Source organism: Achromobacter sp. 413638 (assembly GCF_043119405.1).
GTDB lineage: Bacteria > Pseudomonadota > Gammaproteobacteria > Burkholderiales > Burkholderiaceae_B > Achromobacter.
This window is the reverse complement of the sequence record NZ_JBICCO010000013.1, coordinates 1-57049: the sequence shown is the minus strand read 5'-3', so window position 1 is coordinate 57049 and position 57049 is coordinate 1. Positions and strand designations below refer to the sequence as shown.

The following is a 57049-nucleotide window of genomic DNA, read 5'->3' as shown; positions in this document are numbered from 1 at the left end:
GCCCACGATGATGCCGGCGTCTTCCAGGCGCGTGATGCGGTTGTTCACCGTGCCGCGCGAGACGCCCAGTTTCTTGGCCAGGGTGGCCACCGTGCTGCGGGCGTCGGCGCGCAACAGGCTGAGCAATTGTTGATCCAGTGTGTCCATTATTGTCATTTCGACAGGCGATTGGCGCCAATGTGAAATCTTATACGTGTTTTCCTGCCGAAATGGCAGCTTCCGGCTGACGCCGCCTTTGGTCAGAATTTTCATCAGTACAGAAGGAGACACCTCATGAGCACGCTGCTCACCACCAAAGACGTCGCCACGCTCATCGCGACGCGCACCCTGCCCCGCTGCCTGGAAGACCTGGCCGGACGCATCCGCGCCGACTTCCTGCGCTGGCCGGAATTCGACAAATCGGCGCGCCTGGCCAGCCATTCCAGACTAGGCGTGATCGAACTCATGCCCGTGGCCGATGCCCGCTACTACAGCTTCAAGTATGTCAATGGCCACCCGCAGAATCCGCATATCGGCCTGCCCACCGTCATGGCCCTGGGCGTGCTGGCCGACGTGGCCACCGGCATTCCCCTGCTCGTGTCGGAACTGACCCTGACCACCGCGCTGCGCACGGCCGCCATGTCCGCCGTGGCCGCGCAGGCGCTGGCCCGTCCCGGCGCGCGCAGCATGGCGCTGATCGGCAACGGCGCGCAAAGTGAATTCCAGGCCCTGGCCTTCCATCACCTGCTGGGCATCAACGACATCCGCGCCTACGACCTGGATCCCGCCGCCACCCGCAAGCTGGCCGCCAATCTGGCGCGGGTTCCCGGCCTGCGCCTGCGGCCCTGCGCCAGCGCGGCCGAAGCGACGCGCGGCGCCGACATCGTCACCACGGTCACGGCGGACAAGGCCTACGCCACCATCCTCACCGCCGACATGGTGGAAGACGGCATGCACCTGAACGCGGTCGGCGGCGACTGTCCCGGCAAGACCGAGCTGCACCGCGACGTGCTGCTGCGCGCCAGCACCTTCGTCGAATACGAGCCGCAGACCCGCATCGAAGGCGACATCCAGCAGATGCCCGCCGACTACCCCGTCACGGAACTGTGGCGCGTGCTGGCCGGACAGGCGCCGGGCCGCCGCGACGCGGGCGAGGTGACGCTGTTCGATTCCGTGGGCTTCGCGCTGGAAGACTATTCGGCGCTGCGCTACCTGGCCGACTCGGCGCGGGAGCTGGGCCTGGGCCAGCCGGCCGGACTGATACCCGATCTGGCCGACCCGCGCGATCTGTATGCGCTGGTCGAAGCCAGCCGGACGGTCGGGGTCCAGGGCGAAGTCGCGGTGTCGGCCCGCGACAGCCACGCGCTCTGCGCCTAGTCCGGCCGTCCGACCTCAGGATGCAGGGAGAACCTGCCAGCCACCTTGGCTGGCGGCCGCGCGGCCCTGGCATGCGCCATCCCGGGCCGTCGAGGCGCGTGCGAGGTGCCCACGCAATGACGTTCCAGTGCATTGCCGCACCGCAGGCGCCAGGAGGGCGCGCGATATACTCGGCCACCGCAAGCCAAGCCTCGACGGTGGGCCCGGCGCACAGCACGCACGTCCCGCGTGCCCGCCCCCGCCCGAGCGCACCGGCACACTCATGAATTTCGGATTGTCACGACAAGCCCATGCTGCAATGGCTCAGACGCAAACTGTCCCCATGGTCGCCGGAACATCAGCGCTCGGTCGCGAAGTTTCCCGGCCAGGCTGAACTCGACCCGCCATCTCCCGCCGACCTGGCCGCCATGGGCATGACGGTGGCCTTCTTTACCCGCGACAGCATTTACGAAACGGAAAAGAACCGGCTGGTCCGCTCCGCTGAAAGGCTCCAGCTTCCCGTCGACGCCCAGGCCATCGACACCACCGGATCCTGGGTGCGCAACGCCGCCATGAAGCCCGGCGTGCTGGTCGGCATGCGGCGCAAGCACCGCGGCCCCATGCTCTATGTGGACGTGGACGCGGTGTTCCATCGCAATCCCTGGCCCAGCCTGGGCGCGCTGGATTGCGACATCGCCGCGTACCACGAGCCCGACGGCCATCTGCTCAGCGGCACGCTGTACATCAACGACACGCCGGCGGCGGCCACCCTGCTGGATGAATGGGCGGCGGCTTGCGGCGCCAATCCCGATGAATGGGACCAGCTCGTGCTCGAACGCATCCTGGCCGAGGATGCCGCGCGCGCAGAACCGCGCTACCGCCAGGCGCGGCTGCCCGTCGCCTATTGCTGGATCTTCGACAAGATCGACAATGCGGCATCGGCGCAGGTCTACATCGAACACCTGCAGGCCAGCCGGGAGAGCCAGCAGCTCAAGGGCCTGTTCCGCAAGCCCGGCCGCAACGTGCGACGCCGCCGCGACCGGATCCGGACGATAGAGAAGATTCTGTTCACGGACCGACGGGGCCGCTAGCCGGCGGTATGCTGCCGCGCCTGCGCTTCGTCGACGTCCTGCTCGTCCTCGTGCAGGACGCGGCCGCCCTTCACGGGCAGCGCATCGAGCAGCTTGTCCAGCGACAGGGCGCGCTCGAAGTACCAGCCTTGCACCTTGGAAACGCCGTGCGCGGCCACCTCGTTGACGTGTTCCTCGGTTTCCGCGCCTTCCGCGATCACTTCGATATCGAGGGACTTGGCCAGCTCGATGATCTGCATCGCCACCGTGCGCTTGGCGCCTCTTTCGGTGAGCCCTTGCGTGAAGACCTTGTCGAGCTTCAGGTAATCCACCGGAAACGCCCCCAGGTAGGCCAGGCTGGAATAGCCCGTGCCGAAGTCGTCGATCGCGACTTTCACTCCCAGGGCGCGAATGCCATCTATGGTTTCCCTGGCGTTTTCCTCGAGCAGCCCCCGCTCGGTGAGCTCGATGTTGATCCACGACGGCGGCAGGCCGGTCTCCCGCAGCAGCCTTTCGGTTAGCGCCCGGCCCGATCCCGACTTGACCTCGTTGGCGGAGATGTTCAACGAGACGTAGAAGCCCCGCACATGCGATTCGATGACCGGCAGGTCCTCGGCCACCAGATCGAACACCAGCGCCGCGATCTCCTCGGACAGGCCGCAACGCTCGGCCGCCGGTATGAAGATGTCCGGCCCCATCGGCTCGGCGCCATAGGGGCGCTTCCATCGCAGCAGCGCCTCCGCGCCTATCCATTGCTTGGTCCGGATATCGACGATGGGCTGGTAGACCAGATAGAACTCCCGGTCCCGTATCGCCCGGCGCAGCAGCTGGGGCATGTCGCGGGCCCATCGCTTGCGCCACAGGATCACGCCGCACAGCATCACGCCGGCGATCCCGCCGGCCGCGGCAACCGCCCATCGCGTGCCCGCGAAGTCGTGCAGATACGCCTCGGGAGGAATGGCCACCACCGCCACATGCTGGAACCGCGAGGACGGCAGGATCGCCAGCACCGTGCCCGACAGCTCCCCGACCACGGCCTGTCTGGTCGCCGCGCTCTGCAGCCACTCCGGCTTCACGTAGCCGATGCCGAAAAAGCGGTTGGTTTCGCCGGGATAGAACAAGCCGATGGTCGCGGACGGCTCGAGCAGCGTCATGGCGTTCACGTAGTCGCCGCGATTCAGGAATATCGTGTAGCCGTTGAAGGAGAGCGCGATGTACCGCAATTCCGGCGCGGCCGGCAGCGCCACGTCCGGCCATACGCGCATGCCCTGCAGCGACACGAAGTCCGGCGGGCCGAGGTCCAGGCCGTCCAGCGTGCGTCCCAATGAAGAACAGACGATGCGCGTTCCGTCGGCATAGGCGATGGCGCGCAGCACCGGGGATTGCAGGACCCGCTTGCCCATTTCAGACTGCGCATAGGCGGCGCAGGGCAGCTTTCCACTCAGCGCGCGCAGCGATTGGCTCAGGTCCTGCAGCTGCGAAGACACGAGGTCCGCGCGCGCCAGCACCGCGGTCGAAAGCGTCCTGGCCTGCGTCTTGGCACGCTCGATGGCGAATTGCGTGGATAGTTCAAGCCCAAAGTAAATCGGCACCGTTGCAGCGAAGACAAGTCCGATAACAAAAACCAGCGTTGTTACAAACTTCCCCATAGACCGCACACCCCGATTAAGTGTTTGACTATGACCGCAAGCTTTCAGATCATTATCAAAGAAATTAAACCATGTAGCCAGAATTCGAATTACTGCTACGCACCATGCCCGTCACGATGACTGAACCCTGTCTGCAGGAAAAAGGCCATGGCGGCAATCGATGATGAGCATTCCTCGCCTCGAAAGCTGCCCTCCATCCGACGCGCCCTGCTCTGGCTGGGCATAGCCTGTACCGTGCCGACCATCCTGGTGGCCTCGGCGGCCGCCTACGAGGACTATCTGCTGCGCAAGGAGCGCGTCTACGAGACGGCCGTCAGCATGGCGCGCACGCTCGTCGCGGAACTGGAGCGCGAGTTGCGCGGCGTCGAATCCGGGCTGCGGATACTGGCGACGTCCGAGGAACTGCAGCAAGGCAAGCTGGGCGCCTTCCACCGCCGGCTGCAGGATGCGCTGCAATTGCAGAATGTCGATGGTTACGTGCTATTGGACAACCACGACATGCTGGTGGCCAACAGCAGCGCGCCCTATCCCAGCCCCCCGATCAGAAGCGTCCTGCCGGACGCGATCCGGCAGCAGGCCCGATCGCCGCAGGGCGTCGTCACGAACCTGTTCAACACCGCCCTGCGCGGCGAGCAGACCATCGCCGTCGGGATTCCGGTGACCCTGCAAGGCCAGGTCCAGTACGGCCTGTTCGCCGAGATCAGGCCGCAGCGCATCAGCCAGATCCTGCGCCGGCAGGCGTTGCCGGCGGGATGGGTCGCCGCCGCGCTGGACAAGGAGGCGCTGATCGTGGGCCGCACGCGCGAAGAAGCCCGGTATATCGGCCAGCATGCCGTGCCGACGCTGGCCGTTGCGGTGCGCCGCCAGCAGGACGGCACGCTGCACAGCACGACCAAGGAAGGCGTGCCGGTGCTGACGGCTTTCAGCCATAGCCGGGACCGGATGTGGGCCGTGGCCATCGGCGCGCCCATCGCGTCCCTGCAGGCCGACCTGTGGCGCTCCATGATCTGGGTCCTGGCGGTCAGCCTGGCGATCATCGCCATGGGCATCTGGGCGGCCTATCGGCTGGCCCTGCGGATCCGGACGTCCATCACCGCGCTGATCGAACCCGCCATCGCATTGGGCCGAGGCGATACCCTGCCCGTCCCGCCCACCCGCTATCGCGAAACCGCCCTGCTGGGCAGCGCATTGCAGCATGCCGGCCAGATGCTGTCCGATACGCAACGGCTGGCCTACCACGATCCGCTGACCTCGCTGTGCAACCGCGTGCTCTTCACGGAACTGGCGTCACACGCGCTGGCGGCGGCGGCGCGCACCTCGCGTTCCGTCGCCATCCTGGCGATCGACCTGGACCGCTTCAAGATCGTGAACGATACCTATGGCCACGGCACCGGCGACCAGATCCTGAAGATCGCCGCCGAGCGCATGAGCGGCGCGCTGCGCAGCTCGGACGTGCTGTCGCGCTTTGGCGGCGACGAATTCGTGGTGCTGCTGGACGCCGGCGGCCAGGAGGCCGCCGAACAGGTCGCCAGGAACCTGAACGCGGCGCTGGCCGCCCCCTACCCCGGCGTACTCGTGGACCTGAGCGGATCCATCGGCATCGCGGTCTTTCCGGACGACGGCGACACCTTGAACCGGCTGCTGCAGGCAGCGGACAAGGCGCTGTACCGGGCCAAGGCCGCCGGCCGCAACCGCTACGCGATCGCCACGCGCCCGCATCGGGCGGCGGCGTCGGGCGCCGGCGATACGGGCGAGTGACGCGCAGGCGGCGCGGCTTGAAAAGCCCGCCGCAAGCACCTATCATGGCGCATCTGATCCGGCGCGCCGCCGGCCCTGATGCTCTCCGGTCCTTGCGGCCACCCCTGCCAAGCGCACTCCGTCATTCCGCGCCACCGTCCCGGTGACGCGCCGCCTCCCTGGCGGCATTGATCCCTCCACGCTTCCCCCCTTCCCCACACGTGTTTACACGAGGAAAGGCATGCCCCATTCCAAAACGATTGCTCTTGCGGGCAACAACGGCCCGTTGTTGTCCATGCTTTCCATATCGGTGTTCTTCGTCGGCGCGAGCGAGTTCATGCTCTCGGCGATGCTGGACCCGCTCGGTCGCGCCTTCGGCGTCGATTCCGGCCAGATCGCCTGGCTGGTCTCCAGCTATGCCCTTGCGTATGCGCTCGCCGCGCCCGTCTTCGGACATCTGTCAGACCGCATCGGACGGCGTCGACTCCTGCTGATCGCCCTGTTCCTGTTCGCGTTGGACGGCTTGGGCATCGCGCTCGCGCCCACCTTTGAAATAGCGGTGGCGCTGCGGATTCTTGGCGGCCTGGCCTCGGCCGTCATCATTCCCAACGCCTTCGCGTTGGTCTCCGAACGCTTGCCGCGCCAGCGTCATGCGGCGGCGATGGGCGTCGTCATGCTCGGCATGACGGCGGGCATCGCGACCGGCCCGGCCATCGCCGGTGTTCTCACCGGCTGGATAGGCTGGCGCGCGCCTTTCTTGCTGGTCTCGGCGGGCTGCCTCGCCGCCTTTCTCGTCGGCCGCATGGCCATGCCCGGCGGTCGCGCCCCAACGGCGGCGACGGTTCCGGCCGCGCAGCGCCCGCTGCGATGGCTGCGCAAGCCGGACATCGCGCACCCCCTGCTCGCCAAGGGACTGTGGAACGGGACGGGTGTCGCCGCCTTTCTGCTGTCGGGAGAAGTCCTGCGCCTGCGCTATGCCCTGGACGTGGCCCAGGTCGGACTGAGCACGGCCGCATTCGGCATCGGACTCGCCGTGGGCAATCTTTCCGCCGGCGCGCTGCGACGCCTGGGTTCCGGCGAGGAACGCGCGCTGGTCATCACCAATGTGCTGCTCTTCGCATCGGTCGCCGCGTTCTACCTGCCGCCCTTGCCCTTGTGGGGCGCGCTCGCCTGTCTGGCCGCGTGGGGAGCATCCCTGGGGGCAGGCGCCCCGTTGGCCACCACGGTGCTGGCCAACCGCTCGGACCGCGACAAGGGCGCGGCGCTGGCGGCGGCGGAAACCTTGAACAACCTGTCCATTTTGTCGTTCCTCCCGCTGGCGGCGACACTGCTCGCGCAAGGGAAGCCCACTCTGGCCGCGACCGTCTTCCTGGCGGGCCTGGGCCTGGGCGTTGTCCTGACAGTCTATGACGCCGTGAGGGCGAATCGACGATCCGGAAGTCTGGTTACGCGAGATCAAGTCAGCCACGACACCAGCACCTGATCGCAGCGCTGCCAACGTCAACAAGGAAACGTCGGTCAAAGGACGCCAAAGGGACGAATGAACGTCTCGTTGGCAATATCAGGGATACGCGACAAATCACAAACGCAAATTGCACCGAATCCAATTCCATTGTTGAACTGGGCCATGAACACAGAAACGGATCCGTCTTCAGTGTCAGCGTTGTAACGGTAATTGAACTGCGCGGTCACATCCACCTGCTGCCAGCGAAGATGCGGAACTTTGGTGGTCATGTTGGCCAACAGCTCGAGCCCCGCCTCTTCAATCGAAACGGCATTGCTGAACCCTGCTAAGACCATGCCGCCGGCCGCCGGGAGTATCTTTTTGGTGTGGTGATAATGGAGGCTGAGAAATAGTTTGGCAGCGCAGCGTCGCAGCTTCGCTTTCACTTCGGGGTGCTTTAAGGAAAGAATCGGGATCTCGGTCGTGGCGACTCCTGGCGGCAAGGATGCCCCGTGATCTCGGAACCAACGTCGCTTCTCATTTGCCGAGGGTAGAAACGATCTGTAAATCTCGGGTTCCTTTTCCTTCATCGCCATCATGAGCCGGTAGGTCGCCTCATACGCTATTGGCTGGTCACCAGGCGCCGTGATACGGCACAAGAGTGCAAATAGGGCTTCATCATCTGGCGTAGCCTGCTGGCAGCGTTGGCATGCAGGAAATACATAGCCCGCAGGCCATTTTCGCTCATCGAACACCGACCGAGGCGGCCAATGATCTTCGGTGGTAGCTGGCTGCATTCCACCGCAATAACAACAGGTTGGATGTTCCCTCAAGAATGCCTGCAGGCGTCTTTTCTTATTGCCCATGATCCTAACGTTTGAAAACCAAGAATTGAGCGAGCATATACGGACATCGGATGGTCCACATATCGAAGGCGGCCCGTAGTGCCTGCCGCAACGGCCATGTCATGACCCATAGTGCCAGCGTCTGGCCGGCCCCGCCGGCGGCGGCCACGTGCTGCTGCCGGCGCGGGCCTGGACCTGCAGGGCCAGAACCTGGCCAGCACGCCGCCAGTCGCCGCCTCGTGGTTGAGGACTCACGGCGATAAGGTGAGCACACCAGTTAACGGCGAACCCTACAGGCCGGAGAGCCGTATAAGCAATGGGTTTTGCCAATATTCTGAGTAGTTTTGTAGCACTAGCGTCGGTCCGCCCTTCCCCGTTTTTTCCCTGTCCTCCGAAACGCGGTACTCCCGCGCCGTAACATCGTTGCGTTTGCTACATGCTGGCAAGCATGCCGGCCACCGCCGCGAGCTGCTGGCCACGTCCAGCGCCACCTGCAGCGCCAGCACCGGGCCGGCGCACTGCAGCCGACCGCCGCGGCCAGCCTCAGCGCCGTCCAGGATCCAGGGCGACGACGGCGAGCACATCAAAAACTGGCGTGACAAAGGGCTTTTTCAATGTTTCGGGAGGGGGTGGGAAAACCTAACCTTCCTAACCAGCCATGGGGAATCGGCCGGAGCGCCTTTATTCATGCGGGTTTTCGACGTTTCGGAAAACCGAACCTGTTCCTAACCAAAGCTTAACCCGATTAGGTTTCTATACCCTAACCTTATAGAAGTTTGATATCAGGCTTTGAATACAATCAAGATTATTCATGTAAATCAGCACCTTCCACGTAATTTTCAGATCCAGTTGAAAACGCTAGACTTTTCCCAGCCTCTCTCTAACTCTGCGCAAAAAATCGAGTGCAAGGGAGGCAGTTCGGACCCAACATTCAGACGCCCACTTGAGCCGGAGAAGCGCTAACATCTAGCAATGCTCCGAGTTCGCCGGAGACCGCCCAACTGACAGCCGATCATTAGCCCCGCCGCTAAGGACATCATGGATAGAGTAACGAAATCGCTTCTAAATGAATTTAGTACCGAGCACGGGCTAGAAAAGCTTGACGAAGATAGTCAGTTCGAGCATTTCGCTGCCTACCTCACTATTGGGCGGCACCTCGGCGATGGTGACGAAATTGCAGACTTGGTCATCGGTTCAGGGGGAGACACCGGTATCGACGCGCTCGCGATAGTGGTGAACGGGGTCTTCATTGAAGACGCAGCCCAAATTGACGAACTAGTCACCAACAGTGGGCATATTGAAGCGTCATTTCTTTTCGTCCAAGCAGAAAGATCGTCATCTTTCGACATGGCCAAAATCGGACAATTCTCTTTCGGCGTCAGCGACTTCTTCAAAGAAAAACCGGCACTGCAGCGTAATAGGCAGTTAAACCGCGCCGCGCAGCTGATGACCACAATCTACAACCATAGCAGTCGCTTTAAAAGAGGACGACCGACGTGCAAAATGTTTTACGTCACAACGGGGACTTGGGTTGAGGACGGAAACCTTGTTGCGCGGAAAAATTCCGCCGTCCAAGAGCTACTCGACACCAAGCTGTTTGCTACCGTCGACTTCATCCCATTGGGCGCGGATGACATCCAAGACATCTATCGCGAATCCAAAAACTCGATCTCCAGGGAATTTGAGTTTGCCTTGCGGACCGTTGTACCAACCGTGACGGCGGTTTCGGAGGCATATATTGGTTTATTGCCAGCGACGGAATTTCTCCCTCTAATTTCCGATACACGCGGCGATATTCTCAAAGGCATCTTTTACGACAATGTGCGTGACTGGCAGGACTTCAACGCTGTCAATTCAGAGATGCGAGGCACTCTTGCTGATCCCACCTCACGCTCGCGATTCGCCTTGATGAATAATGGCGTCACCATTATTGCGAAAACACTTCGAGCAACGGCCAACCGGTTTTATATTGAAGACTATCAAATCGTGAACGGCTGCCAGACGAGTCATGTACTGTTTGATCGGCGGGAGGTATTGGATTCCACGGTTATGGTGCCTCTTCGACTTATAGCCACCAAGGATGACGATGTCATCGCTTCGATAATTGTCGCCACCAATAGGCAAACCGAGGTGAGAGAAGAGCAACTTCTGGCGCTATCCAGCTTTCAGAAAAAACTTGAGGCATTTTTTTCTTCGTTTGATGAGCCCCAGCGGCTTTACTATGAACGTCGTTCGCGTCAATATCACAGTGTCACCGGTGTTGAGAAAACGCGGATCGTGACACCGGGCAGTTTGATACGCGCATTTGCTTCGATGTTTCTGGAAGAACCTCACAGAGCGACGAAGAGCTACCGCAGAATTCTTGATAGAGCCGGCAAGGACTTATTTGGCGCGAACGATAAACTTGATCCCTACTATGTCGCAGCGCTCGCGATGTACCGTCTGGAGTACCTCTTTAGAAACCAGTTTCTAGACAAGGATTTCCGTGCCGCGCGATACGAAATCTTGTTGGCACTCCGGTGGCAATTGATGCCTGCCCCCCTCCCACGAATGAACTCTAACGATATGGAACGGAAGTGTCGCATCATGATCGACGCCTTGTGGGATAACACGGAATCAGAGGGGCTTTTCCGTAAGGCAGCCGCTCTTGTAAACCGCGCCGCTGGAGGCTCGTTGGATGCGACCATCCTGAGGACTGAAGGGTTCACTGAGCACGTCTTGAAGCGATGCAAGATGCAAGCACAAAGAAACGCGTCGAACAAAGCTATACCCCATCGGCCCTCGACGGTGACTCGCGGAAAAAAATGACGACCTGGCTGCGTCTTTTTGTGTCGCTTGCGCGAGGGGGGATAATCACTCCACGCGGTAGTACTAGCGCTAGTCGCAGAATGACGCAGGCTTGAGTCGGAAACGGCCTAGGCGAGTGGATGAAGGCCAATCCGCGCATGGCCACCGCGTTGATCGCGGCGGCCGCCGCCATTGCTGGTCTGGTCGCAATTTTTGGAGCGTTGGCGCCGGCGATGGCCGCAGTGCTCCGGTCGTTCGTCGTCGTGCGCTACGGCTTGTCGATGCTCGGTATCCAGGGAGGTAGCGCGATGGGGGGCCTGGCCAACTTGGAGAAAGGCGGCTTTGGCCGGCTGGGCAAAACCATCGTATCTGTCGGAAAGCTGCTGCTCGGCAAGCCCATTGGCTTGGCGAGCATGACCATTGCGACTGCCACATATTTCATCTACCAATGCTAGACGCCGACCAAAGCGTTCTTCGCGGACATCTGGGCGCAGGTTACCGCGGCGTTTGGCGCGGCGATAACGTGGCTAGGCGAGCTGCTGGCATCGCTCAACCCCATCCCCATCCTTTCAGCCGTGTGGACTGGCCCGGCCACCCACGCCAACACAAGCAGCCGCGCCGCGATATCAAACGCGCGAGCGCTAGCGATGAGAATGAATGTTCATGAGCGATCAACTGGTCTATCGCCTGCGGATCTCGTCAACGTCATTAACCTATCGAAGTCGACGATTTATGAGCTGATCTAGCAAAAGGATTTCCCCGCGCCGGTGAGGCACACCGCTCGGTCTGCTGGATAGCGTGCGCGGGAGGTAGCGGCTTGGCTCGAAAACAGGCCGCCCACCACCCAGCAAACAGGCACCCGACGGTAGATCCGAATGGCGCTGGCCTCCAAAACACAAAGGCTTAGCTCAGAATGTGAGCTAAGCCTTTGATTTAATTGGTCGGGGCGGCGGGATTCGAACTCGCGACCCTCTGCTCCCAAAGCAGATGCGCTACCAGGCTGCGCTACGCCCCGAAGGGTGGGAACTATACCAGATACTGCGCCCGTTCCGGCGTCCGCCGGGCGGGCCCCGGCCTGCGCACGGCTGGCGGCACGGCGGCGCGCGCGGCGCATTGCCCCGTCTTATTGAAAGCTCTTTCCCTGAACAGGCATTTATCCGCTGCGGCAATCGGCGCAAAGTGAAGCCTCGATGTCAGGAGCCTTACGGAAGCCGTATTGCCTCCCGCTCCTGGCCCATGATTGAGGATCCTGCCATGAAGATGAATCTAGCCACTGCCATTACGTCGATCACCATTGCTCTCGTGGGCGTCCAGGCCCATGCGGCGCCCACGGGCGCGGGCGCGCCCAGCCAGGGCTACGACAACGCGATCGCCCGGCCGGAGTCGCGGGCGGAAGTCGAGGCCGACCTGGCGCTCTGGAAGCGGGCCGGACTGGACAAGCTGGAACAAGGCGAAAGCGGCCCGGACATCTACAGCGCGGAGTACCGCGAGGCCTACGCGAACTACCTGCGCATGCGTCGCGGCCCCGAGTACGCGGCCGAAGTCGCTCACCAGGCCCAGGGAGAATAGTGTCCGCGCGAGCGCCCCGGTTCGGCGACTTCGGGACGTTCGGATAGCGGCATTCGGATGGCGCCCCCGCGCCGCCATCCAGCGCCAGGTCAGGCGGCTACAGATTGCCGGTGGCCTTGCCGATCCGCCAGTACACGCCGCCCCCCGTCATGCCGCCATCGACCGGCAGGTCCGCGCCCGTGATGAACGAGGCGTCCGGTCCCAGCAGGAACATGACGGCCGCCGCGATCTCGTCGGGATCGGCGCCGCGCGACAACGGCGTGGCGTCGCGGTTGCCTTCATAGAAGAGCCGCGCCCGGCCCGCGTCGTGCACGGCATTGGGTTGCATGATCATCGGCGTTTCCACCAGGCCCGGGCACACGGTGTTCACGCGTATGCCCCGTCCCGCGAGTTCCAGCGCGGCGGCGCGCGTCAGGCCGCGCAAGCCCCACTTGCTGGCCGTATAGGCCGCGCTGAAGTAGCCGGTCAGGCCGGCGGTGGACGAGGTATTGACGATGGACGCGCCGGCCGGCATCAAGCCGGCAAGCGCGTGTATCGCCAGGAACGGTCCGTCCAGATTGATGTCCAGCAAACGCCGCCATTCGGCATGCGAGGTCTCCGTCACGGTCTTGCGCAGGGTCACGCCCGCGTTGTTGACCAGGCCGTACAGCGGCGCGCCCTCGCGCTCGATTTCAACGGCCAGCGCCCGCCAGTCGGCTTCGCTGGCCACGTCCGCCACCCGTGCCCGCAGACGCCCGGCGTCCGCGCCCGCCTCGGCGCGCAGCGCGTGCCACGTTGCGTCGTCTTCCGGCAGCACATCGAGCGCATGGACGATGGCCCCGGCCCGCAGCAGGCGCAGGGCCGCGGCCGCGCCCTGCCCCCGCGCCGCGCCGGTCACCACGGCGGCCTTGCCGCTCCAATAGGATTGCGTCGTCATGGCGCGCCCCTCAGGTCTTGGACACGCCGCCATCGACCAGCAGCACATGGCCGGTCACATAGGCGGAGGCCTGCGAAGCCAGGTAGAGCACGGCGTCCGCGATCTCGGCGGGCTGGCCCAGCCGCCGCGCGGGCAGGCGGCCGATGTATTCGGCATGGGTCGCCGCATCGGCATGCATCCAGCTGCTCATGGGCGTTTCGATGAAGCCCGGTGCGATGGCGTTGACGCGCAGGCCCAGGGGGCTCCATTCCAGCGCAAGGCATTGCGTCAGATGGGCCACGCCCGCCTTGGCGCTGGCGTAGTCCGCGCAGTTCGGACGCGGCTTCACGCCGGCATAGCTGGACAGGTTGATGATGGCGCCGCTGCGCTGCGCCACCATGTGCCGCGCGGCCGCCTGCGCGCCGAAGAACGTGCCCTTCAGATTGATGTCCTGCGTGCGTTGCCAGGCGGCCTCGTCCAGATCGAGGGCGGGCATGCGATCCATGTAGCCCGCGTTGTTGACCCAGATGTCCAGCGCGCCATACTCGGCCGCGACCGCGTCCGCCAGCGCCCGAATCGCGGCGGGCCGGGTCACGTCCAGTTCGCGGCAATCCGCATCCACGCCCGCCATCGCCGCGAGGTCGCGATCGGTGGCGACCACGCGCGCGCCCTGCTTGCTCAACGCCGCGACCACCGCGCGTCCGATGCCTCCGCCCGCGCCGGTGACCACCGCGACTTTGCCTGCCAGGTCCAGATAATTTACGTTGCTCATAGAAATGGATGTAGAAGTTGGAATTCAGTTGAAGGCCGCACGCTTGGCGACGGATTCGCGCGTAGGCTCGCCCGGCAGGCGGATGGCGTTCAGATCCACGCCGGCGGTCTCCTTGATCAGGAAGCCGCCCGCGAAGGCCATCAGCCCCAGCGCGCCCACATAAGCCGTGTAGACCCAGCCCAATCCCTGCGCGCCCAGCCAGGTGTTGATGTACGGCGCCGTGCCGCCGAAGATGGCGACCGACAGCGAGGAAATGAAGCCCACGCCCATGGCGCGCGCGCCGGTCGGCACCTGTTCGGCCACCACCGCCGGAAAGATGGCCGCCAGCAGCGCCCAGACCAGCAGGCCGATCAGCTGCGCCACGAACAGGGTCCACGGCTGGTCCGTGACCAGATGCGATACCGGGAACACGGCCAGCGCGACGCCCAGCCCGAACGCCATCACCATCGGCTTGCGGCCGTAGCGGTCCGCCAGCCAGCCGCACACGGGTAGCCACAGCAGGCAGATCAGCTGCGCGATCAGGCTGGCGGTATAGGCGCCCGACGGATCCATGCCCCGGGTCGCGATGGCGGTGGCCGGCGCGAAAGTCACCCAGGTGTAGTAGGTGGCGTTGGAGGCCGCGGCGATCATGATGATGTTGCGCACGATCAGCAAGGCCTGGCGCCGCGACACCTTCACGCCGCCCGCCGGCTCGGCGCGATGCTCGAACACATCGCTTTCGCTGGCGCTGCGGCGCAGGAACAGCGCATAGATGCCCAGCAACGCGCCCACCGCGAAACCGACGCGCCAGCCCCAGGCCTGCATCGCGTCCTTGCCCAGCCAGGATGTCAGCAGGGCGGCCAGGCCAGTCGCCGCCATCACGCCGACGGTCACGCTGACGAAGACGGAACTGGACCACAGGCCACGCCGCTTGGCCGGCGCGATTTCAGCGACGTAGGTATAGGCCACGCCGGACTCGCCGCCGTGCGCCAGGCCCTGCGTCAGCCGGCACAGGAACAGCAGGACAGATGCCCACACTCCCGCCTGTCCGTAGGTCGGCAGCACCGCGATGGCCAGGCTGGTCAGGGCCAGCAGGCACATCGTCAGGACCAGCGTGAACTTGCGTCCATAGCGGTCGCCGATGCGGCCGAACAGCCAGCCGCCGACGGGCCGCGCCAGGAAGCCGCCGGCGAACACCGCCAACGTGGCCAGCAGCGCCGAAGTGGGATCGGACGGATCGAACAGGTTCATGGCCAGATAGGCCGAGAACGTGCCGTACAGCGTCCAGTCGAACCACTCCAGGGCGTTGCCCACGGCCGCCGCGCGCAGCGAAGCCAGGCGGCGCCGGCGGTCTTGTGTCTCCATTGTTATTGTCGTCATTGTCTTGTCCTTGAGGGGTCAGCGCAGGTGCTGGGCGAACCAGTCGGCGGCCGCGCGGCGGGTGCGTTCGAAATGTTCCGTGTAGACGGAGTAATGGCCGCCCGGCAGCAGCAGAAGCTGCTTGGGCTGGTGGGCCGTGTTGAAGGCTTCCTGCTGCAGATCGGCGGGCGTCAGGCCGTCGCCGGTCGCGACGATCATCAACAGGGGCGTGGGCGCGATGCGGCGGATGTACGCGGCGGGCTCGTAGGCGCGGGCCAGCTCCAGGGACCGCAGCGTGACCTCGTTGACCCAGGCGGGGCAACGCTTCGCTTCGCCGGTCATGTAGGCATAGGAGTCGGGCCCCGGATACGCCACCGGCGCCTCGGGATCGGCATCGACCATGCGCAGCGTGGCGGGCGGCAGGCCCGCATCGCGCGCTTCGCGGTCGGCCTCGAACGCCGCCTGCAGGACCAGCGCCTTGTCGTAGCGCACGCGGCGCTGCGCCGCCAGGAAGCCGCTGGTGGTGGGCACCTGGCTCACCACGCACTTGACCCGCTTGTCGATGGCGGCGACGGTCAGGGCATGGCCGCCGCTGTAGCTGCTGCCCCAGATGCCGATGCGCTCGCGGTCCACCTCGGGACGGCGGCGCAGGTAGGAAATGGCGGCGCGGAAATCCTGGATCTGCCGCTGCGGATCGATTTCCTGGCGTGGCTGGCCGTCGCTGCGGCCCAGGTTGCGGAAATCAAAGGTCAGCGCCGCCAGGCCCTGCTCGACGATGGCGGCCGCGTAGTCCTCCAGGTCGCCGCCCGCCACCATCGACCAGCCGTGCGCCAGCGCCACGGCCCCGACGGGGCCGCGGGCTTGCGCCGGCAGGTAGAGCGTGCCGCGCACGCGGTCCCCTTCCACCACGAATTCAATCGGCTCTGCCGATTTTTCCAGATCCGGCCGCGGCGTGCGCGATTCGGTCATTCCCCTCTCCTTGGCGCTGTGTATTGGGATAAAAACAGATGCAAGGGCCGAATTCTGCCCATGCCGCCAGAGGGGAACAAGCGGTATTATTCATCAAATCAATCGTGATTTCCGATTGATAAAATCCTCACCTCTCCCGCGCCGGAAAGGACCGCCCCATGGATCTGCGCCAGTTCGATTGCTTCCTCGCCGTCGCCGAAACCCTGCACTTCGGCCGGGCGGCCGATGCGCTGCACATGAGTCAGTCCTCGGTATCGGAAGCCATCAAGGCGCTGGAGCGGACGCTGGGCGGCCCGCTGTTCGAACGCAGCAGCCGCCGGGTGGCCCTGACGCCGCTGGGCGAGACGCTGAAACGGGGCGCGGGCCCCGCCGTCATCCTGCTCAAGAGCGCCATCGACGATTGCAGGCGCCAGGCATCCGGCAAGCCGCGCCATCTGCGCATCGGCTTCCTGGGCGGTGGTTTCTATGAGCTGTATCGGCCGCTGGTGTCCGAATTCAAGGCGGCCCACCCCAGCGTCGAGCTGGAGTTCGTGGAACTGACCTATGTCACCCACTACGCCGCCGTGGCCGATGGCTCGGTCGACGTGGCGTTCTGCCGGCTGCCGCTGGGCGCGGACGGACTGTGCCACGGTCCGATCGTACTGCGCGACCAGCGCATGCTGTGCGTGCCGCACGACCATCCGTTCACTGCGTTCACGCTGCTGGATCCGGAAGTGCTGGGCGACGAGCGCCTGGTCCGCATGGTGCCCGGCTCGGTGAACCAGGAATGGCAGGACTATCATTTTCCCCGCCACACGCCCAAGGGACGCCCGATCGGCGACGGGCCGGTGATCCGCACGATCCGCGAGGGCATCGCCGCGGTCAACACGCGCGAGGGCCTGCTGATGCTGACCAAGCGCGCGGCCAGCTACTACGCCACGCCCGAGATCGCCTTCGTGGAGATCGACCTGCCGGCAATGCCGTCGGCCTTGGTGCGCCGGGTCGACGACCATCGGCCGATCATCCAGGAACTGGACGCCCTGCTGCTGCGCATCGCCGAACGCCACGGCGTGGCCGCCTGAAACAGGGCGCTGCGTTCAATCCACCTTGACGCCCGCGTCGCGCCATAGCGCGATCTCCTTGACGATCTGCTCCTGGAACGCCACCGCCCGCTGTCAGTCTCGTCGACCGGGACCCGGAACCCGGAACCCGGAACCCGGTCCCGGTCGACGGTCACTCACCAGAGCCCCCTTCTGGAGAGCTGCGCATGACCATCGGAAAACTGCCCGCCACGGGTCCCTCCCCATCTCCCACACGGAAAAACCAGGAAGCCTCCGACAACAACCGAGCTGGCTTCCAGCAAGCCAAACCGGCCACGGACCGCGTGCCGCCAAAGCCCTTCCAGCCCAAATCCGGTGCATCCCCAAAACCATCGCCAGCGCCTTCGGGTCGAACCGGCGCTCCCGACGCGCCGCCAGCCGGGACCGGTGGCTCCGCCAAGACCTTCTGGGCGCAGCAGGACGCCGCATCCGCCAAGAAACCGGCTTCGCGACCGCCGCAAAACAGTCCGAAGACAGGCGCAGCCCCGGCTGATGCGTCGCCGCCCCCGTCCAAGCCGCCTACGTTCGGCAAGCCGGCCCCGGCGCCATCGCAACCCGCCGACGCGCCCGCCGGCGGCACCCAGGCGGCCAGGAACTTCTGGAACCAGCAAAAGACACAAGCCGGCGGCAAGCCGACGCCGTCGACGCAACAGCCAGCCCCATCCATTGGCAAGCCCGCTCCGGCGCCGTCGAAGCCAACGGGCCGCTCCGCGCCTCGACCGCAGAACGAAAGCGTGCCTGTCCTCTACGCGCGTCCCAGGCAACAACCCGCGCAGAATCCCGGACTGACTCAGTTTCAGAAAGACCTGGCGGGCTGGAGCTCGAGCAAGGTGGCGCTCCTGTCCAAAGAGTATGTTTCGACCATTACCGCACAGCACATCAGATTGCTGTCCCGGGAAACAACCGAGCTTTATCTCAATGGCGTGAACCTGACTCGCGACGCCCTGCAGGAATTGCAGAAGCTCCCGATCGAACTGCTGAGTCTGAACTCCGCATCCGGCCTGCAGCCGCACGACGAGCCCATCGCCCTGCCTCGTTCCCTGCGCGCGCTGGCGATCATCGGCGATGCGCTGCCGACGAAAGCACTGCTGGCCGAGGCGGGACGGCATCCGGGATTGCTGTCGGTACAGGCATGGCGCGCCCAGGCGAACGATGCGGACGCCATCGCACTGGCACAATCCTCCTCCCTCAAGACCATCGATCTTGCATCGAACGGCGTGACAGGGAAAGGCGCGAACGCGCTGATCGGCATGCCGAAACTGACCGCATTGGACCTCTCGAGCAACCTGATCGGCTCGAACGGTTCGACCCAGCTGACGGCGTCCCGGATGCCCGCGTCGTCGCGGCTGAGCCGGGTGGACCTCAGCGACAATCCCGACCTGTCGGAGGCCAGCATCCCGGCGCTGTACCGTTTGCCGTTGCAGGCCCTGAACCTGAGCGGCACGAATGTCACCCGCTACCCGGAGGACGACCGCAAGCCGCCGCAGACGGCGCGAACGACGCCGGGCCCCGACGGCACGGAGTTCATCGAGCCACCGGAGGACGACGACATTCAATGGAAGGACCTGCAGACGCTCTGGCTTGACGACACCCGGCTATTCCTCAAGGACCAGACCGCCTACCAGGCCTGGCAGCGCGTCCTCTTCGGCAATCAGGTCTCGGACATCTCGCTGGCGCGCGCGGGCATGGGCGAGTATCTGGATGACCTGGGCCAGCATCCGTCGCTGGAAACAGTCGACATCTCGGAAACGGACATCCCCCCCGGACAGCTGCGCGCGCTCGCCCAGGAACGCCTGCCTGCGGTTCTGATCATGTCGGGTTGCGGCTTGACGAGCGCCCATGTCGAGGAACTGACGGCGGGCCCCGATGCCGACCCGCGGCTGCGCCAGCTGTGGATCGCGGAAAACCCCGATCTGGACGAACGCGATCACGCGAGGCTGCTGCACAAGTATCCCAACCTGACGCTGGGCCTGGGCGATGACGACCACGCCAAGGCCTGCTTCAATCGCCTCGCGCCCCCGCTGCGACAACGCGTGCGGCTGGAGAGCTTGGAACGGGATTTCCCGCTGAGCCCCGAACAACCGTCCTGAGCGGACGGCCCCCGCTGAAATGGCAAAGCGCCTCGGACATGCCGAGGCGCTTTGTTCATGCGGGGGAGCGAGGCTCGGCTTGTGGGCGCCGCGCGGGTTCCGTCCCGGCGCCCGCGCAGGCCGGCATCAGCCGAAGCGGCCGGTGATGTAGTCTTCCGTTTCCTTGCGCGCCGGCTTCACGAAGATCTGGTCGGTCTGGCCGAATTCCATCAGCTCGCCCAGGTACATGTAGGCGGTGTAGTCCGAGCAGCGCGCGGCCTGCTGCATGTTGTGCGTCACGATCACGACCGTGTAGTCGTTCTTCAGTTCGGCGATCAGCTCTTCGATCTTGGCGGTGGAGATCGGGTCCAGCGCCGAGCACGGCTCGTCCAGCAGCAGGACTTCGGGCTTGATGGCCACGCCGCGCGCGATGCACAGGCGCTGTTGCTGGCCGCCGGACAGGCTGTTGCCGCTCTGGTGCAGCTTGTCCTTCACTTCATTCCACAGCGCGGCCTTGCTCAGCGCCCATTCCACGCGCTCGTCCATCTCGCCCTTGGACAGGCGCTCGAACAGGCGCACGCCGAAGGCGATGTTGTCGTAGATGCTCATGGGGAACGGCGTGGGCTTCTGGAACACCATGCCGACCTTGGCGCGGATCAGCGAGATATCGGTCTTGGCGGTGAGCAGGTTCTCGCCGTCCAGGATGATCTCGCCCTCGGCGCGCTGGCCGGGATACAGCTCGAACATGCGGTTGAAGGTGCGCAGCAGCGTGGACTTGCCGCAGCCCGACGGGCCGATGAAGGCGGTGACCTTCTTCTCCTGGATCGACATGTTCACATTGCGGATCGCATGGAACTTGCCGTAGTAGAAGTTCAGGTTCTTGACCTCGATCTTGTTCTTGACGGCGGTGGCGGTGTTTTCCATTTGGTTTCCCTAGGCTGCGGCCCGCGCGCTGCGCGAGCCGGCGAGCGGTCCTTATTTGCGGAACATGTTGCGGGCAAGGATGTTGATGCCCAGCACCAGCAGCGTGATCAGCGTGGCCCCGGCCCAGGCCAGGTTGTTCCAGTCCTTGAAGGGGCTGGCCGCGTATTGGTAGATCACGACGGGCAGGTTGGCCATGGGGCCGTTCATGTTCAGCGACATGAACTGGTTGGACAGGGCGGTGAACAGCAGCGGCGCGGTCTCGCCCGAGATGCGGGCGATGGCCAGCAGCACGCCGGTGATGATGCCGGTCTTGGCGGCGCGATAGCACACCATCGTGATCATGCGCCACTTGGGGCAGCCCAGCGCCGCGGCGGCTTCGCGCAGGCTGTTCGGCACCAGCAGCAGCATGTTGTCGGTGGTGCGGACCACCACCGGGATCACCAGGATGGACAGCGCGATGGCGCCGGCCCAGCCCGAGTAGTGCCCCACCTGCGCCACGTACACGGCGTAGATGAACAGGCCGATGATGATGGACGGCGCCGACAGCAGCACGTCGTTCAGGAAGCGCGTGGCCGGCGCCAGCCAGCCGCGCTGGCCGTATTCGGCCAGGTAGGTGCCGGCCAGGATGCCCACGGGCGTACCGATCAGCGTGCCCACGCCGGCCATCAGCACGCTGCCGATGACCGCGTTGAGCAGGCCGCCGGTCTGGCCCGGCGGCGGCGTGATTTCGGTGAAGAGCGTGTACGACAACGCGGGCGCGCCCTTCATCAGCAGCGTCAGGATGATCCAGAACAGCCAGAACAAACCGAACAGCAGCGTCGACAGCGAGACAGTCAGCATGATGCGGTTGACCACGCGGCGCCGGCGGTAAATGCCGTTCTGCATATTGAGTACGGAGACAGCCATGATCTTTTCCTTGTCGTTCGCGCGGGGGCTCAGCTCTTCTTGCCCTCGCCCGCCGACAGGCGGACCAGCAGCATCTTGGACAGGGCCAGCACGACGGTGGTGATCAGGAACAGGATCAGGCCCAGTTCCAGCAGCGCGGCCTTCTGGATGCCGCCCGCTTCATTGAATTCGTTGGCCAGCGCCGAGGCGATGGAGTTGCCCGGCGAGAACAGCGAGCCGGACCACTTGAAGGCGTTGCCGATCACGAAGGTCACGGCCATGGTCTCGCCCAGCGCGCGGCCCAGTCCCAGCATGATGCCGCCGATGACGCCCGACTTGGTGAAGGGCAGCACCACGCGCCACATCACTTCCCAGGTCGTGCTGCCCAGGCCGTAGGCCGATTCCTTCAACATGGTCGGCACCAGCTCGAACACGTCGCGCATCACCGCCGCGATGAAGGGGATGATCATGATCGACAGGATCAGGCCCGCGGTGAAGATGCCGATGCCGAACGGCGGCCCGGCGAACATGCCGCCGATGATGGGCACGTTGCCCAGCGTGGCGATCAGGAAGGGCTGCACGTATTGCTGGAACACCGGCACGAAGACGAACAGGCCCCACATGCCGTAGATGATCGAGGGAATCGCGGCCAGCATCTCGACCGCGGTGCCCAGCGGGCGGCGCAGCCAGGCGGGCGACAGCTCGGTCAGGAAGATGGCGATGCCGAAGGACACCGGCACCGCGATGATCAGCGCGATGGCCGAGGTCAGCAGCGTGCCGATGATCGGCACCACGGCGCCGTAGCTCTGCTTGACCGGATCCCAGTCGTTCAGCCAGAGGAACGACAGGCCGTACTTGGCCAGCGATTCACGGCTGCCATAGACCAGGGACACCAGGATCGCCGCCAGCAGGATGAACACCAGGAAGGCGAACAGGCGGGTCAGGTTCTTGAACAGCGCATCCATCAGCGCATTATTGTTTTGCTTCATAGGCGAAGGCGTGCCGGTGGTCACGGAATCATCCGCCCCATTGGGCGAAAGCGGCACACTATTATCCATTACCGCGCTCATGGATGGACTTTCCTTAGGGCCAGAGGGGAAAACGGGGGTGTCTAGCCAGGGCCGCCCTGCCCTCGGCCCCCGCGAGCGGGACCGGGACAAGGCAGGCGGGCGCGAGCGCCCGCCTTGCTGCGGCTTACTTCCAGACGGCCTTGCCGTCGGCGGACTTCACTTCGCCCCAGGCGGCGCGGATTTCCTTGGTCACGGCTTCGGGCAGCGGCACGTAGTCCATGCCTTCGGCCGACTTGGCGCCGTTCTTGAAGGCCCAGTCGAAGAAGTCCAGCACGGCCTTGCCTTGCACCGGCTTGTCCTGCGACTTGTGGACCAGGATGAAGGTGGCGGCGGTCACGGGCCAGGAATCGGCGCCCGGCTCGTCGGTCAGCACCACGCCCATGCCGGGCGCGCTCTTCCAGTCGGCGTTGGCGGCCGCGGCGGCGAAGGCCTTCTGCTCGGGCTGGACGAACTTGCCAGCCTTGTTCTGCAGTTGGGTCCAGGCCAGCTTGTTCTGCTTGGCGTAGGCGTATTCGACGTAGCCGATCGAGTTCTTCAGCTGGCCGACGTAGGCGGCGACGCCTTCGTTGCCCTTGCCGCCCTGGCCGGTGGGCCACTTGACGGCCTTGCCTTCGCCGACCTGTTCCTTCCACTCAGGCGAAACCTTCGACAGGTAGTTGGTCCAGCCGAACGTCGTGCCCGAACCGTCCGAACGGTGCACCACGATGATGTCGGCCGAGGGCAGCTTGACGTCGGGGTTCAGCGCCTTGATGGCGTTGTCGTCCCACTTCTTGATCTTGCCCAGGAAGATGTCGCCCAGGACCTTGCCCGACAGCTTCAGCTTGCCCGGCTCGACGCCGTCGATGTTCACCACGGCGACCGTGCCGCCGATGACGGCCGGGAATTGCAGCAGACCGTTCTTTTCCAGATCGGCAGCCTTCATGGGATCGTCCGAAGCGCCGAAATCGACGGTCTTGGCGATGATCTGCTGCTGGCCGCCGCCCGAGCCGATCGACTGGTAGTTCACGGCGTTGTTGGTGGCAGCCTTGTAGTCCGACGCCCACTTGGCGTAGATCGGGTACGGGAACGAAGCGCCGGCGCCGGTCACGTCGGCGGCTTGCACGGCGAACACGGCGGCGCTCAGCGCGACGCCCAGGGAAACTTGCTTGAAGACACGGTTGAACATCTTGGTTCCTTCTGTGCTCGTTAGAGGATCTGGCAGGCTTTCTGCTGCCTGTCTTTCAGCGACCACCGCATGTTAGAAGCCCAACATTACAGGCTAGTGACAGTCACATTAGGTCCCCCCCCGAAGCGCTGCGCGCTTCCCCCCCGGGGGGCGCCGGTGGCGGACCGGCGGAGCCGGATCCGCGCGGCCTCGCTTGGAGATGCCGTGCCTCGAACTGCGTTGTCGGGTTGCGAAGGGGTGCCGGCGGCGGACCGGCGGAGCCGGATCCGCGCGGCCTGGCTTGGGGGGGCTCTGCCTCGAACGGCGTTGTCGGGCTGCTGAGGGGCGCGGTGCGGACGGTGAAAGGGAGCCGGGGGAAGGATGGGGACAGAGCGTCCCTACTCCTTTGTCGGGGCGCTACGCGCCCAGCTTCTGCATCAGGTACTGGTGCACGTTGAAGGGCTTTGCGCGGCTTTTCACCCGGACGTAATCGCCGTCGGGCAGTTGCTGCCAGGACAGCTGGTTGTCGCGCAGCGCGTAGGTGAAGGCTTCGTCGATGACGCGCTTCTTGAGCGTCTTGTCGTAGATCGGGAAGGCGATCTCGACGCGGCGGAAGAAATTGCGGTCCATCCAGTCCGCCGAGGACAGGTAGACGATCTCGTCGCCGTCGGCGTAGAAATAGAAAACACGCGAATGCTCCAGGAAGCGCCCGACGATGGAGCGCACCCGGATGTTCTCGGACAGGCCCGGCACGCCCGCGCGCAGCGCGCATACGCCGCGCACGATCAGGTCGATCTTGACGCCGGCCTGGCTGGCCTTGTACAGCTCTTCGATGATCTGCTCTTCCAGCAGCGAGTTCATCTTGGCCATGATGCGCGCGCGCTTGCCGGCCCGGGCCGCGCGCGCCTCGGCGCGGATCAGCTCGACCATGCCTTCGTGCATGGTGAAGGGCGACTGCATCAGCGACTTGAGCGCGCGGCGCGCGCCCAGCCCGGTCAGCTGTGCGAAGACCTTGTCCATGTCCTCGCACAGCTTGGGATCGGCGGTCAGCAGGCCGAAGTCGGTATACAGGCGCGCGGTACGAGGATGGTAGTTGCCGGTGCCCAGGTGAGCGTAGCGGCGCAGCCGGCCCTTTTCGCGGCGCAGCACCACGGCCATCTTGGCGTGGGTCTTGTGCGCCACCACGCCGTAGACCACGTGCGCGCCCACTTCCTCGAGCTTGGAGGCCCAGTTGATATTGGTCTGCTCGTCGAAGCGCGCCATCAGCTCCACCACCACCGTCACTTCCTTGCCAGCGCGGGCGGCGGCCAGCAGGATCTTCATCAGCTCGGAATCCTCGCCGGTGCGGTAGATGGTCTGCTTGATCGCCATCACGTCCGGATCCAGCGCGGCGGCTGTCAGGAAATCGATGACGGGCTGGAACGACTGGTACGGATGGTGCAGCAGCCGGTCCTGCTCGGCCACCGCCTCGAACAGCTCGGCGGGCTTGTCGCCGACGCGGTCGAACGGCGCCTGCACCGGCGCGCGGTAGTCGGGGAACAGCAACTCGGGACGCGTGTTGGCATTGCACAGCTGCATGAGGCGCGACAGGTTCACCGGCCCGGGCACGCGGTAGGTGTCCTCGGGCTTGAGCGAAAACTCGCGCTGCAGGAAGGTCTCCAGCTCGGGCGGCGTCATCTTGTCGATCTCGAGCCGCACGGCGGCGCCGAAATTACGCTGCGACAGCTCGCCCTGCAAGGCATGGCGCAGATTGGTGACTTCTTCCTCGTCCACGAACAGGTCGCTGTTGCGCGTGACGCGCCACTGGTAGCAGCCCAGCATCTCCAGGCCGGGGAACAGCTCGCCCACGAAGGCGCGCAGCAGCGAAGTCAGCAGGATGTAGCCTTCTGGATGGCCGGACAGCTCGGGCGGCATCTTGATCAGGCGCGGCAGCGCGCGCGGCGCCTGCACCACGGCGATCGACGCCTGGCGGCCGAAGGCGTCGGCGCCGGACAGCGACACGATGAAATTCAGGCTCTTGTTGTAGACGCGCGGAAACGGGTGCGCCGGATCCAGTCCGATGGGGGTCAGGAGCGGCATCACGTCGCGGATGAAGACCTCGTGCGCCCATTCCTGCTGCTGCGGGTTCCATTCAGAGGCATGGTGCAGGGCGATGCCCTCGGCCTGCATGGCCGGCAGGATCTCGTCGTTGAGCAGCGCGTACTGCCGCGTCACCAGTTCATGGACGGCGCGCTGCACGTTGTCGAAGGCTTGATCCGGGGTCATGCCGTCCGGGCCAACCAGGTTGGGCGACTGGCGCTGCTGCTCCTTGAGGCTGGAAATCCGGATCTCGAAGAACTCGTCCAGGTTGGAGCTGAGGATGCACACGTAGCGCAGACGCTCCAGCAGGGGAGTCGTGGGACTTTCCGCCATCGCCAGCACGCGTTCGTTGAATTTGAGCAGCGACAACTCTCGATTCAGCAGCCAGGGCTCTGCGGGCGGGCGTGTGGTCATACCAGATTCCATACATGAAGAGAGCGTGAGGTTTTACTTCAAAATCGTGACGTTTCCGTGACACATGCTGCAAGCGTAGGGTACGACAAAACCGGGACGCATGGATCACACCGCGCGCGCGCCAAGCCCCTGTTCCATAAGAGAAAACCCGAATCCGGGGGGACTGTCACATGAGGTATCTATAATCGGGCCACTCTTACAGCCATCATCACGAGCCGCATGGATCAACTTCTGGCCGCCGTGGACCTCGGGTCCAACAGCTTCCGCCTCTCCATCGGACGCATCGTCCAGCAAGACGGTACGCCCCAGATCTATCAGATCGATCGTCTCAAGGAAACCGTCCGGCTGGCCGCCGGACTGGACACCGAAAAGCGCCTTGGCGACGAGGCCATCGAACGCGCCATCGCGGTGCTGGAACGCTTCGGCGAACGCCTGCGCAGCTTCCACCCCAACCGCGTGCGCGCGGTGGCCACGAACACCTTCCGCGTCGCCCGCAACACCCGCGATTTCCTGCCTCGCGCCGAAGCCGCGCTGGGCTTCCCCATCGAAGTCATCGCCGGCCGCGAAGAAGCCCGCCTGATCTTCTCGGGCGTGGTCCATACCCTGCCCCCCTCGCCCAACAAGCGCCTGGTCATCGACATCGGCGGCGGCTCGACCGAGGTCATCATCGGCAAGGGCCATGAGCCCACGCTGATGTCCTCGCTGTACATGGGCTGTGTCAGCTACAGCCGCCAGTTCTTTTCGGACGGCGTGATCGACGCGCACCAGATGAAGCAGGCCGAGCTGGCCGCCCGCCGCGAGATCGAAGTGATCGCCAAGCAGTACCGCAAGACCGGCTGGAAGGAAGCCTACGGCTCGTCCGGCACGGCCAAGGCGCTGTTCGCCATCCTGACCGAAGGCGGCATGTCCGACCGCGGCATCACGCGCGCCGGCCTGTCCAAGCTGAAGGATCGCATCGTCCGCGCCGGGCGCGTCGTGCCGTCGGAATTGCCCGGCATCAAGGTCGAGCGCGCCGACGTGCTGCCCGGCGGGCTGGCCATCATGAGCGCGCTGTTCGACGAGCTGGGCATCGAGGTCATGCACACGGGCGACGGCGCACTGCGGCTGGGCGTGCTGTACGACCTGCTGGGCCGCGACGTCGAGCACGACAAGCGCGACGAATCCGTGCGCCAGTTCATGAAGCGCTATCACGTGGACGCGAACCAGGCCCGCCGCGTGCATCACGCCGCGCTCTCGCTGTTCGACGCCATGATGCCCGAAGGCGCCGAACGCGCCGAGCTGCGCACCGCGCTGGGCTGGGCCGCCGACCTGCATGAAGTGGGCCTGTCGATCGCGCACAACGCGTACCACAAGCACACTGCCTACGTGCTGGAAAACGCCGACATGCCGGGCTTCTCGCGCGCCGACCAGCAGCTGCTGGCGCTGCTGGCGCTGGGCCACCAGGGCAAGCTGAGCAAGCTGGAGCCGCTGGTGCGCAACCACGCCCAATGGACCGCCATCCTCAGCCTGCGCCTGGCCGTGCTGCTGTTCCGCCGCCGCGGCGAGATCGAGCCGCTGCCGCTGACCGCGTCGGTGCGCGGCGACTCCATCGTCGTGCGCGTGAACAAGGAATGGCTGGCCCAGCACCCGCTCAGCGATTTCACGCTGCGCGCCGAGGAAGCCGAATGGTCCAAGGTGGGCTTTTCGTTCCAGGTGCTGGAGTTCTGACGGCGACGGCGCCCGGCTTCGCGCTTCCGACGCCCCCGGTCTTGGGGGCGTTTCTTTTCCATTCTTGAACGCGAAGGATCGGGCGAGCCCGGAACCGCCGGCCAGCCTATGAAAAAAACCAGCGTGGCGCTTGCGCGGCACGCTGGCTTTTTTTTCAAGCGGATCAAAAAGGCGACAAGTCCGTCTGCCTTTCCAGACGCCGCAATTCCTGACGCAAAGGCCGCGTGGCCCGCCGTATCAGTTTGATCTTCATACGACGGAACAGGCGGCGCATGATCAGCGCTGCCCGGTCGGGGCGGGTTGATCGAGGCCGAAGTGGCGGCGATAGCGCTCGTCCATGCCGTCCATCTTCAGCAGCACCGGGAAGTCGGCGGCGTTGAAATCCGGATCCCAGGCGGGCTGGCCGCAGACGCGCGCGCCCAGTTTCAGGTAGCCCTTGATCAGCGGCGGCACGCGGGCCGGCAGCGTGCTGTTGAGCTTTTCCACCGGGTAGCGGTGCAGCGGCTCGACATACGGCTCATCGCCCTGCGGCAGCTGCTTGGAGATGGTGCGCCACACTTCGGCGGCGGTGACGCCGTCGTCGCGCAGGCTGACGCTGGCGCAGCCCAGCACGTACTGGTAGCCGCCACGGCGCAGGTACTCGGCCAGGCCGGACCACAGCAGCATGATGACGGTGCCGTTGCGATAGTCGGCGTGCGTGCACGAGCGGCCGACTTCCACCAGCTCGTCGCGGATCGGACCCAGGCCCGAGAGATCGAATTCGGATTCGGAGTAGTAGCCGCCGGCCTCCCGGGCTTTTTCCGGGGTCAGGATGCGGTATGTACCCACCACACGGCCGGTGTCGAGTTCGCGAACCATCAGATGTTCGCAAAACGGGTCGAAGCGATCATGCTCGACACCGTCCTGGGCATCGGGAAAGACCGCGCCCATATCCTCTGTGAAGACGTCGTAGCGCAGACGTTGGATCTGCTCGATTTCGTCTGCCGTGCGCGCCAGGCCGACCACCAGCACCTTGGGGGCGGGGCCCGTCCACGGTTCGGCGGCATTACGGCTTGGGTTGATGCGTGCTAGTTCCAGCATTGCGCGAAGCTCCTAGAGAGTCCGGTCAGTTTGGACGCCCTGTATGTCAAAGACTTGACCAATATGTTACGTGACTATGAAGTTTAGTTCGGAGCAGATAGACGGTATTTCCGCAAAGCTCAACAAAACTTTACAAATCAATACGCGGAAACAACAAAGAAGGGCCACCCGCCGTCATGCGGCGGATGGCCCTGCCCGGGCGCCCGAGCGGAATCACCCCAGGCTGGCCGCGAGCTTCTCGGCGCTGGACACGGCCAGCGCCTCGTCTTCGGCTTCCACCATCAGGCGCAGCTTGGGCTCGGTGCCCGAGGCGCGGATCAGGATCCGGCCACGGCCCGCAAGCTCGGCCTCGACCGACTGGCGCGCGGCCGACAGGCCGGCATGGGTCTTCCAGTCCAGACCCGGCGCCAGCGGCACGTTGATCATCTTCTGCGGATACATGCGCAGCTCGCCCAGCCATTCGGACATGGTGGCCTGGTTGCGGCGCAGCGCGGTCAGCACCTGCAAGGCGGCGATGATGCCGTCGCCCGTCGTATGGCAGTCCAGGCACAGCAGGTGGCCGGAGCTTTCGCCGCCATAGAGCCAGCCGCGATTCTGCATCTGCTCCAGCACATAGCGGTCGCCGACGTTGGCGCGCTCGAAGCCCACGCCCAGGCGCTGCATCTCGCGCTCGAAACCGAAGTTGGTCATCTGGGTGCCAACAACGCCGTCGACCTTGCCGCGCTGCATGCGCTCGCGCACGATGGCGTACAGGAGTTCATCGCCGTTGTAGATGCGGCCGTCGCCATCGACCATCTGCAGGCGATCGGCGTCGCCGTCCAGCGCGATGCCGACCTGGGCGCCACGGGCCTGCACCTCGCGCGCCAGCAGCTCGGGATGCAGCGCGCCCACGCCCTTGTTGATGTTGAAGCCGTCCGGATGCACGCCGATGGCGTGCACCTCGGCGCCCAGCTCGCGGAACACGTGCGGCGCGATGTTGTAGGCGGCGCCGTGGGCGGCGTCGACCACGATGGACATTCCGTTCAGGTCCAGGTCGTTGGGGAAGGTGCTCTTGCAGAATTCGATGTAGCGGCCCTGCGCGTCCGACATGCGGCGGGCGCGGCCCAGCCCCTCGGACCCGACACAGCCCAGCGGCTCGTCCAGCGCGGCCTCGATATCGGCCTCGATGTCGTCGGGCAGCTTCATGCCCTGCGCCGAGAAGAACTTGATGCCGTTGTCCTGGTAGGGATTGTGCGAGGCGCTGATGACGATGCCCGCCACCAGGCGCAGCGCGCGGGTCAGGTAGGCCACGGCCGGCGTCGGGATGGGACCGGCCAGCAGCACGTCGATGCCCGCCGCCGACAGCCCGGCTTCCAGGGCGGATTCCAGCATGTAGCCCGAGATGCGCGTGTCCTTGCCGATCACCACCTGCGGGCGGCTGCCGCCGCGCACCGCGTGTTCACGGGCCAGCACGCGCCCGGCGGCGTAACCCAGGCGCAGCGCGAATTCCGCGTTGATCACCGGGCCGCCGACTTCGCCGCGAACCCCGTCGGTACCAAAATACTTGCGTCGAATCATGAACAAATTGCTCCTTGTTCAGCCGCCTGCCAGACCTTCAGCGCGTCGACCGTGGCGGCCACATCGTGCACCCGCACGATGGACGCGCCACGCGCCACGCAGGCCAGGGCGGCGGCAATGCTGCCGGGCAGCCGGTCGTCGACGGACCGGCCGGTGGCCTGCCCGATCATGTTCTTGCGCGACAGGCCGATCAGCAGCGGATAGCTGGAACTGCGCAGGCTGGACAACCGGCGCAGCAGTTGGAAGTTCTGGTCCGCCGTCTTGCCGAAGCCGAAGCCCGGATCCAGCACGATGCGGCGGGGGTCCACCCAGGCGGCGCGCAGCTTCTGCGCGCGCGATCCCAGGAACAGGCCGATCTCGCCGATCAGGTCGGTGTACTCGGGCGGGCTGGCCTGCATGGTGCGCGGCTCGCCCTTCATGTGCATCACGCACAACCCGCAGCGCGACTGCGCCACCGCCTCGATGGCGCCGGGCTGCCGGAAGCCGTAGATGTCGTTGATCATGTCGGCGCCGGCATCCAGCACGGCGCGCATGACTTCGGGCTTGAAGGTATCGATCGACAGGGGCACGCCGCAATCGCGCAGCGCCTCGATCACTGGCAGCAGGCGCGCCAGCTCGTCGGCGGCCGAGACGGGCTCGGCGCCGGGGCGGGTGGATTCCCCGCCCAGGTCCAGGATGTGCGCGCCTTCGGCGATCAGGCCGCGCGCGTGCGCCACCGCCGAGTCGGTGTCGTCATGCCGGCCGCCATCGGAAAAGGAATCCGGCGTGACATTGACGATACCCATGACAAGCGGGCGCTCGAGATCGAACTCGAAGCGCCCGCAAAGAAAGTTATTCGCCATGACTCAGTATGGCAAACCTCAGACGGCGGCTGCCGTGTTGCCGCCGGCGGCCAGCCCGGTGGGCGGCGTGTCGGAGGTGTCGGACGGGCCTTGCGGCGTCTTCGGGGGACGCGGCGGGCGGCCCTCGATGATGTCGTTGATCTGGTCGGCGTCGATGGTTTCCCATTCGAGCAGCGCCGAGGTCATCACTTCGACCTTGTCGCGGTTGTCTTCCAGGATCTTGCGCGCGACGCTGTACTGCTCGTCGATGATGCGGCGGATCTCGGTGTCCACCTTCTGCATGGTGGCTTCGGACATGTGCGTGGTCTTGGTGACGCTGCGGCCCAGGAACACTTCGCCTTCGTTCTCGGCATAGACCATGGGGCCCAGCTCGTCGGTCATGCCGTAGCGCGTGACGATGTCGCGGGCGATGGCGGTGGCGCGTTCGAAGTCGTTCGAGGCGCCCGTCGTCATCTGGTCCATGAAGATTTCTTCGGCGATGCGGCCGCCGAACAGCACGGCGATGGTGGACAGCAGGCGGCCCTTGTCCATGCTGTAGCGGTCGGTCTCAGGCAGCTGCATGGTCACGCCCAGCGCGCGGCCGCGCGGGATGATGGTGACCTTGTGGACCGGGTCGGTCTTGGGCAGCAGGCGGGCGACGATCGCGTGGCCGGACTCGTGGTACGCGGTGTTCTTGCGTTCCTCTTCGGGCATCACGATGGAGCGGCGTTCCGCGCCCATGATGATCTTGTCCTTGGCCTTTTCGAAGTCGGACATGTCGACCGTGCGGCCATTGCGGCGGGCGGCGAACAGGGCGGCCTCGTTGACCAGGTTGGCCAGGTCGGCGCCGGAGAAGCCCGGCGTGCCGCGCGCCAGGACGGTCGCGTCGACGTTCGGCGACAGCGGAACCTTGCGCATGTGGACCTTCAGGATCTGCTCGCGGCCGCGGATATCGGGCAGCGGCACCACGACCTGGCGGTCGAAGCGGCCCGGACGCAGCAGCGCCGGGTCGAGCACGTCGGGACGGTTGGTCGCGGCGATCACGATGACGCCCTGGCCCGACTCGAAGCCGTCCATCTCGACCAGCATCTGGTTCAGGGTCTGCTCGCGTTCGTCGTTGCCGCCGCCCAGGCCGGCGCCACGCTGGCGGCCGACCGCGTCGATTTCGTCGATGAAGATGATGCAGGGCGCATGCTTCTTGGCGTTCTCGAACATGTCGCGCACGCGGGCCGCGCCCACGCCGACGAACATTTCAACGAAGTCGGAACCCGAGATGCTGAAGAACGGCACCTTGGCCTCGCCGGCGATGGCCTTGGCCAGCAGCGTCTTGCCGGTACCGGGCGAGCCGACCATCAGCACGCCGCGCGGAATGCGACCACCCAGCTTCTGGAACTTGCTCGGGTCGCGCAGGAAGTCGACCAGTTCCTGAACGTCTTCCTTGGCTTCGTCGCAGCCGGCCACGTCCACGAAGGTGATCTGGTTGGTGTTCTCGTCAAGCATGCGGGCGCGCGACTTGCCGAAGCTGAACGCGCCGCCACGACCGCCGCCCTGCATCTGGCGCATGAAGAACACCCAGACGCCGATCAGCAGCAGCATGGGGAACCAGGACACGAAGATGCTCATCAGCAGCGACTGCTCTTCGCGCGGCTTGCCCGACACCTGCACGCCGTACTTCAGCAGGTCGGAGACCATCCAGAGGTCGCCCGGCGAGGTCAGCGTGTAGGCGCGACCAGCGTCCGGGGTGACGTACAGCACGTCGCCGCCAGGACCGCCCTGCACGTCCACCTTGCGGATGCGTCCCGCCTTGGCGTCGTCCATGAACTGCGTGTAGGTCACGCCGTCCTGGGTCTGGGCGCGTCCGTCAAACTGCTTGAAGACGGTGAACAGCACAAGGGCTATCACCATCCAGACAGCGACTTTCGAAAATGAGTTGTTCAAGGTCGATCTCCTGCTTTCGATTCCGACCGGCGACTGCGCACCCGCGTATGGCACAGTCACAAGTATGTCAATAGCCCATTCTACCCTGACGGACTGCGTTGCGTCCTGGGAGGCCTGGGAGCCGTAGGGTTACGTCTGATTCGAGGTTTTTCCGGTCGCTGTCTCGCTGGCCAGTCCAGGGGCTGGCCGTGGTTTTGTGGCGCCGGAGCGCCAGGCTCCGGCAGGGCTACTTCAGATCACGGGCGACCAGAAAGGTTTCCGAGGACTTGTCCCGGGACGCCTTCGGCTTGCGCTCGACCACCCGCTTGAAGCGCTGCTTGAAGGACTGCACGATCTGCGAAAAGCCGCTGCCGTGGAAAGCCTTGACTATCAACACCCCGTTGGGCTTGAGATGGGCGCAGGAAAACTCCATCGCCAGCTCGCAGACATGCTGGATGCGCGCGGCGTCCGCGATGCCTACCCCGGACAAGTTGGGGGCCATGTCGGAAATAACAAGATCCACGGCGCGGGATCCCACCATTTCCTCCAATTGTTTCAGGACTTCGTCCTCGCGGAAGTCGCCCTGGATGAATTCCACCCCCGCCACGGGCTCCATGGGCAGGATGTCCAGGGCGATGATGCGCCCGTCCACGATCCCGCCCGGCCCCGCCAGGCGCTCGCGCGCGACCTGGGACCAGCTGCCGGGCGCCGAGCCCAGGTCGACCACCAGGTCGCCGCGGCGCATCAGCTTTTCGGTGTCCAGGATCTCTATGAGCTTGAACGCCGCCCGGGCCCGATAGCCCTTCTGTTGCGCCAGCTTCACATAGGGATCGTTGATGTGCTGGTGAATCCAGTCTTTGGAGAATTTATTTTTGGCCATTACCGTACAATTCCACGCATGCCTATATTAGAACTTACCTCTCGCGAGCGCAGCGACCTTCGGTCCGCCGCTCACCCCCTGCGCCCCGTCGTCCTGATCGGCGACAACGGCCTGACCGAGGCCGTGCTCAAGGAAATCGACCGGGCGCTGACTTCCCATGGCCTGATCAAGGTCCGCGCCGGCGGTGACGATCGCGAGGCGCGCGAGGCCATGCTGTCGGAAATCTGCGACAAGCTGTCCTGCGCCCCGGTACACCACCTGGGCAAGACGCTGATCCTGTTCCGCCAGCTGCCGGGCAACATCAAGCCCGCCGCACTGGCCGCCCTGGAGCCCGAACGTCCCGCCAAGCGCCGCGCCTCCGAGCCGCATACGCCCAAGAAGCTCGCCGCCGAAGGCAAGACGCTGTCCAAGCGCCCGGCGCGCCGGGCCGACCCGGACGAAGCCCCGGCCAAGCCGGCGCGCGTCCCGGCCAGCGAGCTCAACAAGAACGGCAAGCCCATGCGCCCGAGCACCCGCAAGGCATCCGGCAGCGCCCACGCGATTCCGCGCCGCGCGGGCAGCGCGCTCAGCCTGCGCGCCGGAGCCCGCAGCGGCACCAGCCGCCGCTCGTCGTCCAAGCGCTGAGTCCGGAACAAGCAAAACCATCCGGCGCAGCGCCTGTTTGCGCCGGGACTGCCCCCGCCAGGGGGCTTTTTTTCGTCTCGGGACCGCCCCGCGACGAAGTAGCCCTGGGCGCAGCGCCATCCAACACCGGGGTCGGGTCGGACGAGGAACCCGCGGCAACAAAAACGGGCGCATTACGCGCCCGATCCACCATAAGCGGTCCGCATGTTATCGCGGATTGCCGATGAACGTGAAGTTCAACCTATGGTGTTTTGATGGTCTACAGCTAAATGGGCAGCTGCGTCAGATGTAACGCACGCCCAGGACTTCATACTCGCGCACGCCGGCCGGGGCCAGGACCTCGACGACGTCGCCTTCGCTCTTGCCGATCAGCGCGCGGGCCACGGGGCTCGACACGGAGATCAGATTCGACTTGATGTCGGCTTCCACGTCGCCGACGATCTGGTAGGTCAGGCGGTCGCCCGAATCCAGGTCTTCGATATCGACGGTGGCGCCAAATACCGCCCGGCCTTCCGCGTCCAGCGAGGACGGGTCGATCAGGTGAGCGTTGGACAGCGTGCCTTCAAGCTCGGCAATGCGGCCCTCGATAAAGCCCTGACGCTCGCGCGCGGCGTCGTATTCGGCATTTTCCGACAGATCGCCTTGCGCACGCGCTTCAGCGATGGCGTTGATAACGGCAGGACGTTCCACGGTTTTCAGCCGCTGGAGCTCTTCTTGCAAGCGCTCGGCCCCGCGCACGGTCAAAGGAATGGCAGACATGTCGTTTCCCAAACAAAAGTAGAAAACGCCCCCGACGGAGCGTTCTCGGTGTGAAGGCCGTAGGCCTGTCTCTCGCGCCGCCGTTGCTGCGTGGCGACTGTTGCGGGACGGCGGGATCAGGGAAGGCGCAAGGCTGAACCCGATCGGTTTCCCCTTTGCCCGCTCTGATCGGCCGGCCGGCGAGGCGGCGGGCTGCGACCAAAACAAAACCCCGGCTCGGGTCGGAACCGGGGCAATCAAGGTCATATTGTGGTCAAAGTTCGGACGAATTGCAAGCCGCCGGAAAAACCGTCGTTTTCCGCGCATTTCGCCGCCGTAACCCGCGAGAAACCGGCGTTTCCACGCAAGAAACCGCCAGATGCGGGCTGTGCCAGCTGACGACCACCAAGAACTCTCCAGGCTTTGCGCGAGCTTTCCGCTCCAGCTGCATCCATCCGCCAACGCTGCGGTGCCCGGGGCAGACTGCCATTTCAGGATGACCGCGCCCGCCTGCGCGCCGCTTTCGACCCGCCGCCCATTCCCACCGTCTTCACCCGCTGTTTATTACGAATAAATCGTTCGTTGCATAAAAGATACTGCCCAATATCGACACGGTTTTTGATAGCCGCGCGTGTGTAAAAAACCGTAGTCAAAATGCCCAAAGAAGGTATAACCGGAAAGTTGCTTTATTAATGAACAATTAAAAACAACCGGCATTTCAACCGGCGCTTCTCTTTATTACTAAAACGGGGTCGCGGAGTTTCTTCCAAAAACTCACCGCGAGAACGATTGATTGTGCGTGTTGCAGTCCGGCGGATGCATCGCAGTCATTCGGCGCGACATCCGCCTCCCATGGCGCTGTCCGGGCGGGGGAATTTCCCGGCGCGCGATGGGTCGCGTCCAAGACCGAGGAGCTCTCTCATGCTGGAAAAACTGAAAGTCCGTACCGGAATGCTGCTGGTGCTGTTCTGCTTCGTTACTGCCCTGGCGCTCGCTTGCGGGCTGGGCTGGATTAATGCCCAGCGCAGCGTCGCGGAAATAGAAGACCTGAATAATGTCGCCGTGCACCAGGTCGACCCGTTGTATGAAGCGAACGGCGCCCTGCTGCGCACCCGCCTGGCCTTGGATGCGACCATATCCGAGCTGCAATCCGGTTCCGCGGATCAGGCGGCGATATTCCTCCAGACCGCCAACAGCCAATTGCAAATGGCGCGTGAACGCTATGCCAGGTATATGGCCGTGCCCAAGACCGAGCGCGGACAACAACTGGCGCAAACGCTGCAGGCCCGGTTCAGCGAATACGCCGCCGCCCTGGATGCGCAGTATTCCGCGCTGAAGGAAAACGCCGTCCCTCGCTACCAGGAAGGGCAGCGCAAGCTGCGCCAGATCGATGAAGGCTTCACCAAGGACATGCAGGCCTTCCTGGGCCGGGTGGCCGAGCGCAGCGACGCGGTGCTCGACAGCTCGCAGCGGACCTACGCCTCGGCCCGGATTTCGGCCATCGCCCTGCTGTCCACCGCCCTGCTGCTGGCCGCGTTGTGCTGGGCCTTCATCCGCCGCGGCGTGCTGCTGCCGCTGCGGGAAGCCGGCATGCACTTCGACCGCATCGCGGGCGGCGACCTTACCAGTCGGGTGGAAACCCGTTCCAACAATGAAATCGGCGCCCTGTTCGCGGCGCTCAAGCGCATGCAGGAGGGTCTGACCCGCACCGTTTCAACGGTGCGCCAGGGCGTGGACGAGATCAACATCGGCTCGGCCGAGATCGCCGCCGGCAACGCCAACCTGTCCAGCCGCACGGAAGAACAGGCCGCCGCGCTGGAGCAGACCGCCGCCACCATGGAACAGCTGGCGGCCACGGTGAAGCAGAACGCCGACAACGCCGCCCAGGCCAACCAGCTCGCGGCCGTCAGCATGGAAGTGGCGCAACGCGGCGGGCAGACCGTGGGCCAGGTGGTCCAGACCATGCAGGGCATTTCGGACAGCTCGAAACGCATCGCCGACATCGTTTCGGTCATCGACGGCATCGCCTTTCAGACGAATATCCTGGCCCTGAACGCCGCCGTGGAAGCCGCGCGCGCCGGCGAACAGGGCAAGGGCTTCGCGGTCGTCGCCGGCGAAGTCCGCACGCTGGCCCAGCGGGCGGCTCAGGCAGCCAAGGAAATCAAGACCCTGATCGAAACCTCGGTGGACACCGTGGCGTCGGGCTCGGCCCACGTCACGGCCGCCGGCCAGACCATGCAGGAAATCGTGACCTCGGTGCAGCGCGTGGCCGACATCATGGGCGAAATCTCGGCGGCCTCGGCCGAGCAGGCCGGCGGCATCGACCAGATCACCCTGGCGGTATCGCAGATGGACGAGGTGACGCAGCAGAACGCCGCGCTGGTGGAAGAGGCCTCGGCCGCCGCCTCGGCCATGGAGGACCAGGCGCGCAAGCTGGCCGAGGCCACGGCGGTGTTCAAGACCCAGTCGGGTCAGGTGATCGAGGCGGAACCGGCGGCCGTCCTGGCCCATGGCGCCCGGGCGACACGCCTGTCGCGCCCCTGAGCCAGGCAGGCCTGATCGGGCCGGGCGCTCCACGCCCGGCCCGGCGGGCCTTATTTCCTGCGACGCAGCAAGGCGTACAGGATGATGGCGCCGAACGTGGCGGTGCCGATCCCGCCCAGCGTGAAATTACCCAGCTTGACGGTGAAATCACCCGCGCCCAGCACCAGCGTGACCGCGGCCACGATCAGGTTGCGGTTGTCGCTGAAATCGACCTGGTTCACCACCCAGATACGGGCGCCGGCCACGGCGATCAGGCCAAACACCACGACCGACATGCCGCCCAGCACGGGCGCCGGGATGGTCTGGATCAGGGCGCCGAACTTGGGCGAGAAGCCGAGCACGATGGCGATCAGGGCCGCCACCACGAAGACCAGGGTGGAATAGATGCGGGTCACGGCCATCACGCCGATGTTCTCGGCATAGGTGGTGACGCCGGTGCCACCGACCGCGCCCGACACCATGGTGGCCACGCCGTCACCGACGAACGCGCGGCCCAGGTAGCGGTCCAGGTCCTGGCCCGTCATGGCGCTGACCGCCTTGACGTGGCCCAGGTTCTCGGCAACCAGAATGATGGCGACCGGCACGATCAGGCCCATGGCCTCGGCCTTGAACACCGGCGCCGCGAAATGAGGCAGGCCGAACCAGGCCGCCGCCGTCACGCCCGCGAAGTCCACGGGCTTGCCCAGGCCCAGGACATTGGCGCAGATCACGTACACCACGCAGGCCAGGATCAGGCCCACCAGGATCAGCAGCCGCTGCACCATGCCGCGCGTGTACACGGCGATGCCGCCCACGCACAGGACGGTGACGAGGGCCATGGCGGTGTCGAAGCCCGACTGCCCCATCGCGCCCTTGGCCGCGATGGGCGCCAGGTTCAGGCCGATCACGGCCACCACGGCACCGGTCACCACCGGCGGCATCAGCGTGTCGATCCAGCCCGCCCCGCCGCCGGCGCGCGCATTGACGGCCCAGACGATCAGGCCGATCAGGGTATAGGCCAGGCCGCAGGCGATGATGGCGCCCAGCGCCACGCCGATATTGGCGTTGGCGCCGCCGCCCGCATAGCCGGTGACGGCGATGACGCCGCCGATGAAGGCGAAACTGGACCCCAGGTAGCTCGGCACCCTCCCGCCCACGAACAGAAAGAAGATCAGCGTGCCGATGCCCGACATCAGGATGGCGACGTTCGGATCAAACCCCATCAGCAGCGGCGCCAGCACCGTGGAGCCGAACATGGCGACCACGTGCTGCGCGCCCATGGCCACGTTCTTGGGCCAGGACAGCCTTTCGTCGGGCGCGATGATGACGCCGGGCTCGGCGTCGTCCGCCAGGCGCCAGCGCGGAAAGTACGATTTGGACATGGATTCCCCAGGATGTTGTCGGGTCAATGGGCCCGGACGGCGCCCGCTCCAGTGAGCCAAGCGACGGGCGGGCGCCAGTGTAAAGGCCCGCACGAACCCCCCGCAATATTTAAGTCCTCCCCCATAAAACATGTAACGCGCGCACCAGCGGGATGCCACGGATCCGGCTCCGCCGGTCCGCAGGCATGCCCCCTTGAGGGGGAAGCGCCAACGGCGCTTCGGGGGTGGCCCTTAATTTCAGCGCCAAAATGCCGTACTTGTCAGGACCTACCCCAGAAAATCACCAACAACGCGGGACTATCATGGCCATCAACCCTATCGGCAGCACCTCGAATAACGCCATGTTCGACCTCTGGAACCAGAAAATCCGGGCGAACAGAGAGGACAAGAGCGCGGACGGCTCGGATCCGGTCACCATCTCGGCGGACGGCAAGCTGCGCCTGAACGGCGAGCAAAGCGGCCTGAACGGCTCGAACAAGAAGGCCGAAGAGGCCGCGGACCTCGAGCCCAAGGAAGACGACGACATCTACACCCGCCAGATCAAGCAGTTGCTGCGCCAGCTGAGCAAGGTCATGGAGCAGATCCGCAAGATCGAGGCCAGCAGCATGCCGGCGGAGCAGAAATCGGAACAGCTGCAGTCCCTGAATTCGCAGGCCACGCAGATCATGGGCCAGATCCAGAAGGTCCTGATTGCCAAGGCCAAGGCGGCCAAGGCGGCCGGCTAGCCCTCTTCCCCTTCCGCTGCCACACGCTTTCGGAGCCACCCGTGCCCATCAATCCCATCAATGGCAGTTCCCACAGCAGCATGCTGGACCTGTGGGCACAGAAGATCCGCGCCAACAAGGAAGCCAAGGAGGCCGCCAGCACGGCCGACCCGGCCGACCCATCGGCCAGCGTGCGCGTCAACGGCGGCAAGTTGGGCAGCGTCGCCCAAAGCCAGGAATCCGCTTCGGCCGAACCCGAGGACGAATACACGCGTACCCTGAAGCAGCTCTATGCCCAGCTGGCGCGCGTGATGCAGCAATTGAAGGAAGCACAGAATGCCGACCTGCCCAGCGAGCAGAAGCTGGACCAGATTCAGACGCTGAACACGCAGGCGGTCAACATCCAGGGCATGATCGCCAAGGTCCAGTCCGAGCAGATGAAGAGCGCCGAACGGCGCGTGCGCGCGGCGCAGGGCTAGTGTGCTGACCGGTGGATGCGTCCGCACTGCGGGACAGCGCACTAGTCGATGGGTGCGCGGTTAGCGCGACGCCGCGCGTCGCGTTAAGCTCCCGGGATCCCCTTCCCTTACCGCTACGTACCCCGCATGACTGAAATCTGGTTCATCCGCCACGGCGAAACCGACTGGAACCGCCAGCGCCGCCTGCAAGGCTGGCAAGACATTCCGCTGAACGAGGCCGGCCGGCAGCAGGCCGTGCAACTGGCCGCGCGCATGCGCGACGAGGCCGTCCAGATGCGCTTCGACGCCCTCTACAGCAGCGATCTGCAACGCGCCCGCGATACCGCTCAGCCCGTGGCCGAGCAACTGGACCTGCGCATCCGCACCGAGCCCGGCATCCGCGAACGCGGCTTCGGCGTGCTGGAAGGGTTGGATCTGGAACATATCGACACGCTGGCCCCGGCGGCGGCGGCCTCCTGGAAGAGCCGCGATCCGCTGCGCCCGCTGGACGGCGGCGAAACGCTGGGCCAGTTCCAGTCGCGCGTGATTTCCACGGTGGACGACATCGCCGCACGCCATGGCGGCGAGCGCATCATGCTGTTCACGCACGGCGGCGTGCTGGACATCGTCTGGCGCCACGCCAGCGGCGTGCCACTCAACGCCCCGCGCGACGCGTCGATGCTGAATGTCAGCATCAACCGCGTCGGCGTGAGCGGTCGTGAATGGCAGGTGCTGGATTGGGGCGACGTCAGCCACGTGAGCGGCGAAACGCGCAACGACGTGGTGCGCTGACGCCCCGGGCGGACGGAATCAGCCCGCCTTGCGCGGCTTGCGCGGCGCGTTGCGCGCCAGCCTGTCATAGACCGCATTGGGCAACAGGCGCATCAGCCGCGCCACCACGCCCATCTGCCACGGAATCACCCGATACGACGCGCCGCGCTCGATGGCGACATGGGCGCGCCGGGCGAAATCCCCGGCATCCATCAGGAATGGCATCGAATAGGGGTTGTGCGCCGTCATCGCGGTCTTGATGTAGCCCGGCGCGATGGTCACGACCCGGATGCCGTCCCCCGCCAGTTCCAGCCTCAGGCTTTCGCAATAGGTCGTCACCGCCGACTTGGACGCGCTGTAGGCGCCCGCCCCCGGCAACCCGCGCACGCCGGCCACGCTGGAAATTCCCACCAGCCGCCCGCCGCCGGCGTCGCGCATCGCGCCGACGAAAGGCTCGAAGGTCGCCACGGTGGCCAGCAGGTTGGTATCGACGATGGCCTTGAACACGTCATAGTCCTCGCCATGCTCGGTCAAGGTGCCGGCGCTGATGCCGGCGCTGGCGATCACCACGTCCACCCGCCCCTGGCAGAAGGCGATGAAATCCGTGGCGGCCGCATGCAGGGCCTGGCGGTCGCGCACGTCCACGGCATAGCAGCGGTGCTGTCCGGGCAGGCTGGCGGCCAATTCCCGCAAGGCCGTCTCGCGACGGCCCAACAGGCCCAGGGTCGCGCCGGTCTCGGCGTAGCGCTGCGCCAGCGCGCGACCCAGGCCGCTGCTGGCGCCGGTGATGAAGACTCGGTTCATGACGGATGGAGAGGTCGGCAAGTAGGGGGACCGGCGGGCGGCGGGCAGAAAAAAGGCGGCGCCCCGTCACCGGAAAGCACCGCCTTCATGCTACAGCAAAGCCGCCCGGAACCTGCCTGGACGGATGCCGTGCGCTGGCCGTCCTACAGGAAGATCCAGGCCAGGATGCCGCCCACCAGCAGCCACTTGGTCAGGTAGTACAGCGGCTGGCTGCGCTTCTTCAGGGCCTTGCCGACCCGGCGCACCGCATACACGGCGCCGAAGATGCGGTTGATGCCGCCGGTCTTGTCGCCTTCCTGGTTGGGCGCGGCCGCCGCGCGCAGCAGGAAGCCGCCCACCACGCGGTTGACGGCCTGGGCCCAGCGAAAGCGCATCGGACGCTCGACGTCGGCGAACAGGATGATCCGGTTCTGATCCGTCTTGTTCTCGGCGTAGTGGATGAAGGTCTCGTCAAAGACCACGGCCTCGCCGTCGCGCCAGTAGTAGGTCTCGCCGTCGACATTGATGTAGCAGTCGGGGCTGTTGGGCGTGATCAGGCCCATGTGAAAGCGCAGCGAACCGGCATAGGGATCGCGGTGGCGCGGCAGCCGGCTACCCGGGGGCAGCGAGGCGAACATGGCGGCCTTGATGTTCGGGATGCCCTTGAGCAGTTCCGTCGTGACCGGGCACAGCGCGCTGGCCGAGGGATGGTCGGCGTCATACCACTTCAGGTAGAAGCGCTTCCAGCCGCTCTTGAAGAACGAGTTGAAGCCGGCGTCGTTGTACTTGTCGGATGCCTTGATATGCCCGTCGCCGAACAGGCGCAAGGCCTCTTCGCGGATCTCGTCGCAACGGTCCAGCAGCACCTTCAGCTCGGGAAAGTCCTTCAGGTCCAGGTACGGCTGGTTCGGCACGCTGGAAAACGCGTACATGAAGCAGTTCAGCGGCGCGGTGAACGTGGAATGATCCAGCGCCTGCCGCGAGAACCTGTGCCTGACCCGGCCACGGAAATGCACGACCGTGGCGCAAACGATGAATAACGCAAGAATGAACCACTTCATCCCTACACCTCCAGAATGACTTCGGGCGTGCCACGCACGCCCGAGAGCCTTATTTGTCCGCCAGGGACGCGTGAAGTTCCTGCAACGGGTACACCTGCAGGCCCAGGCCTTGGCGCAGGTACTGCATGCCCTCAACGGCGGCGCGGGCGCCGGCGATGGTCGTGAAGAACGTCACGCGCGCGGCCAGCGACTGCGTGCGGATGGTGCGCGAGTCGGCGATGGCGTTGCGACGCTCTTCGACGGTGTTGATGACCAGCGAGATCTCGCCGTTCTTCACCATGTCGACGATGTGCGGACGACCTTCGGTGACCTTGTTCACCAGCTGCACCGGAATGCCGGCGGCCTCGATCTCGGCGGCCGTGCCGCGCGTGGCGACCAGTTTGAAGCCCAGGGCGTGCAGGCCGCGCGCCACTTCCACGGCGCGAGGCTTGTCCTGATTCTTCACGCTGATGAACGCCGTGCCGGATTCCGGCAGGCGCACGCCGGCGGCCAGCTGCGACTTGACGAAGGCTTCGCCGAAGCTGTTGCCCACGCCCATGACTTCGCCGGTCGACTTCATTTCCGGTCCCAGGATGGTGTCCACGCCCGGGAACTTGACGAACGGGAACACGGCTTCCTTGACCGAGAAGTAAGGCGGCACGACTTCCTTGGTGACACCCTGGTCGGCCAGCTTGCGGCCGGCCATGGCGCGCGCGGCGATCTTGGCCAGCTGCAGGCCGGTGGCCTTGGACACGTAGGGCACCGTGCGCGAGGCGCGCGGGTTCACTTCCAGCACGTAGACGTCGCCTCCCTGGATCGCGAACTGCACGTTCATCAGGCCGTTGACGTTCAGGGCCTTGGCCATCATCGCGGTCTGGCGCTTGATCTCGGCGATCACGTCGGCCGACAGCGAGTACGGCGGCAGGCTGCAGGCGGAGTCGCCCGAGTGCACGCCGGCCTGCTCGATGTGTTCCATGACGCCGCCGATGAAGACGGTTTCACCATCGGACAGGCAGTCCACGTCGACTTCGGTGGCGTTGTTCAGGAAGCGGTCCAGCAGCACCGGAGAATCGTTGCTGACCTTGACCGCTTCGCGCATGTAGCGCTCCAGGTCCTGCTGCTCGTGCACGATTTCCATCGCGCGGCCGCCCAGCACGTAGCTCGGGCGCACCACCAGCGGGTAGCCGATCTCGGCGGCGTGGGCCAGCGCTTCGTTTTCGGTGCGGGCCGTGCGGTTGGGCGGCTGGCGCAGGCCGAGCTTGTGCAGCAGCTTCTGGAAGCGCTCGCGGTCCTCGGCCACGTCGATGGACTCGGGGCTGGTGCCGATGATGGGCACGCCATTGGCTTCCAGCGCGCGCGCCAGCTTCAGCGGGGTCTGGCCGCCGTACTGGACGATCATGCCGACCGGGTTTTCCTTGTGCACGATCTCCAGCACGTCTTCCAGCGTCAGCGGCTCGAAGTACAGGCGGTCGGAGGTGTCGTAGTCGGTGGACACGGTTTCCGGGTTGCAGTTGACCATGATGGTCTCGAACCCGTCGTCGCGCAGCGCCAGCGCGGCGTGCACGCAGCAGTAGTCGAACTCGATGCCCTGGCCGATGCGGTTCGGACCGCCGCCCAGCACCACGATCTTCTTGCGGTCGGTGGGCGCGGCTTCGCACTCTTCCTCGTAGGTGGAGTACATGTAGGCCGTGCGGGTGGCGAACTCGGCGGCGCAGGTATCCACGCGCTTGTACACGGGACGCACGTTGAGCTGGTGACGCAGCTTGCGCACCTCGGACTCGGACGAATCCAGCAGGAAGGCCAGGCGGCGGTCGGAGAAGCCGCGACGCTTCAGTTCCCACAGGGTGGCGTAATCCAGGTCGGACAGCGTCTTCTGCTCGAGCGCCAGTTCGATGTCGACGATTTCCTTGATCTGTGACAGGAACCACGGGTCGATGTGCGTGATGTTGTGCACTTCGTCCAGCGTGAAGCCCTGGGCGAAGGCGTCGCCCACGTACCAGATGCGCTCGGGGCCGGGCTCGCCCAGCTCGACCTGCAGCTTCTCGCGGTCGGTGGTCTTCTGGTTCAGGCCATCCACGCCGACTTCCAGCCCGCGCAGCGCCTTCTGGAACGATTCCTGGAAGGTGCGGCCGATGGCCATGACTTCGCCGACCGACTTCATCTGGGTGGTCAGGCGCGCGTCGGCGGTGGGGAATTTCTCGAACGCGAAACGCGGCACCTTGGTGACCACGTAGTCGATCGAGGGTTCGAACGAGGCGGGCGTGGCGCCGCCGGTGATTTCGTTCTTCAGCTCATCGAGCGTGTAGCCGACGGCCAGGCGCGCGGCGACCTTGGCGATGGGGAAGCCGGTGGCCTTGGAGGCCAGCGCCGACGAACGCGACACGCGCGGGTTCATCTCGATGACGATCATGCGACCGTTCTTCGGGTTGACCGCGAACTGCACGTTCGAGCCGCCCGTGTCCACGCCGATCTCGCGCAGCACGGCGATCGACGCGTTGCGCATGATCTGGTATTCCTTGTCCGTCAGCGTCTGCGCCGGCGCCACGGTGATGGAGTCGCCGGTGTGCACGCCCATCGGATCCAGGTTCTCGATGGAGCAGACGATGATGCAGTTGTCCGCCTTGTCGCGGACCACTTCCATCTCGAATTCCTTCCAGCCCAGCAGCGATTCCTCGATCAGCAGCTCGCTGGTGGGCGAGGCTTCCAGGCCGCGGCGGCAGATGGTTTCGAATTCCTCGGCGTTGTAGGCGATGCCACCGCCCGAGCCGCCCATGGTGAAGCTGGGGCGGATCACGGCGGGGAAGCCCGAGGTGCCGACTTCCGCGGCGATGCGGCGCTGCACTTCCCAGGCTTCGTCCATGCTGTGGGCGACGCCCGACTTGGCCGATTCCAGACCGATGTCGGTCATGGCCTGCTTGAACTTCTGGCGGTCCTCGGCCTTCTCGATGGCGTGCTCGTTGGCGCCGATCAGCTCGACGTTGTGCTTCTTCAGCACGCCATGGTGAGCCAGGTCCAGCGCGCAGTTCAGCGCGGTCTGGCCGCCCATCGTGGGCAGCAGCGCATCGGGCTTCTCGCGCTCGATGATCTTCTCGACCGCCTGCCAGGTGATGGGCTCGATGTAGGTGACGTCGGCCGTTTCCGGGTCCGTCATGATGGTGGCCGGGTTGCTGTTCACCAGGATGGTGCGGTAGCCCTCGGCCTTGAGCGCCTTGCACGCCTGGGCGCCCGAATAGTCGAACTCGCAGGCCTGCCCGATGATGATGGGGCCGGCGCCGATGATGAGGATGCTTTTTAGGTCTGTACGCTTGGGCATGATGCGATCTTTACTTTTGGCCGGCCATCAGGCTGATGAACTTGTCGAACAGCACGACGATGTCGTGCGGGCCGGGGCTGGCCTCGGGGTGGCCCTGGAAGCAGAAGGCCGGACGGTCGGTGAGCTCGAAGCCCTGCAGCGTGCCGTCGAACAGCGAGACGTGCGTGGTGCGCGCGTTGGCGGGCAGGCTGGCCGCGTCCACCGCGAAACCGTGGTTCTGGCTGGTGATGAACACGCGCTTGGACGCTAGGTCCTGCACGGGGTGGTTGGCGCCGTGGTGGCCGGTCTTCATCTTGACGGTCTTGCCGCCCACCGCCAGGCCCATGATCTGGTGGCCCAGGCAGATGCCGAACACGGGCAGCTTCTGGTCCAGGAACTTGCGGGTGGCTTCGATGGCGTAGTCGCAGGGCTCGGGGTCGCCGGGGCCGTTGGACAGGAACACGCCGTCGGGATTGAGCTTGAGGACTTCGTCGGCCGTGGTCTGGGCCGGCACCAGCGTGATGCGGCAGCCGCGATCGGCCAGCAGGCGCAGGATGTTGCTCTTGACGCCGAAGTCGTAGGCCACGACGTGGAAACGGGACTGGTCGGGCGCGGTGTAGCCTTCGCCCAGCTCCCAGGTGCCCTGGGTCCAGTCGGCGCGGTCCTTGATGGACACGACGCGGGCCAGGTCCTGGCCGGCCATGCCGGGGAAGCCGCGCGCCAGCTCGACGGCGCGCTCGGCGTCGGCGCCGACGAAGATGCAGGCGCCCTGGGCGCCCTTCTCGCGCAGGATGCGCGTGAGCTTGCGGGTGTCGATGCCGGAAATGGCGACGATGCCCTGCTCGGCAAGGTACTCGGGCAGCGATTGCGTGGAACGGAAGTTCGACACGCGGGCCGGACAGTCGCGGACCACCAGGCCGGAGGCGTAGACGCGGTTCGCCTCGACGTCCTCGGCGTTGACGCCGGTGTTGCCGATGTGCGGATAGGTCAGCGTGACGATCTGGCCACTATAGCTGGGATCGGTGAGAATTTCCTGGTACCCGGTCATGGCGGTGTTGAACACCACCTCGGCGACCGTATGGCCAGGCGCACCGATCGATACGCCTCGAAAAATGGTACCGTCCGCCAGAGCCAGAATTGCAGGAGGGAAGCGGTTGAGCCCCTCGGGAAAGAGTTGCGGCAGCACAGTAAACCCCGGTTTCAGAATCTATAATTAAACCTTCGGATTATACCTTGAGCGGCCCTAATTCCCGGGAAACCGCGCCAAATAAGGCCGAAACGGGTGATTTCATCCTGCCGGCCGCGCATCGTCGCCCGGCCGCGCGCCGGCCCGCGACATCGCGACGGTGATACGCTAGGGCCTGTTCCAGGTCGCCGCGCCCGGCAAGGGCTGCCGGCGGCCGCAATCCCCTAGCAGCGAGCCGCACCACCCATGTCCAGCCAACTCGACGCATTGCGCCTTCACACCACCGTGGTCGCCGACACCGGGGACTTCGAAGCCATGAAGGCCTTGCGCCCCACCGACGCCACCACCAACCCGTCCCTGATACTAAAGGCCGTGCAGCAGGACGCCTACCGCCCCCTGCTGGAACGGACCGCGCGCGACCATCGCGGCGCTTCGACCGCCGAACTGATGGACCGCCTGCTGGTGGCCTTCGGCCAGGCCATCCTGAACATCGTGCCGGGCCGCGTGTCGACCGAGGTCGACGCGCGCCTGTCCTTCGACACCCGCGCCACCGTCGAGCGCGCGCGCAGCCTGATCGCGCTGTATGAAGCGGCCGGCATCGCGCGCGAGCGCGTGCTGATCAAGATCGCCTCCACCTGGGAAGGCATCCAGGCGGCCCGCGCGCTGCAGGCCGAAGGCATCCGCTGCAACCTGACGCTGCTGTTCTCGCTGCCGCAGGCGGTCGCCTGCGCCGACGCCGGCGTGCAGCTGATCTCGCCCTTCGTGGGCCGCATCTACGACTGGCACAAGAAGGTCGCCGGCGCCGGCTGGGACGAGGCCGCCAATGCCGGCCCGAACGATCCCGGCGTGCTGTCGGTGACCCGCATCTACCGCTACTACAAGCAGTTCGGCATCGCCACCGAGATCATGGGCGCCAGCTTCCGCAACGTGGGCCAGATCCTGGCGCTGTCGGGCTGCGACCTGCTCACCATCAGCCCCGAGCTGCTGAACAAGCTGGCGGCCACCGAAGGCGACGCGCCCGCGCAGCTGCGCGCCGGCGATGGCGCGGGCCACATCGCGCGCATCGCCTCGGACGAGATCAGCTTCCGCGGCCTGCTCAACGAGGACGCCATGGCCACGGAAAAACTGTCCGAAGGCATCCGGCTGTTCGTCGCGGACGCGGTCAAGCTGGACGCGCTGATCGAAGCGCAGCGCGGCTAGGATCCACGGCGGGCAAACAAAGGCCGGGCGGCAAGCCCGGCCTTTTTCATCCTGTCTCGCGCCGCAGCCGCCTGCAGCCGAGCCCGCCATCAGCGGTGATCGTGCGTATGGACCTGCAAGGCTTCCAGGAAGCGCGACACCATGTTGTAGGCAGCCACCGTGGCCGTCAGCTCGACCAGCAGCTTGTCGCTGCCCATGGCCTGGCGCGCGGCCTGGAACACGGCGTCGGGCACCTGCACCTGACGCGTCATGGCGTCGGTATAGGCCAGCACGGCGCGCTCGCGCGCGTCGAACAGCGCCGAGTCCTGCCAGCCGTCCAGCGCATCCAGCTGCGCCTGCGTCACGCCTTCCTTCAACGCGATCGGCGCATGCTGGTCGGCCTCGTAGGGCGCGCCGTTCAGCACCGCCACCCGCATGATGACCAGCTCGCGCAGGTCGCCCGGCAAGGTGCTGAGCTGGCGGATCGAGGTCAGGTAATTGAGCCAGCCGCCGGCCACCGCCGGGCTGTGCAGCAGCATCTGGTACAGATGCAGCACGCTGCCGCGCTCGGCGACGATGCGCTCGACCAGCGGCTGGGCCTCGGGATGGGACAGGTCTGCGTAGGGGATGCGCGCCATGGTCTGGCTCCGTTCAGATTTTTTCGGTTTCGCCCGACTTGGGCTGCCACTTCATCAGGCGCTTCTCGCCCAGGCCGACGATGTAGTCCAGCGCCAGCGCGAACGCCGTCAGCACCACGATGCCCGCGAACACGGTGTTCACATCGAAAGTGCCCTCGGCCTGCAGGATCAGGTAGCCCACGCCACTGGCCGAACCCAGGTACTCGCCCACCACCGCGCCCACGAAGGCCAGGCCGACGGAGGTGTGCAGGCTGGAGAACACCCAGCTGGTGGCGGACGGCAGGTACACGTGGCGCAGCAGCTGGCGGCGGCGCGCGCCCAGCATGCGCGCGTTGTCCAGCAGCGTGGGGCTGACCTCGCGCACGCCCTGGTAGACGTTGAAGAACACGATGAAGAACACCAGGGTCACGGCCAGCGCCACCTTGGACCAGATGCCCAGGCCGAACCACATGCCGAAGATGGGCGCCAGGATCACGCGCGGCATCGAGTTGGCCGCCTTGATGTAGGGATCCAGGATCGCGCTGGCCAGCGGCGACAGCCCCAGCCACAGCCCCGCCCCCAGGCCCGCCGCCGTGCCGATGAAGAACGCCAGCACGGTCTCGGTCAGCGTCACCCACAGATGCGTGTAGATGTCGGCGTTGGTGACGAACCACGCCCAGATGCGGCCCCACACCTTCAGCGGCTCGCCGAAGAAGAACGCCACCTTGGGATCGCGCGAGGCCAGATGCCAGACGCCCAGGATCACGACCAGCAGCAGCAACTGCCAGAAGCGCAGGCTGGCCGAACCCGGTTTGATCAGAGACTTCGACATGTCAATCTTCCGTTCTGCAATTGCACCCCCCTTTTGCCACAGACACGCCTCACGACCAAAGTAACGGCCGCCATCAAAGCCAGACTGCCGTCAAAGCGGGGCCGCCGCGGAGCCGGCTTTGCCGGGCCGCCCGCGGCGCCCCCCTGGGGGGGAAGCGCCGCAGGCGCTTCGGGGGGGGATCATTTCCTTTGTTGCGCATAGCCCTTGAGCACTTCCTCGCGCAGCACGCCCCAGATCGCGGCGTGCAGCTCGACGAAACGCGGATGAGTGCGCACCTCAGCCACGTCGCGCGGACGCGGCAGGTCGATGGCGAACTCGCCGATCGGATGCGTGCCGGGCCCGGCCGACAGCACCACCACGCGGTCGCTCATGGCGATGGCCTCGTCCAGGTCGTGAGTGATGAAGAGCACGGCCTTGCGCTTGGCCATCCACAGGTCCAGCACTTCGTTTTCCATCAGCTGGCGCGTCTGGATGTCCAGCGCCGAGAACGGCTCGTCCATCAGGATGATGTCGGGATCGCGGATCAGCGTCTGCGCCAGCATCACGCGCTTGCGCATGCCGCCGGACATCTGGTGCGGGTAGCGGTCCTCGAAACCGCCCAGGCCGACGCGGCGCATCCATTCGCGGCCCCGCATCTCGCCTTCCTGGCGCGGCACGCCGGCGAAATCCAGGCCGGCCATCACGTTGTCCAGCGCGCTGCGCCACGGCAGCAGCGCCTCGCCCTGGAACATGTAGCCGGCGCGGGCATTGATGCCCGACAGCGGCTGGCCGAAGACCTTGACCTGCCCCGAAGACGGCGCCAGCAGGCCGGCGCCGACGTTCAGCAAGGTGGACTTGCCGCAGCCGGTGGGGCCGACCACGGACACGAACTCCCCCGGCGCGATGGCCAGGGAGGTGTCGCTGACCGCGGTGTAGCGTTGCGAGCGGTCGTCGCGGGAAACAAAGGTGCAGCTGATGTTTTCCAGCGCGAGCGCGGCTTCAGCCATTGGGGTACTTCTCGTTGGCGCGGCGCGCGAAATCGTTGGTCCAGACCTTCGAGGCGTCGATCTTGGCGGCGTCGAAATCGGCCTGGTAGGCAGCCAGCGCCTTGAGCGCGGTGGCCGCGCCGTCTTCCGGGATCAGCCCGTCGGGCGACAGGCCTTCCAGGCTCTTGGAGATGGCGGTCTTGTACACGGCCGGGTCGCCCAGCAGATAGCTTTCGGGCACGACCTTGGCGATTTCATCGGGGCCGGCCTTCTGGATCCACTTGTCGGCGCGCACCAGCGCGTTGGCCAATGCCTGGGTGGTGTTGGGATTGGCGTCGATGAAGGCCTGCGGCGCATACAGGCAGCCGGCCGGCATATTGCCGCCGAAGATCGCCTGCGTGTCCTTGAGCGTGCGCGTGTCGACGATGATCTGGATCTCGCCCGGCATCTCCAGCATGGACACCACCGGGTCGGTATTCGAGATGGCGTCGATCTGGCCGCTGCGCAGCGCGGTCACCGCGCCCGCGCCGGCGCCCACGCCGATGATGGACACGTCGGAGGCCTTCAGGCCGTGCCTGGCCAGGAAGAAGTTGACCACCATGTTGGTGGACGAGCCCGGCGCGGTCACGCCGATCTTCTTGCCCTTGAGGTCCGCCGGGCCCTTGTAGCCAGGCATGGCCTTCTTCGACACGCCCACGCCGATCATGGGCGCGCGGCCTTGCAGCGCGAAGGCGCGGTAGAACTGACCCTTGGACTGCATGGCCAGCGTGTGCTCGAAGGCGCCCGACACCACGTCGGCGCTGCCTCCCACCACGGCCTGCAGGGCCTTGGAGCCGCCGGCGAAGTCGGCGATGCTCACGTCCAGCCCTTCGTCCTTGAAATAGCCCCGCGCTTCGGCGATGGATAGCGGCAGGTAGTAGATCAACGGCTTGCCGCCGACGGCGATCTGCACCTTGGTCTTTTCCAGCTTCTGCGCGCGCACGATGGCGGGGGCCATGCCCATGACGCCGGCGGCACCGGCCATCTTGAGCAGATCACGACGAGTGACTGTCATTGCTTGTCTCCTGGTTCTCGGGCCTACCGATGGCGCCGGTCTTCGCCAGCTCGTCGATAGCCGCTGAATCATACCCCAGCGATTTCAGGACTTCCTCGGTATGTTCCCCTAATTCCGGCCCGATCCAGTGCGTGCCGCCAGGGGTTTCGGACAGCTTCGGCACCACCGCCGGCAGCTTGACCGGTGAGCCGTCGGTGAAGCGATGCTGCTCGATCATGCCGCGCGCCAGGAACTGCGGATCGGCGAACATGTCGGCCACGCTGTAGATCTTGCCCACGGGCACATCGGCCCGTTTGAGCGTATCCAGCGCCTCGTCGATGCCGCGTCCGCCGCACCATTGCTGAATGGCGCCGTCGATCTCCTCGACGCGGCGGGCGCGGCCGTCGTTGCGCGCCAGATCGGGATCGGTGGCCAGGTCCTCGCGGCCGATGGCCTGCATCAGGCGGCGGAAGATGGCGTCGCCGTTGCCGGCGATGACCACGTTCTGGCCGTCGCGGGTGGTGTAGGTGTTGGATGGCACGATACCCGGCAGCGCGCCGCCGGTGCGCTCGCGCACCACGCCGGCCACGTCGTACTCGGGCACCAGGCTTTCCATCATGTTGAACACGGCCTCGTACAGCGCCACGTCCACCATCTGGCCCTGCCCCGCCCGGCAGGCCTCGCCAGCCTGGCCGTTCCAGCGGCCGCCTGTGGCGTCGCGATGGCGCAGCGCCATCATCGCGCCGATCACGCCATGCAGCGCGGCGATCGAATCGCCGATGGAGATGCCGACCCGCAGGGGCGGCCGGTCCGGATGGCCCGACACATAGCGCAGGCCGCCCATGGATTCGCCGATGGCGCCGAAACCCGGCTGGTCCTTCATCGGCCCGGTCTGCCCGTAACCGGACAGGCGCACCATGATGGTCGCGGGATTCAGCGCGCGCAGCTGCTCGTAGCCCAGGCCCCACTTCTCCAGCACGCCGGGACGGTAGTTCTCGACCACCACGTCGGCCTCCAGCGCCAGCTGACGCGCGATGTCGCGGGCGCGCGGATCCTTGAGGTTGAGCGCGATGGAGCGCTTGTTGCGCGCCTGCACCGACCACCACAGCGAGTTGCCCTGGTGCAAATGGCGCCAGCTGCGTATGGGATCGCCGCCGCCCGAGCCGTCCGGGCCGTGCGGGGTCTCCACCTTGATGACGTCGGCGCCGAATTCGCCGAAGATGCGCGCCGCGAATGGGCCCGCGATTAGCGTGCCCAACTCCAGGACTTTCAGCCCTGTCAAAGCCGACATGGTTTGTCTTCCTCTGGTGGATGACGCCAGCCGCGATACATTGCCGCGGCCGTGCGCCGCGTCGCCTGGGCGACGCGATAGGTCTAGGTGCTCTTGCGCTCCATCAGTGCCCAGGCGATGGTGCCGGCGTCCACGTACTCAAGCTCGCTGCCCGCCGGCACGCCGCGCGCCAGCCGCGTGACCTTCAGCCCGCGCTCGGACAGGGCCTCGCCCAGGAAGTGGGCGGTGGTCTCGCCCTCGGCGGTGAAGTTGGTGGCCAGGATGACTTCCTGCACCACGCCGTCGGTGGCGCGACGGATGACGCGGTCGAAATCCAGCTCGCGCGGGCCGATGCCCTCCAGCGGCGCGACCCGGCCCATCAGCACGTAGTACAGGCCACGGTAGCCGTGGCTGGACTCGATCATGTTCTGGTCCGCTGGCGTCTCGACGATGCACAGCAGCGAGGGATCGCGCTTGGGATTGGCGCAGGTGGAGCAGATCTCGTCTTCGGTGAAGCTGTTGCAGCGCGCGCAATGACGCAGGTTCTGCACCGCGCCTGCCAGCGCCCGGCCCAGCATGTCCGCACCCTGCAGATCGTGCTGCATCAGGTGGTAGGCCATGCGCCGGGCCGAACGCACGCCCACGCCGGGCAGGCGCCGCAGGGCCTCGATCAGCGAGACCAGTGGTTCGGGTTCAGGCAGTTGGGGATCCATGACGCGGCGGCCTCAACCAGGCTAGTCAGTTGTCCGTGGCGCGGGCGCGCGACATCAGAAGGGGAACTTCATGCCCGGGGGCATGGGCATGCCGGCGGTCACCGACGCCATCTTTTCCTGCGAGGTCGCCTCGGCCTTGCGCAGCGCGTCGTTGAACGCCGCGGCCACCAGATCTTCCAGCATGTCCTTGTCGTCGCCCAGCAGCGACGGGTCGATGGCGACGCGCTTGACGTCGTGGCGGCAGGTCATGGTGACCTTGACCAGGCCGCCGCCCGAGGCGCCCTCGACCTGGATCTCGGCCAGCGCGTCCTGCGCCTTCTTCATGTTTTCCTGCATCTGCTGCGCCTGGCGCATCAGGCCGGCCAGTTGTCCTTTCATCATGGCGATGTTCCTTGAACTAAGGGGTGTGATCGGGAATGTGCCGCCGCGCTAGCGGGCGGCGGAGGCGTCCACGTGGCGGACCGAACCGGCCACCACCTGGCCGCCGAAATCGGATACCAGGGCCTGCACGAAGGGATCGACGGCGACCGCGTCCTCGGCGGCCTGCTGGCGCGCGGCACGCTCGGCCTGGGCCACGGCATGCGCAGTGGCATCGCCGACCGCGCCCACGTCCACGTCCAGGCGGATGCCCTGGCCGAAGTGTTCGCACAGCACGGTCTGCAGGCGCACGCGGCTTTCGCTTTCGGCCAGCGTCTTCACGGCCACGCGCAGCACGATGGCGTCGCCCTGCACGCCGACCCATTCGCTCTGGCGCGCCAGTTCGGCCGCCAGGCCGGTGACCGGCAGGCGCGCGGCCAGCTCGGGCCAGGAAGCCTGCGTCATGTCGGCGATGCGGGCGCGGGACTGGCGCTTGCGCGTGGGCGGCGCTTCTCGGCGGACCGGCGCGGCGGCGGCCGGCGCGGCCGATGACGGCGCGCTGGCCAGCGTTTCGAATTCGTCATCCGGATCGGACGTGAAGCCGCTGTCCGGCACGAAGCCGCCTTCGGCTTCGTAGGGAATTTCCTCATCGACCCAGGACGGCGGGCCATCGGGTTCATCCTGCGCCGGCGCGGGCGCCGTGACGGCGGAGGCCGCCGGCGTCACGGCCAGCGCGGCGGCGCCGGGCTTGGCTTGTACGGCGGCAGGCGCGGCATCGGGCAACTCTTCCCAAGGCGGCACGCCTTCCGGCGCGGACTCGGGCGCGGCGGAAGGCTCGGCCGACCTTGCCGGCGCGGCCTGAACCACGGGGGCAACGCTTGCGGATTCCTCCGTGGCTGGCGCGGCAGGCATGCCGGATTGCGGGGCAACGGCCTGGGACGCGGCCGCTTGCGGTGCGACGGCTGGCGTTGGCTGCGCGGGCGCAGCGGATTCAGGCGCGACGACAGGCGCCAGGGCCGGTGCAACCGACGCTTCGACCTCTGCCGCTTGCGGATGCGGCGCAGCCACGGGCGCCGGGGTCGAGACAGGCGCGGCGGCGGCCACGGCGGGTTCGGCCGTCTGGCGCGCCGGCGCGGCCGGCGCTTCCAGCGCGGTCTGCGGGCCGGCCTCGCCGTTCAGCGCCAGCATACGCAGGCAGGCCATGATGAAGCCGGCGTACTCGTCGGGCGCCAGCGTCAGCTCGCCGCGGCTGTGCACGGCGACGGAATAGAACAGCTGGACGGCGTCCGGATGCAGGGCCTGCGCCAGCCGCGAGATATCGGCGGCCAGCGGGTCTTCCGCCGGCGTGACCCCGGTCACGCGCTGCTCGATCGCCACGCGCGAGAGCAGCACCGCCAGGTCCGCCAGCGCGCCGGCATAGGACAGGCCACGGATGGCCAGTTCGTCGGCCACGGCCAGCACGCCCTTGGCGTCGCCGGTGGCCAGCGCGTCCAGCAGCCGCACCAGATGACGCTGGTCGATCGTGCCCAACATGCCGCGCACGGCTTCTTCGGTCAGGTTGCCGGCGCTGTAGGCGATGGCCTGGTCGGTCAGCGACAGGGCGTCGCGCATGGAGCCGGCGGCCGCCTGGCCGATCAGGCGCAGCGCGGGAATCTCGAAGCCGACCTGTTCCTGACCCAGCACGGCCTGCAGATGGCCGACAATGGAGTCGGCCGGCATCTGCTTCAGGTTGAACTGCAGGCAGCGCGACAGCACGGTCACCGGGATCTTCTGCGGATCGGTGGTCGCGAGGATAAATTTGACGTGCGGCGGCGGCTCTTCCAGCGTCTTGAGCATGGCGTTGAACGCATGCCCGGTCAGCATGTGGACTTCGTCGATCATGTAGACCTTGAAGCGGCCCGCGCCCGGCGCGTAGACGGCCTGCTCGAGCAGCTGGGTCATTTCCTCGACGCCACGGTTCGAGGCCGCGTCCAGTTCGAGGTAGTCGACGAAACGGCCGGAATCGATCTCGGTGCAGGCGCGACAGACGCCGCAGGGCTTGGAGGTGATGCCGGTTTCGCAGTTGAGCGACTTGGCCAGGATGCGCGACAGCGTGGTCTTGCCCACGCCTCGGGTGCCGGTGAACAGCCAGGCGTGGTGCAGTCGCTGGGTGTCCAGCGCGTGCGTGAGCGCGCGCACCACGTGATCCTGTCCCACGAGGGTATCGAACGATCGCGGCCGCCACTTGCGGGCCAGTACCAGATAAGTCATGGCTGGATTGTAGAGCCTTTGCAAGAGCCGTTGCCTACCCCCGCGAAATGCAAAAGGGACGGAATCATCTTCCGGGGAATCCCCCGTGGAAAATAACCCCGTCCCCTTTGCGAAAACCGGTTGGCGAGCCTGACTCCGGCACTGACCCTAAACGACTATGGCTGCTTCGTTCCCGACCTGACCAGGTTCACCGTCGAACCATGCGGAGGGGCCCGCCAGTACGAATTCTAGCAGAGCTGCGCTCTGCCTGCGAATTCGTGCTGGCGGGCCCCCGAGGGGGCCTGGATGTGCGGCCC

The 57049-nt window shown here is 65.8% G+C and carries 47 protein-coding genes, 1 tRNA gene and 1 other RNA gene (1 of these 49 cut by a window edge); 16 read left to right on the top strand and 33 right to left on the bottom strand.

The annotated features are described in order from the left end of the window. Window positions 1–147, bottom strand: partial view of an Lrp/AsnC family transcriptional regulator gene (locus ACEU5R_RS07875; protein WP_103275715.1) — the beginning only. The gene continues 279 nt to the left of window position 1, outside the view; only the first 147 of its 426 coding nucleotides appear in the window; the start codon lies at window positions 145–147; its stop codon lies beyond the left edge, outside the window. Between the two features lie 126 nt (window positions 148–273). On the opposite strand from ACEU5R_RS07875, the gene ACEU5R_RS07870 reads away from it, so the two are divergent. Then, window positions 274–1356 (top strand): ornithine cyclodeaminase, encoded by a 1083-nt coding sequence (locus tag ACEU5R_RS07870; RefSeq protein WP_392409735.1) that lies wholly within the window; start codon window positions 274–276, stop codon window positions 1354–1356. Between the two features lie 290 nt (window positions 1357–1646). Then, window positions 1647–2426 (top strand): putative nucleotide-diphospho-sugar transferase, encoded by a 780-nt coding sequence (locus ACEU5R_RS07865; protein ID WP_392409734.1) that lies wholly within the window; start codon window positions 1647–1649, stop codon window positions 2424–2426. Here ACEU5R_RS07865 and ACEU5R_RS07860 read toward each other — a convergent pair. Further along, on the bottom strand, window positions 2423–3997 hold the full coding sequence (locus ACEU5R_RS07860; RefSeq protein WP_392409733.1) for an EAL domain-containing protein: 1575 nt from the start codon (window positions 3995–3997) through the stop codon (window positions 2423–2425). The genes ACEU5R_RS07865 and ACEU5R_RS07860 overlap by 4 nt on opposite strands. A gap of 204 nt (window positions 3998–4201) precedes the next feature. Here ACEU5R_RS07860 and ACEU5R_RS07855 point away from each other — a divergent pair, with 204 nt between their 5' ends. Both ACEU5R_RS07855 and ACEU5R_RS07850 read left to right on the top strand, forming a co-directional pair. Further along, on the top strand, window positions 4202–5812 hold the full coding sequence (locus ACEU5R_RS07855) for a diguanylate cyclase (RefSeq protein WP_392409732.1): 1611 nt from the start codon (window positions 4202–4204) through the stop codon (window positions 5810–5812). A gap of 220 nt (window positions 5813–6032) precedes the next feature. Then, on the top strand, window positions 6033–7274 hold the full coding sequence (locus ACEU5R_RS07850) for an MFS transporter (RefSeq protein WP_392409731.1): 1242 nt from the start codon (window positions 6033–6035) through the stop codon (window positions 7272–7274). A gap of 35 nt (window positions 7275–7309) precedes the next feature. Here the strand turns inward: ACEU5R_RS07850 and ACEU5R_RS07845 are convergent, their stop codons facing one another. Next, entirely contained in the window at window positions 7310–8101 is a 792-nt protein-coding gene (locus ACEU5R_RS07845) for a hypothetical protein (protein WP_392409730.1), read from the bottom strand. A 1017-nt stretch (window positions 8102–9118) separates the two neighbouring features. Between ACEU5R_RS07845 and ACEU5R_RS07840 the strand changes: the two genes are divergently transcribed. Together ACEU5R_RS07840 and ACEU5R_RS07835 are read left to right on the top strand one after the other, a co-directional pair. Beyond that, a complete protein-coding gene (locus ACEU5R_RS07840; protein ID WP_392409729.1) occupies window positions 9119–10888 on the top strand; it encodes an AIPR family protein in 1770 nt (589 codons plus the stop codon). 119 nt (window positions 10889–11007) lie between these two features. Continuing rightward, window positions 11008–11322, top strand: a complete 315-nt coding sequence (locus tag ACEU5R_RS07835; RefSeq protein ID WP_392409728.1) for a hypothetical protein — start codon at window positions 11008–11010, stop codon at window positions 11320–11322. Window positions 11323–11805: 483 nt separating this feature from the next. Here ACEU5R_RS07835 and ACEU5R_RS07830 read toward each other — a convergent pair. Beyond that, window positions 11806–11882, bottom strand: a tRNA-Pro gene (locus ACEU5R_RS07830). Window positions 11883–12121: 239 nt separating this feature from the next. Between ACEU5R_RS07830 and ACEU5R_RS07825 the strand changes: the two genes are divergently transcribed. Continuing rightward, window positions 12122–12436 carry a hypothetical protein gene (locus ACEU5R_RS07825; RefSeq protein WP_392409727.1) on the top strand — a complete coding sequence of 105 codons (315 nt, stop codon included), beginning with the start codon at window positions 12122–12124 and terminating at the stop codon, window positions 12434–12436. Window positions 12437–12533: 97 nt separating this feature from the next. On the opposite strand, the gene ACEU5R_RS07820 is transcribed toward ACEU5R_RS07825, so the two are convergent. The 4 genes from ACEU5R_RS07820 to ACEU5R_RS07805 are packed head-to-tail and all read right to left on the bottom strand — an operon-like array spanning window position 12534 to window position 16410. Next, window positions 12534–13352, bottom strand: coding sequence for an SDR family NAD(P)-dependent oxidoreductase (locus ACEU5R_RS07820; RefSeq protein WP_212314045.1), 819 nt, complete (start codon window positions 13350–13352; stop codon window positions 12534–12536). Window positions 13353–13362: 10 nt separating this feature from the next. After that, complete coding sequence (locus tag ACEU5R_RS07815; protein ID WP_392409726.1) at window positions 13363–14103, bottom strand: SDR family NAD(P)-dependent oxidoreductase; 741 nt, start codon at window positions 14101–14103, stop codon at window positions 13363–13365. Window positions 14104–14127: 24 nt separating this feature from the next. Beyond that, window positions 14128–15462 carry an MFS transporter gene (locus tag ACEU5R_RS07810; RefSeq protein ID WP_103275722.1) on the bottom strand — a complete coding sequence of 445 codons (1335 nt, stop codon included), beginning with the start codon at window positions 15460–15462 and terminating at the stop codon, window positions 14128–14130. 18 nt (window positions 15463–15480) lie between these two features. After that, a complete protein-coding gene (locus ACEU5R_RS07805) occupies window positions 15481–16410 on the bottom strand; it encodes an alpha/beta hydrolase (protein WP_103275723.1) in 930 nt (309 codons plus the stop codon). Between the two features lie 158 nt (window positions 16411–16568). Between ACEU5R_RS07805 and ACEU5R_RS07800 the strand changes: the two genes are divergently transcribed. Then, window positions 16569–17471: a LysR family transcriptional regulator gene (locus tag ACEU5R_RS07800; protein WP_103275724.1), complete on the top strand. Its 903-nt coding sequence runs from the start codon at window positions 16569–16571 to the stop codon at window positions 17469–17471. A 185-nt stretch (window positions 17472–17656) separates the two neighbouring features. Further along, window positions 17657–19579: a hypothetical protein gene (locus tag ACEU5R_RS07795; RefSeq protein WP_392409725.1), complete on the top strand. Its 1923-nt coding sequence runs from the start codon at window positions 17657–17659 to the stop codon at window positions 19577–19579. 126 nt (window positions 19580–19705) lie between these two features. On the opposite strand, the gene pstB is transcribed toward ACEU5R_RS07795, so the two are convergent. From pstB to ppk1, 5 genes are all read right to left on the bottom strand, one after another. After that, window positions 19706–20482 carry a phosphate ABC transporter ATP-binding protein PstB gene (gene pstB / locus ACEU5R_RS07790; RefSeq protein ID WP_103275726.1) on the bottom strand — a complete coding sequence of 259 codons (777 nt, stop codon included), beginning with the start codon at window positions 20480–20482 and terminating at the stop codon, window positions 19706–19708. Between the two features lie 51 nt (window positions 20483–20533). Next, a complete protein-coding gene (gene pstA, locus ACEU5R_RS07785) occupies window positions 20534–21388 on the bottom strand; it encodes a phosphate ABC transporter permease PstA (protein WP_103275727.1) in 855 nt (284 codons plus the stop codon). Window positions 21389–21417: 29 nt separating this feature from the next. Then, a complete protein-coding gene (gene pstC, locus ACEU5R_RS07780) occupies window positions 21418–22437 on the bottom strand; it encodes a phosphate ABC transporter permease subunit PstC (RefSeq protein ID WP_103275728.1) in 1020 nt (339 codons plus the stop codon). Between the two features lie 124 nt (window positions 22438–22561). Further along, window positions 22562–23602, bottom strand: coding sequence for a phosphate ABC transporter substrate-binding protein PstS (pstS, locus tag ACEU5R_RS07775; protein WP_103275729.1), 1041 nt, complete (start codon window positions 23600–23602; stop codon window positions 22562–22564). Window positions 23603–23998: 396 nt separating this feature from the next. Beyond that, window positions 23999–26074, bottom strand: coding sequence for a polyphosphate kinase 1 (ppk1, locus tag ACEU5R_RS07770; RefSeq protein WP_392409724.1), 2076 nt, complete (start codon window positions 26072–26074; stop codon window positions 23999–24001). Window positions 26075–26293: 219 nt separating this feature from the next. On the opposite strand from ppk1, the gene ppx reads away from it, so the two are divergent. Beyond that, window positions 26294–27781: an exopolyphosphatase gene (gene ppx, locus ACEU5R_RS07765; RefSeq protein WP_103275731.1), complete on the top strand. Its 1488-nt coding sequence runs from the start codon at window positions 26294–26296 to the stop codon at window positions 27779–27781. A gap of 276 nt (window positions 27782–28057) precedes the next feature. Here the strand turns inward: ppx and ACEU5R_RS07760 are convergent, their stop codons facing one another. From ACEU5R_RS07760 to ACEU5R_RS07740, 5 genes are all read right to left on the bottom strand, one after another. Continuing rightward, the gene (locus ACEU5R_RS07760; RefSeq protein ID WP_392409723.1) at window positions 28058–28861 is read right to left on the bottom strand and encodes a GNAT family N-acetyltransferase; all 804 of its coding nucleotides are present in this window, start codon (window positions 28859–28861) and stop codon (window positions 28058–28060) included. 213 nt (window positions 28862–29074) lie between these two features. After that, window positions 29075–30418 (bottom strand): phosphoglucosamine mutase, encoded by a 1344-nt coding sequence (gene glmM / locus ACEU5R_RS07755; RefSeq protein WP_392409722.1) that lies wholly within the window; start codon window positions 30416–30418, stop codon window positions 29075–29077. Next, window positions 30415–31260 carry a dihydropteroate synthase gene (gene folP, locus ACEU5R_RS07750; RefSeq protein WP_103275734.1) on the bottom strand — a complete coding sequence of 282 codons (846 nt, stop codon included), beginning with the start codon at window positions 31258–31260 and terminating at the stop codon, window positions 30415–30417. Before folP ends, glmM begins: the two co-directional genes overlap by 4 nt. Window positions 31261–31278: 18 nt before the next feature. Next, window positions 31279–33177, bottom strand: coding sequence for an ATP-dependent zinc metalloprotease FtsH (gene ftsH / locus ACEU5R_RS07745; RefSeq protein WP_103275735.1), 1899 nt, complete (start codon window positions 33175–33177; stop codon window positions 31279–31281). A gap of 226 nt (window positions 33178–33403) precedes the next feature. Continuing rightward, complete coding sequence (locus tag ACEU5R_RS07740; RefSeq protein WP_103275736.1) at window positions 33404–34036, bottom strand: RlmE family RNA methyltransferase; 633 nt, start codon at window positions 34034–34036, stop codon at window positions 33404–33406. Window positions 34037–34054: 18 nt separating this feature from the next. Between ACEU5R_RS07740 and ACEU5R_RS07735 the strand changes: the two genes are divergently transcribed. Beyond that, entirely contained in the window at window positions 34055–34660 is a 606-nt protein-coding gene (locus tag ACEU5R_RS07735; RefSeq protein ID WP_103275737.1) for a YhbY family RNA-binding protein, read from the top strand. A 282-nt stretch (window positions 34661–34942) separates the two neighbouring features. Here the strand turns inward: ACEU5R_RS07735 and greA are convergent, their stop codons facing one another. Further along, complete coding sequence (gene greA / locus ACEU5R_RS07730) at window positions 34943–35419, bottom strand: transcription elongation factor GreA (RefSeq protein WP_103275738.1); 477 nt, start codon at window positions 35417–35419, stop codon at window positions 34943–34945. A gap of 900 nt (window positions 35420–36319) precedes the next feature. Here greA and ACEU5R_RS07725 point away from each other — a divergent pair. Further along, window positions 36320–37942, top strand: a complete 1623-nt coding sequence (locus tag ACEU5R_RS07725; RefSeq protein WP_103275739.1) for a methyl-accepting chemotaxis protein — start codon at window positions 36320–36322, stop codon at window positions 37940–37942. 50 nt (window positions 37943–37992) lie between these two features. Here ACEU5R_RS07725 and ACEU5R_RS07720 read toward each other — a convergent pair whose 3' ends face one another. Then, entirely contained in the window at window positions 37993–39303 is a 1311-nt protein-coding gene (locus ACEU5R_RS07720; RefSeq protein ID WP_103275740.1) for a solute carrier family 23 protein, read from the bottom strand. Between the two features lie 302 nt (window positions 39304–39605). On the opposite strand from ACEU5R_RS07720, the gene ACEU5R_RS07715 reads away from it, so the two are divergent. From ACEU5R_RS07715 to ACEU5R_RS07705, 3 genes are all read left to right on the top strand, one after another. Then, complete coding sequence (locus ACEU5R_RS07715) at window positions 39606–40028, top strand: hypothetical protein (RefSeq protein WP_103275741.1); 423 nt, start codon at window positions 39606–39608, stop codon at window positions 40026–40028. 41 nt (window positions 40029–40069) lie between these two features. After that, complete coding sequence (locus ACEU5R_RS07710) at window positions 40070–40486, top strand: hypothetical protein (protein WP_392409721.1); 417 nt, start codon at window positions 40070–40072, stop codon at window positions 40484–40486. A gap of 126 nt (window positions 40487–40612) precedes the next feature. Continuing rightward, on the top strand, window positions 40613–41257 hold the full coding sequence (locus ACEU5R_RS07705) for a histidine phosphatase family protein (protein WP_392409720.1): 645 nt from the start codon (window positions 40613–40615) through the stop codon (window positions 41255–41257). Between the two features lie 18 nt (window positions 41258–41275). Here ACEU5R_RS07705 and ACEU5R_RS07700 read toward each other — a convergent pair whose 3' ends face one another. From ACEU5R_RS07700 to carA, 4 genes are all read right to left on the bottom strand, one after another. Then, window positions 41276–42040: an SDR family oxidoreductase gene (locus tag ACEU5R_RS07700; RefSeq protein ID WP_103275744.1), complete on the bottom strand. Its 765-nt coding sequence runs from the start codon at window positions 42038–42040 to the stop codon at window positions 41276–41278. A gap of 143 nt (window positions 42041–42183) precedes the next feature. Then, window positions 42184–43080 (bottom strand): lipid A hydroxylase LpxO, encoded by an 897-nt coding sequence (gene lpxO / locus ACEU5R_RS07695; protein WP_103275745.1) that lies wholly within the window; start codon window positions 43078–43080, stop codon window positions 42184–42186. A gap of 49 nt (window positions 43081–43129) precedes the next feature. Next, on the bottom strand, window positions 43130–46372 hold the full coding sequence (gene carB / locus ACEU5R_RS07690) for a carbamoyl-phosphate synthase large subunit (RefSeq protein WP_392409719.1): 3243 nt from the start codon (window positions 46370–46372) through the stop codon (window positions 43130–43132). A gap of 10 nt (window positions 46373–46382) precedes the next feature. Next, a complete protein-coding gene (gene carA, locus ACEU5R_RS07685) occupies window positions 46383–47537 on the bottom strand; it encodes a glutamine-hydrolyzing carbamoyl-phosphate synthase small subunit (RefSeq protein ID WP_199770908.1) in 1155 nt (384 codons plus the stop codon). Window positions 47538–47783: 246 nt separating this feature from the next. Here carA and tal point away from each other — a divergent pair, with 246 nt between their 5' ends. Beyond that, window positions 47784–48737 (top strand): transaldolase, encoded by a 954-nt coding sequence (gene tal / locus ACEU5R_RS07680; RefSeq protein WP_392409718.1) that lies wholly within the window; start codon window positions 47784–47786, stop codon window positions 48735–48737. Window positions 48738–48826: 89 nt separating this feature from the next. Here the strand turns inward: tal and ACEU5R_RS07675 are convergent, their stop codons facing one another. The 9 genes from ACEU5R_RS07675 to ffs all read right to left on the bottom strand — a co-directional run bounded on the left by ACEU5R_RS07675 (window position 48827) and on the right by ffs (window position 56970). Continuing rightward, a complete protein-coding gene (locus ACEU5R_RS07675) occupies window positions 48827–49354 on the bottom strand; it encodes a carboxymuconolactone decarboxylase family protein (RefSeq protein WP_103275748.1) in 528 nt (175 codons plus the stop codon). A 13-nt stretch (window positions 49355–49367) separates the two neighbouring features. Then, window positions 49368–50165: an ABC transporter permease gene (locus tag ACEU5R_RS07670; RefSeq protein ID WP_212314114.1), complete on the bottom strand. Its 798-nt coding sequence runs from the start codon at window positions 50163–50165 to the stop codon at window positions 49368–49370. A 179-nt stretch (window positions 50166–50344) separates the two neighbouring features. Beyond that, window positions 50345–51151 carry an ABC transporter ATP-binding protein gene (locus ACEU5R_RS07665; RefSeq protein WP_392409717.1) on the bottom strand — a complete coding sequence of 269 codons (807 nt, stop codon included), beginning with the start codon at window positions 51149–51151 and terminating at the stop codon, window positions 50345–50347. Further along, on the bottom strand, window positions 51144–52184 hold the full coding sequence (locus ACEU5R_RS07660; protein ID WP_392409716.1) for an ABC transporter substrate-binding protein: 1041 nt from the start codon (window positions 52182–52184) through the stop codon (window positions 51144–51146). The genes ACEU5R_RS07665 and ACEU5R_RS07660 overlap by 8 nt, the downstream gene beginning before the upstream one ends. Further along, a complete protein-coding gene (locus tag ACEU5R_RS07655) occupies window positions 52165–53454 on the bottom strand; it encodes a CaiB/BaiF CoA transferase family protein (protein ID WP_392409715.1) in 1290 nt (429 codons plus the stop codon). The genes ACEU5R_RS07660 and ACEU5R_RS07655 overlap by 20 nt, the downstream gene beginning before the upstream one ends. Before the next feature lie 83 nt (window positions 53455–53537). Continuing rightward, window positions 53538–54146: a recombination mediator RecR gene (gene recR / locus ACEU5R_RS07650; protein WP_103275753.1), complete on the bottom strand. Its 609-nt coding sequence runs from the start codon at window positions 54144–54146 to the stop codon at window positions 53538–53540. Window positions 54147–54200: 54 nt separating this feature from the next. Next, entirely contained in the window at window positions 54201–54527 is a 327-nt protein-coding gene (locus ACEU5R_RS07645; RefSeq protein WP_103275754.1) for a YbaB/EbfC family nucleoid-associated protein, read from the bottom strand. 48 nt (window positions 54528–54575) lie between these two features. Further along, window positions 54576–56753: a DNA polymerase III subunit gamma/tau gene (locus ACEU5R_RS07640; protein ID WP_392409714.1), complete on the bottom strand. Its 2178-nt coding sequence runs from the start codon at window positions 56751–56753 to the stop codon at window positions 54576–54578. A gap of 119 nt (window positions 56754–56872) precedes the next feature. Beyond that, window positions 56873–56970: signal recognition particle sRNA small type (ffs, locus tag ACEU5R_RS07635), an RNA gene on the bottom strand. Between the last annotated feature and the right edge of the window lie 79 nt (window positions 56971–57049).

Excerpts from the sequence above, each read along its gene's own strand:
- ACEU5R_RS07870 (WP_392409735.1), top strand. The coding sequence starts at position 274 with ATGAGCACGCTGCTCACCACCAAAGACGTCGCCACGCTCATCGCGACG.
- ACEU5R_RS07865 (WP_392409734.1), top strand. The coding sequence starts at position 1,647 with ATGCTGCAATGGCTCAGACGCAAACTGTCCCCATGGTCGCCGGAACAT.
- ACEU5R_RS07855 (WP_392409732.1), top strand. The coding sequence starts at position 4,202 with ATGGCGGCAATCGATGATGAGCATTCCTCGCCTCGAAAGCTGCCCTCC.
- ACEU5R_RS07850 (WP_392409731.1), top strand. The coding sequence starts at position 6,033 with ATGCCCCATTCCAAAACGATTGCTCTTGCGGGCAACAACGGCCCGTTG.
- ACEU5R_RS07845 (WP_392409730.1), bottom strand. The coding sequence starts at position 8,101 with ATGGGCAATAAGAAAAGACGCCTGCAGGCATTCTTGAGGGAACATCCA.
- ACEU5R_RS07840 (WP_392409729.1), top strand. The coding sequence starts at position 9,119 with ATGGATAGAGTAACGAAATCGCTTCTAAATGAATTTAGTACCGAGCAC.
- ACEU5R_RS07835 (WP_392409728.1), top strand. The coding sequence starts at position 11,008 with ATGAAGGCCAATCCGCGCATGGCCACCGCGTTGATCGCGGCGGCCGCC.
- ACEU5R_RS07825 (WP_392409727.1), top strand. The coding sequence starts at position 12,122 with ATGAAGATGAATCTAGCCACTGCCATTACGTCGATCACCATTGCTCTC.
- ACEU5R_RS07820 (WP_212314045.1), bottom strand. The coding sequence starts at position 13,352 with ATGACGACGCAATCCTATTGGAGCGGCAAGGCCGCCGTGGTGACCGGC.
- ACEU5R_RS07815 (WP_392409726.1), bottom strand. The coding sequence starts at position 14,103 with ATGAGCAACGTAAATTATCTGGACCTGGCAGGCAAAGTCGCGGTGGTC.
- ACEU5R_RS07810 (WP_103275722.1), bottom strand. The coding sequence starts at position 15,462 with ATGACGACAATAACAATGGAGACACAAGACCGCCGGCGCCGCCTGGCT.
- ACEU5R_RS07805 (WP_103275723.1), bottom strand. The coding sequence starts at position 16,410 with ATGACCGAATCGCGCACGCCGCGGCCGGATCTGGAAAAATCGGCAGAG.
- ACEU5R_RS07800 (WP_103275724.1), top strand. The coding sequence starts at position 16,569 with ATGGATCTGCGCCAGTTCGATTGCTTCCTCGCCGTCGCCGAAACCCTG.
- ACEU5R_RS07795 (WP_392409725.1), top strand. The coding sequence starts at position 17,657 with ATGACCATCGGAAAACTGCCCGCCACGGGTCCCTCCCCATCTCCCACA.
- pstB (WP_103275726.1), bottom strand. The coding sequence starts at position 20,482 with ATGGAAAACACCGCCACCGCCGTCAAGAACAAGATCGAGGTCAAGAAC.
- pstA (WP_103275727.1), bottom strand. The coding sequence starts at position 21,388 with ATGGCTGTCTCCGTACTCAATATGCAGAACGGCATTTACCGCCGGCGC.
- pstC (WP_103275728.1), bottom strand. The coding sequence starts at position 22,437 with ATGAGCGCGGTAATGGATAATAGTGTGCCGCTTTCGCCCAATGGGGCG.
- pstS (WP_103275729.1), bottom strand. The coding sequence starts at position 23,602 with ATGTTCAACCGTGTCTTCAAGCAAGTTTCCCTGGGCGTCGCGCTGAGC.
- ppk1 (WP_392409724.1), bottom strand. The coding sequence starts at position 26,074 with ATGACCACACGCCCGCCCGCAGAGCCCTGGCTGCTGAATCGAGAGTTG.
- ppx (WP_103275731.1), top strand. The coding sequence starts at position 26,294 with ATGGATCAACTTCTGGCCGCCGTGGACCTCGGGTCCAACAGCTTCCGC.
- ACEU5R_RS07760 (WP_392409723.1), bottom strand. The coding sequence starts at position 28,861 with ATGCTGGAACTAGCACGCATCAACCCAAGCCGTAATGCCGCCGAACCG.
- glmM (WP_392409722.1), bottom strand. The coding sequence starts at position 30,418 with ATGATTCGACGCAAGTATTTTGGTACCGACGGGGTTCGCGGCGAAGTC.
- folP (WP_103275734.1), bottom strand. The coding sequence starts at position 31,260 with ATGGCGAATAACTTTCTTTGCGGGCGCTTCGAGTTCGATCTCGAGCGC.
- ACEU5R_RS07740 (WP_103275736.1), bottom strand. The coding sequence starts at position 34,036 with ATGGCCAAAAATAAATTCTCCAAAGACTGGATTCACCAGCACATCAAC.
- ACEU5R_RS07735 (WP_103275737.1), top strand. The coding sequence starts at position 34,055 with ATGCCTATATTAGAACTTACCTCTCGCGAGCGCAGCGACCTTCGGTCC.
- greA (WP_103275738.1), bottom strand. The coding sequence starts at position 35,419 with ATGTCTGCCATTCCTTTGACCGTGCGCGGGGCCGAGCGCTTGCAAGAA.
- ACEU5R_RS07725 (WP_103275739.1), top strand. The coding sequence starts at position 36,320 with ATGCTGGAAAAACTGAAAGTCCGTACCGGAATGCTGCTGGTGCTGTTC.
- ACEU5R_RS07720 (WP_103275740.1), bottom strand. The coding sequence starts at position 39,303 with ATGTCCAAATCGTACTTTCCGCGCTGGCGCCTGGCGGACGACGCCGAG.
- ACEU5R_RS07715 (WP_103275741.1), top strand. The coding sequence starts at position 39,606 with ATGGCCATCAACCCTATCGGCAGCACCTCGAATAACGCCATGTTCGAC.
- ACEU5R_RS07705 (WP_392409720.1), top strand. The coding sequence starts at position 40,613 with ATGACTGAAATCTGGTTCATCCGCCACGGCGAAACCGACTGGAACCGC.
- ACEU5R_RS07700 (WP_103275744.1), bottom strand. The coding sequence starts at position 42,040 with ATGAACCGAGTCTTCATCACCGGCGCCAGCAGCGGCCTGGGTCGCGCG.
- lpxO (WP_103275745.1), bottom strand. The coding sequence starts at position 43,080 with ATGAAGTGGTTCATTCTTGCGTTATTCATCGTTTGCGCCACGGTCGTG.
- carB (WP_392409719.1), bottom strand. The coding sequence starts at position 46,372 with ATGCCCAAGCGTACAGACCTAAAAAGCATCCTCATCATCGGCGCCGGC.
- tal (WP_392409718.1), top strand. The coding sequence starts at position 47,784 with ATGTCCAGCCAACTCGACGCATTGCGCCTTCACACCACCGTGGTCGCC.
- ACEU5R_RS07675 (WP_103275748.1), bottom strand. The coding sequence starts at position 49,354 with ATGGCGCGCATCCCCTACGCAGACCTGTCCCATCCCGAGGCCCAGCCG.
- ACEU5R_RS07670 (WP_212314114.1), bottom strand. The coding sequence starts at position 50,165 with ATGTCGAAGTCTCTGATCAAACCGGGTTCGGCCAGCCTGCGCTTCTGG.
- ACEU5R_RS07665 (WP_392409717.1), bottom strand. The coding sequence starts at position 51,151 with ATGGCTGAAGCCGCGCTCGCGCTGGAAAACATCAGCTGCACCTTTGTT.
- ACEU5R_RS07660 (WP_392409716.1), bottom strand. The coding sequence starts at position 52,184 with ATGACAGTCACTCGTCGTGATCTGCTCAAGATGGCCGGTGCCGCCGGC.
- ACEU5R_RS07655 (WP_392409715.1), bottom strand. The coding sequence starts at position 53,454 with ATGTCGGCTTTGACAGGGCTGAAAGTCCTGGAGTTGGGCACGCTAATC.
- recR (WP_103275753.1), bottom strand. The coding sequence starts at position 54,146 with ATGGATCCCCAACTGCCTGAACCCGAACCACTGGTCTCGCTGATCGAG.
- ACEU5R_RS07645 (WP_103275754.1), bottom strand. The coding sequence starts at position 54,527 with ATGATGAAAGGACAACTGGCCGGCCTGATGCGCCAGGCGCAGCAGATG.
- ACEU5R_RS07640 (WP_392409714.1), bottom strand. The coding sequence starts at position 56,753 with ATGACTTATCTGGTACTGGCCCGCAAGTGGCGGCCGCGATCGTTCGAT.